42 protein-coding genes and 1 pseudogene (1 of these 43 cut by a window edge) are annotated in these 57,671 nt (G+C 61.0%); 20 read left to right on the forward strand and 23 right to left on the reverse strand.

What is annotated here, in order from left to right:
• Positions 1-88: 88 nt before the first annotated feature.
• From recQ to V7714_RS10990, 3 genes are all read left to right on the forward strand, one after another.
• Positions 89-1,894, forward strand: a complete 1,806-nt coding sequence (recQ, locus tag V7714_RS10980) for a DNA helicase RecQ (protein WP_335709759.1) — start codon at positions 89-91, stop codon at positions 1,892-1,894.
• A 205-nt stretch (positions 1,895-2,099) separates the two neighbouring features.
• The gene (locus V7714_RS10985) at positions 2,100-2,576 is read left to right on the forward strand and encodes a hypothetical protein (protein ID WP_335709760.1); all 477 of its coding nucleotides are present in this window, start codon (positions 2,100-2,102) and stop codon (positions 2,574-2,576) included.
• Positions 2,573-3,892, forward strand: a complete 1,320-nt coding sequence (locus tag V7714_RS10990; RefSeq protein ID WP_335709761.1) for a GAF domain-containing protein — start codon at positions 2,573-2,575, stop codon at positions 3,890-3,892. Before V7714_RS10985 ends, V7714_RS10990 begins: the two co-directional genes overlap by 4 nt.
• 120 nt (positions 3,893-4,012) lie before the next feature.
• Here the strand turns inward: V7714_RS10990 and V7714_RS10995 are convergent, their stop codons facing one another.
• From V7714_RS10995 to V7714_RS11010, 4 genes are all read right to left on the reverse strand, one after another.
• Positions 4,013-4,384, reverse strand: coding sequence for a hypothetical protein (locus V7714_RS10995; RefSeq protein ID WP_335709762.1), 372 nt, complete (start codon positions 4,382-4,384; stop codon positions 4,013-4,015).
• Between the two features lie 138 nt (positions 4,385-4,522).
• Positions 4,523-5,203, reverse strand: a complete 681-nt coding sequence (locus V7714_RS11000) for a hypothetical protein (protein WP_335709763.1) — start codon at positions 5,201-5,203, stop codon at positions 4,523-4,525.
• Between the two features lie 176 nt (positions 5,204-5,379).
• Entirely contained in the window at positions 5,380-6,726 is a 1,347-nt protein-coding gene (locus V7714_RS11005) for a TolB family protein (protein ID WP_335709764.1), read from the reverse strand.
• 74 nt (positions 6,727-6,800) lie between these two features.
• A complete protein-coding gene (locus V7714_RS11010) occupies positions 6,801-7,496 on the reverse strand; it encodes a hypothetical protein (RefSeq protein ID WP_335709765.1) in 696 nt (231 codons plus the stop codon).
• Positions 7,497-7,777: 281 nt separating this feature from the next.
• Here V7714_RS11010 and V7714_RS11015 point away from each other — a divergent pair, with 281 nt between their 5' ends.
• Positions 7,778-8,566: a substrate-binding periplasmic protein gene (locus V7714_RS11015; protein WP_335709766.1), complete on the forward strand. Its 789-nt coding sequence runs from the start codon at positions 7,778-7,780 to the stop codon at positions 8,564-8,566.
• 58 nt (positions 8,567-8,624) lie between these two features.
• Here V7714_RS11015 and V7714_RS11020 read toward each other — a convergent pair whose 3' ends face one another.
• Complete coding sequence (locus tag V7714_RS11020; RefSeq protein ID WP_335709816.1) at positions 8,625-9,560, reverse strand: DUF4198 domain-containing protein; 936 nt, start codon at positions 9,558-9,560, stop codon at positions 8,625-8,627.
• A gap of 150 nt (positions 9,561-9,710) precedes the next feature.
• Here V7714_RS11020 and V7714_RS11025 point away from each other — a divergent pair, with 150 nt between their 5' ends.
• The 4 genes from V7714_RS11025 to V7714_RS11040 all read left to right on the forward strand — a co-directional run bounded on the left by V7714_RS11025 (position 9,711) and on the right by V7714_RS11040 (position 17,435).
• Positions 9,711-11,288, forward strand: a complete 1,578-nt coding sequence (locus V7714_RS11025) for a DUF2271 domain-containing protein (protein ID WP_335709767.1) — start codon at positions 9,711-9,713, stop codon at positions 11,286-11,288.
• A 267-nt stretch (positions 11,289-11,555) separates the two neighbouring features.
• Entirely contained in the window at positions 11,556-12,173 is a 618-nt protein-coding gene (locus V7714_RS11030) for a PepSY-associated TM helix domain-containing protein (RefSeq protein WP_335709768.1), read from the forward strand.
• 998 nt (positions 12,174-13,171) lie between these two features.
• On the forward strand, positions 13,172-14,734 hold the full coding sequence (locus tag V7714_RS11035; RefSeq protein WP_335709769.1) for a hypothetical protein: 1,563 nt from the start codon (positions 13,172-13,174) through the stop codon (positions 14,732-14,734).
• A gap of 490 nt (positions 14,735-15,224) precedes the next feature.
• Positions 15,225-17,435 (forward strand): TonB-dependent receptor plug domain-containing protein, encoded by a 2,211-nt coding sequence (locus V7714_RS11040; RefSeq protein ID WP_335709770.1) that lies wholly within the window; start codon positions 15,225-15,227, stop codon positions 17,433-17,435.
• A 48-nt stretch (positions 17,436-17,483) separates the two neighbouring features.
• Here the strand turns inward: V7714_RS11040 and V7714_RS11045 are convergent, their stop codons facing one another.
• The 9 genes from V7714_RS11045 to V7714_RS11085 form a co-directional block, all read right to left on the reverse strand.
• Entirely contained in the window at positions 17,484-18,695 is a 1,212-nt protein-coding gene (locus V7714_RS11045; protein ID WP_335709771.1) for an AAA family ATPase, read from the reverse strand.
• The gene (locus tag V7714_RS11050; protein WP_335709772.1) at positions 18,683-19,552 is read right to left on the reverse strand and encodes an RNA ligase family protein; all 870 of its coding nucleotides are present in this window, start codon (positions 19,550-19,552) and stop codon (positions 18,683-18,685) included. Before V7714_RS11050 ends, V7714_RS11045 begins: the two co-directional genes overlap by 13 nt.
• 359 nt (positions 19,553-19,911) lie before the next feature.
• Positions 19,912-21,096: an esterase/lipase family protein gene (locus V7714_RS11055; RefSeq protein ID WP_335709773.1), complete on the reverse strand. Its 1,185-nt coding sequence runs from the start codon at positions 21,094-21,096 to the stop codon at positions 19,912-19,914.
• Positions 21,097-21,334: 238 nt separating this feature from the next.
• A complete protein-coding gene (locus tag V7714_RS11060; protein WP_335709774.1) occupies positions 21,335-21,901 on the reverse strand; it encodes a chalcone isomerase family protein in 567 nt (188 codons plus the stop codon).
• Positions 21,902-22,103: 202 nt separating this feature from the next.
• Positions 22,104-23,309 (reverse strand): acetyl-CoA C-acyltransferase, encoded by a 1,206-nt coding sequence (locus V7714_RS11065; protein ID WP_335709775.1) that lies wholly within the window; start codon positions 23,307-23,309, stop codon positions 22,104-22,106.
• Positions 23,310-23,401: 92 nt separating this feature from the next.
• Complete coding sequence (locus V7714_RS11070) at positions 23,402-25,771, reverse strand: 3-hydroxyacyl-CoA dehydrogenase/enoyl-CoA hydratase family protein (protein ID WP_335709776.1); 2,370 nt, start codon at positions 25,769-25,771, stop codon at positions 23,402-23,404.
• Positions 25,772-26,045: 274 nt separating this feature from the next.
• Positions 26,046-27,533, reverse strand: coding sequence for an OmpP1/FadL family transporter (locus V7714_RS11075; protein ID WP_335709777.1), 1,488 nt, complete (start codon positions 27,531-27,533; stop codon positions 26,046-26,048).
• A gap of 195 nt (positions 27,534-27,728) precedes the next feature.
• The gene (locus V7714_RS11080) at positions 27,729-30,182 is read right to left on the reverse strand and encodes an acyl-CoA dehydrogenase (RefSeq protein WP_335709778.1); all 2,454 of its coding nucleotides are present in this window, start codon (positions 30,180-30,182) and stop codon (positions 27,729-27,731) included.
• Positions 30,183-30,203: 21 nt separating this feature from the next.
• Positions 30,204-30,884 (reverse strand): TetR/AcrR family transcriptional regulator, encoded by a 681-nt coding sequence (locus tag V7714_RS11085; protein ID WP_290330992.1) that lies wholly within the window; start codon positions 30,882-30,884, stop codon positions 30,204-30,206.
• A gap of 511 nt (positions 30,885-31,395) precedes the next feature.
• On the opposite strand from V7714_RS11085, the gene V7714_RS11090 reads away from it, so the two are divergent.
• The 3 genes from V7714_RS11090 (at position 31,396) to V7714_RS11100 (ending at position 36,310) form a co-directional block, all read left to right on the forward strand.
• The gene (locus tag V7714_RS11090) at positions 31,396-32,742 is read left to right on the forward strand and encodes an SGNH/GDSL hydrolase family protein (RefSeq protein WP_335709779.1); all 1,347 of its coding nucleotides are present in this window, start codon (positions 31,396-31,398) and stop codon (positions 32,740-32,742) included.
• Between the two features lie 271 nt (positions 32,743-33,013).
• A complete protein-coding gene (locus V7714_RS11095) occupies positions 33,014-35,254 on the forward strand; it encodes a M9 family metallopeptidase (protein ID WP_335709780.1) in 2,241 nt (746 codons plus the stop codon).
• 288 nt (positions 35,255-35,542) lie between these two features.
• Positions 35,543-36,310 (forward strand): AraC family transcriptional regulator, encoded by a 768-nt coding sequence (locus V7714_RS11100; protein ID WP_335709781.1) that lies wholly within the window; start codon positions 35,543-35,545, stop codon positions 36,308-36,310.
• Positions 36,311-36,402: 92 nt separating this feature from the next.
• On the opposite strand, the gene typA is transcribed toward V7714_RS11100, so the two are convergent.
• Positions 36,403-38,220, reverse strand: a complete 1,818-nt coding sequence (typA, locus tag V7714_RS11105) for a translational GTPase TypA (RefSeq protein ID WP_290330998.1) — start codon at positions 38,218-38,220, stop codon at positions 36,403-36,405.
• A gap of 432 nt (positions 38,221-38,652) precedes the next feature.
• Between typA and V7714_RS11110 the strand changes: the two are divergent.
• The 4 genes and pseudogenes from V7714_RS11110 to V7714_RS11125 form a co-directional block, all read left to right on the forward strand.
• A pseudogene (locus V7714_RS11110) lies at positions 38,653-40,089 on the forward strand (DEAD/DEAH box helicase); the annotation flags it as partial.
• A 570-nt stretch (positions 40,090-40,659) separates the two neighbouring features.
• Entirely contained in the window at positions 40,660-42,225 is a 1,566-nt protein-coding gene (locus V7714_RS11115; RefSeq protein ID WP_335709783.1) for a methyl-accepting chemotaxis protein, read from the forward strand.
• Positions 42,226-42,396: 171 nt separating this feature from the next.
• Positions 42,397-43,014 carry a tetratricopeptide repeat protein gene (locus V7714_RS11120; RefSeq protein WP_335709784.1) on the forward strand — a complete coding sequence of 206 codons (618 nt, stop codon included), beginning with the start codon at positions 42,397-42,399 and terminating at the stop codon, positions 43,012-43,014.
• Positions 43,015-43,251: 237 nt separating this feature from the next.
• Positions 43,252-44,871, forward strand: a complete 1,620-nt coding sequence (locus V7714_RS11125; protein ID WP_335709785.1) for a methyl-accepting chemotaxis protein — start codon at positions 43,252-43,254, stop codon at positions 44,869-44,871.
• A 42-nt stretch (positions 44,872-44,913) separates the two neighbouring features.
• Here V7714_RS11125 and V7714_RS11130 read toward each other — a convergent pair whose 3' ends face one another.
• The 6 genes from V7714_RS11130 to V7714_RS11155 form a co-directional block, all read right to left on the reverse strand.
• Positions 44,914-46,365, reverse strand: a complete 1,452-nt coding sequence (locus V7714_RS11130) for a hypothetical protein (RefSeq protein WP_335709786.1) — start codon at positions 46,363-46,365, stop codon at positions 44,914-44,916.
• Between the two features lie 67 nt (positions 46,366-46,432).
• The gene (locus V7714_RS11135; protein ID WP_335709787.1) at positions 46,433-47,206 is read right to left on the reverse strand and encodes a substrate-binding periplasmic protein; all 774 of its coding nucleotides are present in this window, start codon (positions 47,204-47,206) and stop codon (positions 46,433-46,435) included.
• 8 nt (positions 47,207-47,214) lie between these two features.
• Positions 47,215-48,066, reverse strand: coding sequence for an alpha/beta fold hydrolase (locus tag V7714_RS11140; protein ID WP_335709788.1), 852 nt, complete (start codon positions 48,064-48,066; stop codon positions 47,215-47,217).
• A 185-nt stretch (positions 48,067-48,251) separates the two neighbouring features.
• A complete protein-coding gene (locus V7714_RS11145; RefSeq protein ID WP_335709789.1) occupies positions 48,252-48,545 on the reverse strand; it encodes a hypothetical protein in 294 nt (97 codons plus the stop codon).
• A complete protein-coding gene (locus tag V7714_RS11150; protein ID WP_335709790.1) occupies positions 48,545-48,721 on the reverse strand; it encodes a hypothetical protein in 177 nt (58 codons plus the stop codon). Before V7714_RS11150 ends, V7714_RS11145 begins: the two co-directional genes overlap by 1 nt.
• Positions 48,722-48,752: 31 nt before the next feature.
• Positions 48,753-49,859, reverse strand: coding sequence for an NADH:flavin oxidoreductase/NADH oxidase (locus V7714_RS11155; protein ID WP_335709791.1), 1,107 nt, complete (start codon positions 49,857-49,859; stop codon positions 48,753-48,755).
• A gap of 229 nt (positions 49,860-50,088) precedes the next feature.
• On the opposite strand from V7714_RS11155, the gene rarD reads away from it, so the two are divergent.
• A complete protein-coding gene (rarD, locus tag V7714_RS11160; protein WP_335709792.1) occupies positions 50,089-50,967 on the forward strand; it encodes an EamA family transporter RarD in 879 nt (292 codons plus the stop codon).
• A 62-nt stretch (positions 50,968-51,029) separates the two neighbouring features.
• On the opposite strand, the gene V7714_RS11165 is transcribed toward rarD, so the two are convergent.
• Positions 51,030-51,878 (reverse strand): substrate-binding periplasmic protein, encoded by an 849-nt coding sequence (locus V7714_RS11165; protein ID WP_335709793.1) that lies wholly within the window; start codon positions 51,876-51,878, stop codon positions 51,030-51,032.
• A gap of 167 nt (positions 51,879-52,045) precedes the next feature.
• On the opposite strand from V7714_RS11165, the gene V7714_RS11170 reads away from it, so the two are divergent.
• From V7714_RS11170 to V7714_RS11185, 4 genes are all read left to right on the forward strand, one after another.
• The gene (locus V7714_RS11170) at positions 52,046-52,528 is read left to right on the forward strand and encodes an SRPBCC family protein (RefSeq protein WP_335709794.1); all 483 of its coding nucleotides are present in this window, start codon (positions 52,046-52,048) and stop codon (positions 52,526-52,528) included.
• A gap of 23 nt (positions 52,529-52,551) precedes the next feature.
• Positions 52,552-52,983 carry a thioredoxin TrxC gene (trxC, locus tag V7714_RS11175; protein WP_335709795.1) on the forward strand — a complete coding sequence of 144 codons (432 nt, stop codon included), beginning with the start codon at positions 52,552-52,554 and terminating at the stop codon, positions 52,981-52,983.
• Between the two features lie 575 nt (positions 52,984-53,558).
• Positions 53,559-54,950 carry a DEAD/DEAH box helicase gene (locus tag V7714_RS11180; RefSeq protein WP_335709796.1) on the forward strand — a complete coding sequence of 464 codons (1,392 nt, stop codon included), beginning with the start codon at positions 53,559-53,561 and terminating at the stop codon, positions 54,948-54,950.
• 9 nt (positions 54,951-54,959) lie between these two features.
• Positions 54,960-55,121: a hypothetical protein gene (locus tag V7714_RS11185; RefSeq protein ID WP_284197828.1), complete on the forward strand. Its 162-nt coding sequence runs from the start codon at positions 54,960-54,962 to the stop codon at positions 55,119-55,121.
• Positions 55,122-55,468: 347 nt separating this feature from the next.
• On the opposite strand, the gene V7714_RS11190 is transcribed toward V7714_RS11185, so the two are convergent.
• Positions 55,469-57,671 carry the 3' portion of an RHS repeat domain-containing protein gene (locus V7714_RS11190; RefSeq protein ID WP_335709797.1) on the reverse strand. It continues 2,852 nt past the right edge of the window, so 2,203 of the gene's 5,055 nt are visible here — the last part of the coding sequence; the start codon falls outside the window, past its right edge; its stop codon occupies positions 55,469-55,471.

A 57,671-nucleotide genomic window follows, 5' to 3' on the forward strand; every position in this document is an offset into this window, starting at 1 on the left:
AGAATCCAGCCGGGACAACAACAGGGAATGTAAGAGCCAGTAGCCGGGCAACCGGTATAATCGACGCTTGCCCCCATCTGTCAGTGCCGTGTCCGACTCTTCTGCCCTTTCCCTGCTGCAAACCATCTTCGGCTACGACCGTTTCCGTGGCCGCCAGGCCGAGATCGTCGAGCATGTCGCCCAGGGCGGCGATGCGCTGGTACTGATGCCTACCGGCGGCGGCAAGTCACTGTGCTATCAGATTCCCGCGCTGATGCGCCCCGGTTGCGCCGTGGTGGTCTCCCCCCTGATCGCACTGATGCAGGATCAGGTCGAAGGCCTGCACCAGTTGGGGGTGGAAGCCGCCTTTCTGAACTCCACCCTGGACAACAACGCCGCCCGCGAGGTGGAGCAACGCTATCTGCGCGGCGAGCTCAAGCTGCTCTATGTGGCGCCAGAGCGCTTGCTGACTCCCCGTTTCCTGGCCCTGCTGGAGCATACGCCGGCAGCCCTGTTCGCCATTGACGAGGCGCACTGCGTAAGCCAGTGGGGCCACGATTTCCGGCCGGAGTACATCGGCCTCTCGCTGCTGCACGAGCGCTATCCGGCTGTACCGCGCATCGCCCTGACAGCCACGGCCGATGCCGCTACCCGGCGTGAGATCGTACAAAGGTTGGCACTGGAAGATGCCGCCCAGTTCGTTTCCAGTTTCGACCGCCCGAATATCCGCTATCGCATCGTCGAGAAGGACAATGCCCGCAAGCAGCTGCTGGCCTTTATCGAACGCGAGCACGATGGCGATGCCGGCATCGTCTACTGCCTTTCGCGCAAGCGGGTGGAGGAGACGGCCCAGTTCCTCTGCGACAACGGCATCACCGCCCTACCCTACCATGCCGGCATGAACGCCGAGTTGCGCGCCCGCAACCAGACGCGCTTCCTGCGTGAAGAAGGCATCGTCATGGTGGCCACCATTGCCTTTGGCATGGGCATAGACAAGCCCGATGTGCGCTTCGTAGCCCATATCGACCTGCCCAAGAGCCTGGAAGGCTACTACCAGGAAACCGGCCGAGCCGGCCGCGACGGCCTGCCCTCCAGTGCCTGGCTGGCCTATGGCTTGAACGATGTGATGCAGCTGAAGGAAATGATAGAAAGTGGCCAGGCGCCCGAAGCGCAAAAGCAGGTTGAGCGGCAAAAGCTCAATGCCATGCTGGGCCTGGCCGAGACCGTTGCCTGCAGGCGCCAGGTCATACTGGCCTACTTTGGCGAGCAATCTGCCGATTGCGGCAACTGCGACAACTGCCTGAACCCACCCACCACCTGGGATGCCACCGAAGCTGCCCGCAAGGCGCTCAGCTGTGTGTTTCGTACCGGTCAGCGCTTCGGCGCAGGCCATGTGATCGACGTGCTGCTGGGCAAGGCTACCGACAAGGTCAAGCAGCACTTCCATGACCGCGTCACCACCTTTGGCATAGGCACCGACATGCCCGAGGCTGGCTGGCGCTCGGTACTGCGGCAGTTGCTGGCAGCCGGCTACCTGCAGACCGAACCCGAATTCGGCGGCCTGCAACTGACCGACACCGCCCGCCCCTTGCTGCGTGGCGAGCAGGCATTGCGGTTGCGCGGCCTGCCCGACAAGAAGCGAGACAAGACCGAGCGCGACAAGAAACGCAGTGCGGCCAGCCAGGACATAGCCCCGCAGGATGAAGCCCTGTGGCAGAGGTTGCGGCAGAAACGGCGCGAACTGGCCGACGAGCAAAGCGTACCGGCCTACCTGATCTTTACCGACGCCACCCTCAAAGCCATGCTGGATGCCAAGCCCGGCACCCTGGCCGACATGGCCCACATCTCCGGTGTAGGTGCACAAAAGCTGGAGCGTTACGGTCTCGCCTTTCTTGAGGCACTGCATTCCGAATGAACCGGTAGCGCCTGTCGCGTTTATGCTGCGGCCCCCACCTCAGCGAGGCAACCCTGTACGCACGGCCAGCATGCCCAAAGCCAGCTGTGTAGACCGTTTGGGCTGATTTTTCCGGCGAGCAGATCGCGCGCACTGCCAACTGTCATCGGCGGAATATACATTAGCGGTTTCGCTGCAAGCCCGCCCCCGCTATCATCCGCACGCCATGTCTGCCCACGCTACGCTCACCGACGAACTGATCGCCTTCCTGCAAGGTGGCCGCCTGCTTGCCCTGGCATCCAGCGACGCCTTCCTCTCGCCCACCATCGCACCTGCATTGGCCTGCCTGGTCGACGAGGACAAGCGTACCCTGACCGTGCTGTTGTCGCGCAAGCAGGCCGGTCGCCTGCTAGCCGATATCGCCGGCAACCCACATATCGCCTTGCTGGCCAGCCAGCCGGGCCAAACACAAAAACTGCAGCTGAAAGGCCGTGATGCCCAGGAAGTCACCCTGCCGGCCAACGCCCAAGCCTGCATAGAAGCGCAGCGTGAGGCCATAGCCGCAGAGCTGCTGCCGCTAGGCTTTGGCACCCGCTACAGCTATGCCTTGTGCGACGATCAGCAAGACTTGGTTGGCGTACGCTTCACCCTGGCTGAGCTGATACGCCCACTGGCCGGCATGCTGCAAAGGAGCGCCGCATGAGCCGGCTTGACGCAGAACAGGTACGTGCCTGCCTGGAAGGCAGCCTGCCCGCCCAACTGGCCACCAGCTCGGCCACGGGCGTGCCCGATATCTGCGAGTTGGCGCAATTGCACTTTGTCGACGCCAACCATATCGCCCTGCCCTATTGCTATACCACTACGCTACGCGAGAACCTGCTGGGCAATCCGCGAGCGGCCGCCTCCGTGGTGCATCCCGATACCGCAGCACGCTACCGGCTGGCTATCGAATACCTGCGTACCGAGTCGGATGGCCCGGTCTATACCGCCATGCAGGCACGGCTCAACGGCATGGCCCAAGGCGTGCCCCTGCTGGGTGCCGACATCTGCCGGGTACTGACGGTTGAAGCCCTGCCCGGCCCGCAGTTGCCGCTGCCGCCCGCCCCCTGCAATCGCCTGGCAGCAGTACGGCTGCTGTCGCAGAAGCTGGCCGCTGCCGATGAACTCTCGCAGGCGTTCGATCTGGTACTGAACAGCCTGGCCGAACTGATGGGCATGGATCACGCCCTGGTGCTCTGCGTGGATGAGTCCGGCCGCTGGCTGTATACCGTGGCCAGCCGAGGCTATGCCCAGTCTGGCGTGGGGTCAGAAGTGGAGATAGGCCGTGGCATGATAGGCAGCGTCGCCCAACTGCGCATGCCCATACGGATCAGTGGCCTGGCCAACGATTACAATCTGCCGGCACTGCAGCGCATCCCCCCCTTGCTGGGCACCGACATCCCCATCCCCGCCCTGCATCACCCGCACAGCCGCCTGGCCGTACCGATAGAGGCCGGTAGCTGGCTGGCAGGTGTGCTGTATGTGGAAAGCGCCGAATCGCGCCGCTTCGATTTCGAAGACGAAGACGCCCTGGTCGCCATCGCCCAGCAACTGGGCCTGGCCATGCGCTGGCTCACCCGGCCCACCGAGATCGCCGAGCCCCTGCCCGAGCCGCCTCGCAGCGCGCCGGTTGCCATCGGCCCCACGGTCACCATACGGTACTTTGCTGCCACCCAAAGCGTCTTCCTGGACGATGACTACCTGATCAAGGGGGTAGCGGGCGCCGTGCTTTGGTTGCTGCTCAACGATCACCAGCGCGAAGGCCGCAGCGAATCCAGCAACCGCGCCCTGCGGCTGGACCCACGCCTGCGCCTGCCCGACTTTGATGACAACCTGGAAACCCGCCTGCTGCTGCTGCAGCGTCGGCTGGCAGAGCGGTGCGACTGGCTGGGTCTGGAAAAACTCGGCCGTGGCCGTTTCCGCCTGCGGCTGGAACGCCCAGTGCGCCTGGTAGACGGTGAAGTGACCAGCGATGCCTGAGCGCTTGTGAAGCTGTATCGTTGCAAAGCGGGAGCCAAGACCAGCAACGCTCCCGCGCAACACACCTGAGATTAGTACCGTAACACCGGGGACATCACACGGGCTCAGGCAGCACTCGTGCTACCCCCGATGCCGCAGCACATTGAATACAAACAGCACCACTGCCAGCAACACCATGACGCTGCCTATGGCAATCACCGGCTGAGCCGCGCCTTGGCCCCGCGCAAACAAGGCCAGGGCCACCAGCATCAAGGGGGTGCCGCTGTTGTAGAGCCAGAAATGCACATGCGCCATGCGGCTTTGCCCAGCATGGGGAAAGAAATGGTAGACCAGCCCTGTCAGCGTCAACGACACCCAGCCCAGCAGATGCACATGGGCATGGACAGAGCGCAGGGCGTAATCCTGGCTTACTCCCATCTGTACGCCCAGGAAGATAGCCACCAGAAAGTAAACCAGCGCCAGGTAGACCCAGGTTTTGGCATGTGCGTGCATCACGATCGGTCCCTACAAAAGGCAGACAAAAAAATAGGCCGCAGTTGCGGCCATAAAAAACCAACCCGGTTTCTCGGCTTACGCCGGATTGGTGTTCCGCCTCGACAGGGGAGCGAGGCAGAATACGGAGCAATCGGTTCAGTTGTTGCTCAGCGCCACCGTCAGGCGACCCCAATCCTTGGGGGGCAACAGGGCGCGCAGCATGGCCAGCACGCCATCAAACACTTCGGCAGGAGCGCCATGCCGCAGCATTTCGCCCAGCATCAGGGCGCGCTCATCGGGGGCCAGGTTAGGTACGGTCCAGCGCAGCAGGGGCAGCATGCGGTCAGCCGGCACCGCCGCCATCACCTCACGCTCCAGCGCCACAATCTCGGCGTCGCTATGGGTCTCCCACAGCACCCGGTTGTTCACGCTTTCCTCAATCGCCATATGTTCAAAGTTGTCCGCCACGAACATGGCCAACTCGCGGTACAACCACTCGCCTGCACTCTCCAGGTTGTAGTTGTTGGCCGACTCCACCGTGGTCGCCACATCGTAGAGTTGCTCAATGGCATGCATATGGGCGGCATAATTGACTTGCGCCTGGCGGGTTGAACCCGGCTGGCGCGATTCCATGGCGGTATGGATCAGGGCATGTTCCTGTTCCAGATGGGCCGAACACACACCCAGCAACTCGCGTACCGCCATCAGGCTGGCACTACGGTTGGCGATATCGCGCCAGTCGGTACGGCCAACCTCGAGCAACACATGGCTCAGGTAGGCGCGCAGCCCCTTGTGCATCAGGGCGTAGATGTCGTAACGGCGATAATTGGCTTGCATGCTTTGTTCTCCCACCCCGGCTTAGGTGCCGAGTAAGTGAGATGAAGTGTGCATGCTGGGCGTCAAGCGCTTTGCTAAATCGCCGCTAATTAAGACTTAAGAATTCCCTAAGAGCCTAACCTGATAGTCTGAATACAAGTCATTGATAGGTACAAAGGGGCTGGGCCTCCCCCCGCTCAAGCCATGCAATCCCCACTCTGCCGTGCCTGTGGTGGCGGCGCCTGGCCCGGCAGCGCCATCGCATAGTGCAGTGACAGCAACTGCCAGCCTTGCGGTCCCAACTGCCATTGGCCGCTGTTCACCCCCACGCCATCGGCTTGCACCTGGTCGGCGCGGCGGCGGCTTTCCACCACGCTATAGACTTCGGCATGGGCACCATAACGGCGTATCTCGCGGTGTACCTCGCACTCATACAGCGCCTCTGGGGCAGGCGCTTTCAGCAAGGCCAGAAACTCGCTGCCAGACCAGGCCTTGATATCCAGGTTGGCCGTGCGCAAGCTCTGCCCCCAGACTTGGGCCTGCGGGTGCAGCAACGAGCCCAGCAGCCCGATATCGGATGCCTCGCCCGCCTTATGGCTGATTGCCCGCCACAAGGCGCTGTGCTTTTGCTCCAGCTCCAACTGGCTATGCGCCTCGACTTGGGGGCCTAGCGCCTTGAGCAATGCGGGCCAACTGATGCGATAGAGCTGCGACAAACCGGCGGCATGCTTACCAGGCCTGGTTGAGGCAAATATCAGCCACTGGCCATCGCTGCTGACTGAAGGGGTGAATTCAAAGCCAGGGCCATTGATAGGCTCAGGCAGGCGGATAGCAGGCCCAAAGCCCGCACCAACACGCTCAGCCATGTAGATATCCGCATCACCACGGTTAGCGCCGGCATGGCGGTCACTCCACCACAGTGCATAGCGGCCATCAGGCGTCAGCGTAAAATCACTATTGGATGGCCCCTCATTCACAGGCACTGGGAGTGCCAGCGGGGCGCCATAGCCACCATCGGCCAACCGGTCACTACGGTATACCGACAGCTTTCCCGGGCCCCCAGGGCGGTAGGAGGCAAAATACAGCCGGTCGCCATAGCGCTCCGGCCCCAGCTCATAAGCCTTGCTTTGCAGCGACTCGCTCAGGCGCCGTGGCGCACTCCATTGCCCGTCGGACAAGGTCGACTCATACATGTCCAATTGCCCCAGGGCCTGCTCTCCCGCCGCCGGTCGGTCAGAAATAAAGGTCAGTGTCTTGCCATTGCTGCTCAGGTGCGGGTCTGAATCACGCCAGCGGATATCAGTAAACGGCATGGGCTGGGGCGCTTGCCACTGCCCATCAACCCGCTGCTGCCAAAATAGCCTGGATTGCTTGAAGCCCGCCGCAGAGCGCGCAAAAACGCGCACATCGCGCAGCTCCTGCAAGTTATAGCTTTGCGTAGCCGGATCGCTTGGCCCCAGCTGCATGAGCTCCACGGGTAGTACAGCAGCCTGGGCCCATCCGCACAGGCTCAGCCCCACAGCCAGTGTCAAGCTTGATTGCATATCTTTGCCTCCTCATAGGCGGTTTTTGGTAGCGCTAGACCGCGCAAGGCACGCGAAGCTCCCAGTAGTTGCCATCAGTAATACACCTGCAGCTCGGTTCGCCCCTCCACGATCCAGCTCATCAGCGCCACCTTCTGGTGCCCGTAGCCTCTCTGCACGCGCGACAGGCACTGCATAGCCGTATGGAACTGCCCCAGCTCCCGATTGATTTCGGCCGCCAGCAATTGCTGCAGCTCTCCGCCTATTACCAACAGGCTCAGCAAGCGCTGGGCGTTGATCAGGAACAAGGGCTCTATGCGCAGCCATTCACGGCCGGGCTCAGCCCGCCGCAAGTCGTTGTGGTGGCGCCACTGCTGCAGGCGCAGGTCCATTTCATCGTCGGGGACACCCTCTGCCATGCCAGCCAGCGCAGTTTCGACCAGGTCCGCCGGTAGCTCTTCGGCCAGCGGCGCCGCCATAAAGCGCTCCAGCTGGGCCAGTTCCCGCGCCTTGCCAAATCGCGGCAGCAGCCGCCAGCCATCGTTCACCTTGAAATCCAGCGCCTCTATGCTCGATGGCAGCACGCCCACCTCGACCGCATCACGGCGCCGGAACAGCTCCCGGCAGACAGGGCAGGCAACGATGTCCACAGGGGTAGACCAGAAAGCATGCCGCACGCGCAGGTCAGACCAGACCTCCGCCGACTGCCTTACTGCCAGATCCAAGGCCTGGCAGCGCAGCCAGGCACGGCAATGCGTACACGCAACAACCTTGGTGGAACCAGGCCGCATTTTTTCCCCTGAAACTGTTTTTATGGTGGCCTGCAATATGAGCCAGAGACGCACACCGTGGTGTGCACCCAACCGATTTGATGACAGCCGATAGCGCCATGAAAGAGGCCAATACTAGCCGAATCGTCCGCATCGTCCCTCCCCCAAATGGATGAAAGCCCGCAAACTATTGCACGATAGTGCAAGTATCGAATATCACCCGTATCGACCAGCGGTGCCGCGCTACCCGCCAAGTTCACGCGCAACTCCTATGCTTGCAGAGGGAATTGCCAGGAGGCCCCATGCCCAAGCTCGCCGTCATCCTGCTACTGCTGCCACTGCTTGCCCAGGCCGCGCAACCAATACGGCTGGCAACCGGTGAATGGCCGCCTTACGCTGGTGCCACCCTGCCCCATGGCGGTCTGGCCGAGCACATCATCACCAGCGCCTTTGCGGCCTCCGGCCAGTCGGTCAGCTATCTGCGCCTGTCCTGGAAGCGCGGCCTGGAGATGGCACGGCAAGGCAAGGCCGACGGCGCCATCCTGTGGAGTTGCCGGGATGAAGCCTCCCAACCCGATTACCTGGTCAGCCAGCCCGTCATCCGCAGCGAGGTCGTCCTGCTACGGCGGGTGGGTCGGGTGCTGGATCTGAAACACCCCGACAAGGCGCGCGGCTTCAGGCTGGCCTACCCCGATATGTATGCCTACGAAGGCATACCCGCCTATGCCCGCTTGCTGAAGGCCAGCGGTATCCCGCCACTGATACTGAGCAGCGACCAGGCCGGCATACATGCCCTGCTCAACGATCGCATCGACGCCTACCCGGTAGACCGGCAGGTCGGCCTGTACCTGTTGCATCAGGCTGCACCCACCGTCTGGCAGGACATGGTCACCCAGCTAGCCCAGCCCCTGAGTCAGCATGATCTATGTGTCTTGCTGTATCGCCGCCACCCCAAGGCCAGCAATTGGCTGGCCGCCTTGAACCAGGGCCTGGCAAGGCTTAGATCCAGCGGCCAGATTGACCGTTGGCAGGCGGAACTGGCCACCCCACGTAAAACTGCCCCGCCTGGGCATACCAGTACGGGGCAGTAGACACTATCAAGCAACGGCCAGCGGTGCCGGCAAAGGCGCCAGGCAGGCCTTGCTACTATCAGCGATTCACTTCAAACGTCAGCGTATAGCTATAGCTACGGGCTGGCGGCGCCTCGCTGCGGTCGCGCTGCGGTGCCGGATAGTTGGTCAGTAGTACGTACACGCCTGGCTTGTCAAAGCTCACCTTGGCGCGCCCATGGGCGTCCGTCTTCAGCTCGGCGTATTCCTTCTTCTCGTCATAGAAATTACCGGCGCGGGCAATCTCTACGGCGACATTCGGCAGCGGCTTGCCATCCTCCAGCAGCTCAAACTCGAATCCCTGATCCAGATACAGGTCATTGGGGTGATTGAGCGGGCGCAGTTCAAAACCCTGACCGCCGGGCTTGGTGGTGGCCTCGCTAGGCGCACCCTTGCTGACATACACCTCGGCACGGCTGAGATTACGCACTTCGGTAATCTTGGCATCCTTGGGTACGGCAGCCTCATCCACAAAGCGCGGCGGACGGGGCGGCTGGGCCGGCGTAGCGGGTGCCGCCGCAGGCGCGGCAGCAGCGGGCGCAGCAGGCGCAGCCGGGCGCGGTGTAGCCGCATTGTTGCCCATATTGGCCGGGCGTATCACCCGCCAATTACCTTCTATCAAGGCATAGCGGCTGACACGGGCATGTTCATCGCCCAAGGTGATCTTGTAGGTACCCTTCTCGGTCACCGGCGCCTCAATCACGCTGTAGTCCTTGAGCGTAGTCACCGTCTCCAGCTTCTGACGGGTGCCTGCCGGGCTGACCGAGTAAAAGCTTGCACCCCGTATCGGGCCGGTAGGGACAAAAAACACCTCGTTGCCTATCGCGCCCTGTATCGATACATAGTCCCGCTTCACTTCAAAGCTGGTCGGCAGCAGGTAGGGGCCGCCATGCGCCAACACCGTCGGCGCCGACAGCATCGCCAACACCCCAGCCCAAACTGCCGATTGCCTGATCTGCCCGCCTGCTCGCTTCATCACGATGGTGCCCTTTCCAGATACCCGGTTCGCATTAAAATATGCATGAATGATATTGAAACGAATTCTCATTTGCAAGACAATCACGCCCTGTCGCCATTCCAATTCAGCCCTAGCCAGCGGGCATCGTCCTACAGGGAGAAACCACTCATGCAGCGCACCCCATGGCCTTTGCGCCTTACCTTGGGCAGCAAGCTCCTGGCCGCCGCCGGCCTGCTCCTACCCCAGGCCAGCCAGGCCGCCTCCCTGCCAGCCATGCCCGCAGCCCCCCCCGCCACGGCCAGCCAAACCCAGGTCGCCCCACATTGGCGCTTTCACCGCGATCACGTGCTGGGCACTTCATTGGATCTGATCACCGTAGGCGGCAACGAGGCCACCGGCCGTGAAGCCCTGGCCGTGGCACAGGCAGAGATAGACAGGCTCGATAGGGTGCTGAGCCGCTACCGCGCCGATAGTGAACTAGCCGCGCTCAACCAGTGCGAGCAGATGCAGGTATCCGAAGCCTTGTATGAGGTGGTGGCCGCCTGCGAGCAATGGCGTACCCGTACCCAGGGCGCCTTCAGTGCCCGCCTGGGTGTGGCACTGGCGCTATGGCAGGATGCCGGCCTCAGCGGCAAGCTCGATACCGATGCCATCGCCCGTGCCGTGGCAGCCGCCGAAGCTGCCGAGGTGAAGCTGGACCCCAACAACCGCACCATCACGCGCCCCGCCGACGTCGTGTTCGCGCCCGATGCACTGGCCAAGGGCTATATCATCGACCGTGCCCTGCAAGCCGTGCGCAACCAGGTCGAAGGCCTGGATGGCCTGCTGATCGATATCGGCGGCGACATCCGCAGCTGGGGCCGCGCCCCCCATGCCGGCGGTTGGCAATTGGGTGTGGCACAGGCAAACCAGCCACAGGACAACGCTCCACTGGTCGCCACCCTGCAACTGGGCAGCAAGGCCGTCGCCACCAGTGGCCGTGGCCAGCGCGATATTGAGATCAATGGCATGGCCCATGCCCATATCGTCTCCCCACAAACCGGTGCCGCCGTCAGCGAAGTCAGCAGCGTCACCGTGGTTGCCGACCGCGCCGCCGATGCCGACGCCCTGTCCACCGCCTTTGCCGTCATGCCGGCTGCGCAAAGCCTGGCCCTGGCAGACCGCCTGCCCGGCGTAGCCACCCTGCTGCAACTGGCCGATGGCAGCCAGCTGCAATCCGCCGCCTGGCAAGGCCTGGCCACAGAACGCAACAGCCTGGCACCCCGCTTCATCCATACTGCCGACGCCGCCACCGCCCCATGGCCTGCCGGTTTTACGGCCAGTATCGACTACGAAGTCCCCAAGATAGAGGCCGAGAACTACCGCGCCCCCTTTATCGCCATCTGGATCACCGACCAGAATCGCGCCATCGTTCGCAACCTGACCCATCTGGGCAACCAGGAAAAATGGATAGATTCCAACTACGTCTGGTGGCGCCGCTATGGCCGCAAGATAGAAAAGCTCGACACCGTCACCAAGCCCACGCGCAAGCCCGGCAAATACTCGCTGGCCTGGGATGGCACGGACGAAGCCGGCCGCAAGGTGGGCCAGGGTAAATACCTGGTCCATATCGAGGCCGCGCGCGAACACGGCGGCCATACCTACCAGACCTTCGAAATCGAACTGGGCAGCAAGCCGCTGAGCCTGCCGCAAGCAGCCAAGGACGAGCTCGGTGGCGTGGTACTACGCTACGGCAAATCCGCCTGAGCCCCGTAGAGAGCCCAATAGCCGCAACCCTGCCTGGTAGCGCAAGCACGCCTTGCACTGCCAGGTGCCGCCCAAGCCCGCAGCACGCCAGCCTAGCCAGGCGTGCGTGGCAGGCGCCAATGCCCAATAAGGCCCACATCATCGCCACCGGCGGCAGCCTTAACCCTTCTGCCTACGCCCGGCGGCAAGGACTTCAGTAAGGCAGTCGCCAGCTCCCTGCTACAAGGCCATGCCCTAACCCGGCCACCGCGTCCCTTCCCGCCCATCATGACCGACACCTCCTCCCGCCCCCGCCTGGACAAAAGCTGGCTCTACCGCCAGTCGCGCATGCTGCATGCCTATCTGTCCGCCTTCGCCTTTATCGCGCTGATGCTATTCTCACTCTCCGGCCTGCTGCTGAACCACCCAGACTGGTTCAAGGGCAAAGCCGACAGCCTGGAGCACACGATTACCCTCACACCAGCCGAGTTGGCCGAAGCCCAGCGCAGCGACGACCCAGTCCGCGCCGCCGCCGCCATCGTGGCCGAACGCCTGCCGCTCAAGGGCGAATACAAGAGCGGCGAACTGATGGACAGCGAGGCCCAGGTACGCTTCGAAGGCGTCAGCGGCAAATCCGACCTGTTCATCAACCTGCAGGATGGCCAGGTAGAAGCCACCGTAGAAGCCGCCACCCTGACCACCATGCTGCACGACCTGCACCGCGGCAAAAACAGCGGCGCCGCCTGGAGCTGGGTAATAGACCTGACCGCCATCCTGACCCTGCTGTTTTCGCTGCTGGGCTATGTGCTTTTCTTCAGCCTGCGCTTTCGCCTGGCTACCAGCCTGAAGCTGACGACGGTAAGCCTGGTGATATTGGGCGGGATTATTGTGGTGTTTGTGCCTTGAGGCAGGCCGCTGCAAACCAGAAACATCATAAAGGGGATACACCCTTGTTTAAGGCATGGGTAGTATCAGCAAGCGGCCTATTCAATGCTGCGCGTTTCATTCAGCACTGTGCGAGCCAGAAAACCGGAAGACGGGCCTGCACCGGCTGGTGACACACTGGCTGGGTAACAGGTCGTGACATTTTTGATTTGTTCGACCTTTATAGCTTGCCGACCATCACACGTCACCATAACCTCAAACGCCCAGAACTCGAACGAATCGCTAAGCGAGCGCCCCACCTGCAGATTACCTTCTTACTCTGACATCTCGCGGTAGCGGACACGCAAGTCCGCGTCGGCTGACAATGGGTGTTGATGCAAGACACAAAGAGGCCAATGAGGCTCGGCGGTCCCAAGCAATGCAGCACGCTTGGTTCTGGTTACAGTTTCGGCAGTCTGAGTCGTATGTTGCGTTGAATGGCCATAAACCCAGACAGTTTCTCAAAGCCACCAAAGAAAAATCCGTCAACCAAGATAACAAACAACGCGGTTGTTCCCTACGCGAGAGCCACGACAGCAGGATGCATCTGCTTACACCAGCTTCCTGCTACCTAGCAAGTGCGAAGAAACGTGAGTGACCAAGCAGTACTGGTGCCAACTACCACTACAGATCGGCATCAAACCACGCGCTGAGCCTCCGCCATATTGCACAAGAGTTTTCCTGTTACCCTGTGTGCCGGTGCTTTTGGGGACGCCCTGGAGCCAAGTCACTGGAAACCAGCGCTCAGCCAAGTGAAGCTCTACGACCATCAGCGATAAAGAAATCATTCGGGCCGGGTAGTTGCTATACTGCCTGCCAAGGCAAATACATGAACTGGCAGGCGCCAAGAGAAGAGATGGCACCAACCAATTTATTGAATTATCGATTGCACATTGGATTAACTTAATCAACGGCGGATTTTCAATCCAACCAATTGAAATGCAATTCAGCATCGACAGACAAACAGAAAGGCATCAAGCATGAAAAAAATATTCATATTAATCGGCATTATCCTGACTTCAGGATGCGCCACAGTCTCATCGAAACAACAGGATCCAACCTTACTGAAAGATACACATGGTTTAGTTTATGTAAAGCATACTGGCGGCATGCTTAATGCGCATCAAGAGACCGTGCTACGATCGCGAAAGACGGGGGAAAAGTTTACTCTCTACCCAACCGAAGCATATGCTGCAACCGCTTCGCGCTGGCTACCTGCTGGTGAATATGATGTGGACGGCATGTTCAAGGATAGCAGCCCACACTATACACCCATCAAAGTAGAGGCTGGCAGAATGACTGATCTCGGGGGATTGATGTTCTTCGATTTAGGTAATTACGAAAGAACCTTGCTGCCGTTTCGACACCCAGAATTAACCCAGCAGGCAACGACCTTCGCCGAGCAACATGCAGCAGTTCTTGTGTCGAGAGAGCGCATCGATTGGCAACCTGATCGCCCTCCGCCTGCGCAAGCCACACCCTCAGGAACATCGGGGGTTGGATTGGTCGCAGATGTGCTGATGAATATCTCCCAGCATGCCAATCGTCCTAGCCTTAACAAGCAACTAAAGGAAGCCGACTCCATTCAAAAATTCTATGAATTGGTCCGTATCCATCAAATACCCTGGAGCAGTGTCGGCAGCGCTGAAAACCAAGGCGTACAGTATTTTGGAGCCTCGTTAGGACAAATCCGAACCCGAGATGCGGCAGGCGCCTGGCACGCAATAGATACCGGCACCCTATCGCAAATCAATGCGATATATGCTCAGGAAAAACGTATTGTCGCAATTGCAGAGAGCGGCGAGATTCGTACCACGGATGAAATTCATCAGAGTCCATGGCATGCCATCGGCAAACTTCCGGAAAACTTGACTCCCTTCGGAATACACAAACTGGGTAGCGAATTCATCATTGTAGCAGGCAATCGTCATCGGCCAGATATGAACGTCGGATGGAATGCGATCCATATCTTCTCTACCGTATCGGGAGATTTCTCTAACCTCAAGGAGATAAAAAACATTAAACGATCGCACTTCTTTATCTTGCCGCAAGCCTACATTTATAATGAAAATTATTTCTTGAGCATGGAGACCGATATACAACGCTACTCCCCTCGTGACGGAGTATGGGATACTATCTATCCAGGGCATCGCACTACCCAATTTCTTCTAGCTGCCGAGACAGGTTTTCTAACCGCGTTCGAAGAGAACGGAGTATTCTCCAAACTAAGTGTGTCGTCCGACCTAGGACAAAGCTGGGAAAAGATAACACAGCCTTCTTATCCAACCTTTGAAGTTGCGTTCCATGACAAGGAACACGGACAGGCCATCAGGGCCAATCCCGGCGCCTTTAGCTCTTCTTGGGAGCTGGTGCAATTCAACGTTAATAGCAATCGATGGGATACCATATCCGAGAGCCCTAAGGGATTATGCCGCCGCGTGCTGAGTGATATAAGAAAACGGAATTTCTATTGCTTTTCCGGCATCGGAGATATTTTCAGATTCTCCCCGGGAGAATTGACGGCTGAGTCTTTGCTGAAATAAGCGACGATATGAATTTCCGACGCGGATGCACACAATAGTTGGCAGCGCCAATTAAAACAGACAGACGGTATCAAAAGGTGGTGCTGCATGTGTGGAAAATTCAGTATGGCAAATACTCCCAGAACAGCCCCGCTTCCTCCATGCGGCGGGCTTCGCCTTGCTCAGACCGCACGACCAATTCACCACACAACTGCGGGTTGCGTCGGATATAGTATTAGTCCAACCCGGAGTATGCAGAGCTACTAGCAAAACACTAGCGTTGCCACTCCTTGCTGGGCAGCTTATAACCAAGTTGCCCAGCCTCTACTCTCAACCCGGCGTTAAATTCCACAAGCATCGCCACCTCCTCTACGCTAGCGATGCGACACGGCGCATGAGGCCTCGCATCCCTGGCCATCCACGCAGTTTTTACAAACTGTAACCTTTTGCCCGAGCTTGCCGTCGCCAGCTTGAGCGATACTGGCGATGAATTCTCATTCCCATTCGAGCCATGTATACCGCACAGTCCCAGCACGCCAGCTTCGCGCTGCAACTCACCGCCCTGACCCTGGCCTGCCTAGGCGCCTGGGCAGAGGAAACCCCTCGCCCGCCTGCCGCCGCCAATACCCAGGCCGCCCCAGTGGCCGAGGAGATCAAGGTCACCGGCAAGGCCGCCAATGAGGGCGATATTCGTCGCAATCAGCCTGCCAGCAAGATCATCGTCGGCCGTGATGAGCTGGACAAGTACGGCGACAGCACCGTGGCCGAAGTATTGAAACGCCTGCCTGGCGTCAGTGTCGGCGGCGGGCCGGGCCGTGGTGGTGGCATACGCATGCGCGGCATGAGTGAGGGCTATACCCAGATATTGATCAACGGCGAACCGGCTGCCCGTGGCTTCTCGTTTGACTCGCTGTCGCCCGATGCCATAGAACGCATCGAGGTTATGCGCGCGCCGACGGCCGAGCACAGTGCCCGCGCCATTGCCGGCACCATCAATATCGTCCTGCGCGAGGACTACAAGGCCAAGCAACCCAGCCAGCTGCGCATGGCGGTGAGCGAAGAGGACGGCCGCCTGCAGGGCAGGCTGGATGTGCAATGGGGCGCCCAGGTAGATGCGCTCAACTACAACATCGGCGGCGGTTACAACCGCAACAGCCGCAGCAATGACAGCAGCGGTAGCCGCCAAGGCACGGATAGCCGGACAGGACTCACCTACGACGAGGTCACGGCCAGCCAGAGCAGCGGTAGCGGCTACCACCTGAACTTCTCGCCCAGGCTGACTTGGCGCGTCGAGCCGGGCAACACCGTCAGCCTGCAAACCTTTCTGATGCGCAATCAAAGCAGCAGCGACGGCCTCTCTACCATTACCCGGCTTAGCGGCCCGGCCGCCGATTACGCCCGCGCCGAATCCCAGGGTGAATCCGAATCCACCATGTTGCGCGGCTTTGGTAACTGGAAGCGTAATCTCAGTGAAGGGGCCAAGCTCGATGTGCGCTTCGGCTTCAATAGCAGCCGCTCGGATAGCGAAAACCAGCGGCAGGAGTTCCTGGCTGACGGTAGCCGCAAGGAAATCCGCCTGGACGACAGCGAGATACAGGAGGCCGGCTTCAGCACCGGCGGCAAATGGTCACGACCGCTGGGCGAGGACCAAAGCATGGCCATGGGTTGGGATCTGGAGCAAAGCCGCCGCGAGGAACACCGGGTAAAGCTGGTCAACGGCCTGCCCGAGGTGGCTGACGCCGGTGACCAGGTGGTGGCCCGCGTGCGCAAGCTGGCGGCCTTTGCCCAAGATGAATGGAACCTGGGGCCGCAATGGTCAGCCTATGCCGGCCTACGCTGGGAGGGTATCCGCACCGAGAGCGAAGACGCCTTGGGCAGCACCAGCAGCAACAGCAGCGTCTGGAGCCCCATGCTGCATGCGGTGTACCGTATACCCGGCAGCAGCAAGAACCAGTTGCGCGCCAGCCTGACCCGTAGCTACAAGGCGCCCAATACCCGTGACCTGATAACCCGCCCGGTGCTGTCAGACGAAGAAAACAGCCGCAGCGACCCCGACCGCGCCGGCAACCCCAACCTCAAGCCGGAACTGGCCTGGGGCCTGGATCTCGCCTATGAACATTACTTCAGCCAGGGCGGGCTGGTCAGCGCCAGCCTGTTTAGCCGTCAGATAGAGGGCTTGATACGGCGCGAGACCCAGTTCGAAGCGGCGAACAATGGCCGCTGGGTATCCCGCCCCCGCAATGTGGGCGAGGCCACCAGCTACGGCATAGAGCTGGAGGCCAAGCTGCGTCTGGCCGAGATCATGGACGATGCCCCACCCATCGATCTGCGCGCCAACTACAGCCGCTATTGGTCAAGGGTGGACAATATACCCGGCCCCGACAACCGCCTCGATGAGCAGGTGCCCCAGTTGTTCAACCTGGGGCTGGACTACCGTTTCAAGGCCATGCCGCTCACGCTGGGCGCCAGCCTTAATCTGGTGCCGGCCTATACCAACCGTACCGACGTCGATGAATGGCGGGATGTCGATGCCAAGCGCCAGGTTGATATCTATGCCCAGTGGCGCTTCAGCCCGGCAGTCCAGCTGCGGCTGGCCGGCAACAACCTGCTGCACCAGGATTACGAGACCCGCAGCCGGCAGACTGGCACAGGTGCGGTGCAGAGCCGCAGCATAACGCCCTCCTATACCCAATGGACCATGATGCTGGAACTCAAGTTCTAGCCCGGTAAGCAGCATGGCCCAAGCCCCGGAAAGCAGCTTGGGCCAGCCTCACCCCGCCGTCAGGTAACGCACGCTATGCGCCTCGCTGGGCAATACCACCTCCCAGCGGTGCAGCATGCGCAGCAAGCCGGCATTGCTGAGGGTGCTGTCCCGCCGCCGATTACGCTCAAGCAGTGTACGCTCGGTATGCTCCAGGTAGATCACCTCTACCGTGGCGCCATAGGCAAACAGCAGGTCCAATGTCTTGGCACGCATCTGCCGCGACAGGTGGGTGGCATTCCAGACAAAATCGCTGCGCGCGCGCAGCAGTGCCTTGGCCTTGTCCACCGCATGATGTGCAGCACGCCCATCGTTCTCGCCATATTTCAGGCCCAGTTCCTCCCGCGCATCGTCAAACCCCACCAGTGGCAAATCCTTGCAGTGCTGCGCCAGCCAGGTGCTCTTGCCGGTAGCCGGCAAACCGCACATCACCGTGACCTGCGATCCTGGCTCGCGGTGATACGCATAGTCCGGATGGACATCGTCGCCATTGAAGTAGCGCATGCGGGTATGGCTGTCGGCAAAGGCCCGAGCCTGGGTATAGCACCCCTCTTCCCGCGCCAGCTCGCGGAACAGCTCGATATACAGCAGCACCTCCTCCGCATCGGCGCAGTAGCGCCCTCGCATGTCGGCCTCCGCCAGGGCGGCCAGCTCGGCAAGGCAGAGCTCATGCGACAACTTGCGCACGATGAACTCGGCGGTCTGGCCAGAGCGGCTACCGCGCAAGGCGTAGAACGGTAGCTGGTGTACGGCAATCAGGCGGCAAATGGCCTCGCGCAGTGCAAACGGCACGCCGCTGCGCCAGAGCAGGATGCGGGCATCCACCGCGCCACGGCCCGAGTGCCCAGGCTGGCCTATATGGCCGGTGACGGCATCCACCGTGGTGGTCGCCGGCTTGGCAATATCATGCAGCAAGGCCGCATAGAACAACACGAAGCGTCGCTCGGCATCGGCCTGGGCATAGTCCTCGCCTGCACACAGTGCCTGCACCACCATACGGGTATGCGTCCACACATCGCCCTCGCCATGGTAACGCGGGTCTTGCGGGGTGCGGGCCAAGGGCAGCAAACAGGGCAAGGCCGCCAATATCGCCTGCCAGTCCGGCTCGGCCCCTGCCTGCGCTACCAGTTGCTGCAGCTCGGCATAGGCCGGCCCACGCAGATTCACAGGCTGCTTGAGTACGGCCAGGTTGTCCGCCTGTATCAAGGTCAGCAAGTCCATACGGCCTCCCGCTGCCCAGCCCAGCCATGGCTCAGCTGAGGCGCAAACAGATCCACCCCCGGTGCCAGCCGGTTGGCAATATAGGGTTGTTCGGCATGATGGCGGCCCGAATCCAATATCGTCTGCACAAAATCGCGGCGTACCCATTTGTAGCGTGCCACGGTGCGCCCATCCTCCTCGACCTTGATGTACAGCCCTTCTGCCAATTCGGAACGATCGGTCTGCCGCCAGGCCTGTGACAGGTCCAGCCCGCCCAGGCGAACGTCGGCCTCGAAGGCCATACGCCAATCCGCCGTGCGCGCCAGCGAGGGCTGCAGCAAATCCAGCAACGCTTCCAACCGCCTAGGGGCCTCACCCGCATACAGCGCCGGCACCGGCAGCACAGGCATGCCAGCCAACAGGGCATGGCGCTCTGCTGTCGCCAGGAAGCACTGTCGTGACCAGTCCCAGATATCAAATTCGCAAAAATAGTGCGGCAGGCAGTCGTAGAACACCGAATGCTTTTTATGCAGCCATTCGCCAAACATCAGGTAGCGGTCTTCCAGGCCTGCCAGCAAACCTTGCTCGTGGGCTGTCGCCCAGCGCTTATAGAGATTGAACTGGCGTTCGCGGCCACCACCGCTCAGGTAATGACCACGGCTTTGCAGCAGCAGTTCGCCACCGGCAGAGAAACTCAGGCCGGCGTTGCCACCATCGAGTTTTTCTTCCACCACGATATAGCGGCCTGCCAGCGTACTGTAGGGCACCTGGTCATGGCCCTCATCCCCGGCCTGCAGGCGCGAGCCTTGCAGATGGGGGGTGCGAGGGTATTTCAGTAAATCGAGGTTGCGTACCTCAAACAGGGATTGAGTCGTCATGATCGTCTCCGTAACAAATTTCGGAGCCGACGACTGGCGCACAGGGCAATCCACTCAGGCCGGAGCCTGGCAGTGCGTGCGCGGGATTAACAGAGGAAACAGAAGCTTTCCGCAGGCACAGCAGGGCGATTACGCGTAGGCGCCATCGTCACACTGCTATACAGGGTGTCGTCGGCATCAGGCAATGATGGTGGACGTGCGGGGCACTTCGTTCTCCTTGATGGAAGGGGGTTGCGTGGTGAATGCGGTCAAGCACCGCATCAGTGCCGCGCATGGTAGCGGCATAAGCCAAAACTGCCAAGGCCTTTGGCAAGGCAGCAAGCCCAATGTGTCAGATCTTATCGGGGCTGCCTGCCGCCTTACTCCGATAGCCATTGGTGCAACAAGCCATAGACGCGCTCGTCGTGCAGCAGGCCCATATGCCCCACCGCCCCCAGGCGTACCCGGGCAATATCGCCATGCAGGCCGGTTTCGGTAGCGCTACCCAAGGTGACCAAGCCATCGCCCAGCAGGTGGCCGAGCAGATGGTTGGGGTTGCTGTGGAGATTCCCGGCAATAAAGCGATAGGCGATGCCCTCCAGCAAGGGTGGGGTCTTGCCCCGCCAGGCAGGGCTGCGCAGGCCCTGCCCCAGGTTCTTGATGCCTATGCTGCGCGTTTGCGCTATGCGCCCCAATGGTGCCGTAATGGGTGTGGCATTAAGCGCCAAGGTGGCCAGCCTGCCCAGTTGCTCCAGCCTGGCCCCCTGGTGTGGCGATCCCAGGCAGATGACCTTGCTGACCTTGGGCAACCAGGCCAGCTGCTGTTCGTGTGCGTGCTGGCACGCCGCCCGAGCCAGCAAGCCCCCCATGCTGTGTCCCAGCAGCACAATCTCGTCCAGCCCACCCGGCCAGTTGCGGCTGAGCAGGGTCAGCAGCGCGGCCAGGCGCTGGCTGTTGTCGTCTATGGCCAGACCGCTGTTGTAACGTACATACAAGGGGGCATAGCCGAGATCCGCCTCCAGCCGGCTGCCATAGCCCGCCGCCATGGCAGGACCAGGCGACCAGCACGATTCATCGCAGCTGAGGCCATGTATCAACAGGCACACCCGCCTGGGTGGCTCGGGCCACCAGGCGGCCAGTGTATCGGGCGCCACCGCTATCGGCCTGCCATCAGCAAACAGCCCCATCTGGTAGCCCAGGCGACTGTCGCTATCGGCCAGATGGTCACCGAACACCCCATTGACAGCACTGCGCACCCCCACGGCCAGGCGACCTGCAGGCCCATCAGGTGCCGGCAGCAGCCTGTCTGATGCCAGGATAGCGCGACTCCCCAGGCTGGCGACCGCGCCATAGACCTTGCCCGCAATACCGTCATGCACCACCTGTACCAAGCGGGATGGCAGGGCGAGAAAAGGTATCCGCGCCAACACCGAGAACGGTACTCGGGCAATAGCATGGTGCATTTCCGCCACCCTGGCCGTGGTCTCGGTCAAGGCCTGTGCCAGCAAGGGGGCGTAGTTGGCGGCGTCTTGGTGCGAAGGCACTTCGGCGGAGGTATTGGGCATGATCACCTTCCAGTGAGAAATCCGCGCACCCTCAAGATAACGGGTCGCAGCAGCTGGTTAGGGCCAATCTGCACAACAAAGGCCAGACGGGTTTTGTTCGCTGCTATTGGCACCACGCTACGCGCTTTTCCATCTAATGCAACGAGCATTTTGGGGGCGAGACCCATACCGCTACCACTTACCAAGCAATAAAAAAGCTGCCCTCGGTGAAGGCAGCTTTTGTTGTCGCAGGTAACGCTTACTTGGCGCCCAGCAATTGCTTCTTCAGGTCACCGCTGACAGGGTCGCTACCCAGCCATATCTTGAGCAGCGCACTGGCGAAATCATCGCCAGCAATCACATCCTTCACTTGGCCCTTGACGGTGATCTGGGTGCCCTTGCCAGGAATGAAGTCGAGGGCGATCACGTCACCGGTATTGACCTTCTTCACGGCCTGGAAAATCGCATTCATTTCCTGGATGCGCGGCTTGAACTTGGCAAACTCGGCACTGCTGGTATTGTCTTCCAGCCCGTCGATAAAGGAGGCATGCAGATCTTCTGCATCCACATTACGCAGCATGGTGATTTGCATGCGCCGTGGGGTGGCCGCATTGATCACGGCATTGGCGTCGCCGGACTTCTGCGCCAGGTAGAGCGCGCCGACATAGACCTTGGCCACGCCGTACTTGACGCGCACGCCACCACCATTGAGCGCCAGGTCGCTATTGGCCACCTTGACGCCATCATCCACCTTCACGCCACCGATTTCGGCAGCGCCCGCGGCCATGCTGGCCGCCATCAACATTACTGCAACCGCTTTTTTCATATTTTCTCGCTCCGTTTCGGTTTGTGCGGACTATGCCGCCAGAAGGGTGTCTTGATTGGCTGGGGTCAGCGCGTGCTGCGCAACCGGCAGGCCACCCAATAGCCCTGAAAAGCGTGCCCCGTATCATAGCCGATACAGCGCGGCTGTAAAAAAGGCCGGATGGGATTATCCCGTCCGGCCCTGATTCTGGCTCAAGCTGGCTTTACAGCGCCTGAATGATGCCTGCGGCGCCCATGCCGGTGCCGATACACATGGTCACCATGCCGTACTTGCCTTGCTGGCCATGGCGACGCATGCCGTGCACCAGGGTAGCGGTACGGATGGCGCCGGTGGCGCCCAGCGGGTGGCCCAGGGCAATGGCGCCGCCCAGCGGGTTGACCTTGCTGGTATCGAGGCCCAGGTCGCGAATCACGGCCAGCGCTTGCGCGGCAAAGGCTTCGTTCAGCTCCATCCAGGCAATGTCATCCTGCTTGAGGCCGGCCACCTTCAGCGCAGCGGGAATCGCTTCCTTGGGGCCGATACCCATGATCTCGGGCGGCACACCTTTGACGGCAAAGCCCACATAGCGAGCCAGCGGTACCAGGTTGAACTGCTTGAGTATCTTCTCGGACACAATCACCACGGCTGCGGCACCGTCGGACATCTGCGAGCTGTTACCGGCAGTGACCGAACCCTTGGCGGCAAACACCGTCTTGAGCTTGGCCAGGCCTTCCATATTGGTGCCGGCACGTGGGCCTTCGTCGGTGTCGAGTATCTTCTTGATGATCTCGACTTCGCCGGTGCTCAGGTTGGGATTGCGGTAGATGGCTTCGATCGGGCTGATTTCCTGCTTGAACTCGCCACCTTCGATCGCTGCAATGGCGCGGCGGTTGGATTCCACCGCGAAGGCGTCCTGATCGTCACGGCTCACCTGCCACTGCTTAGCCACCTTCTCGGCGGTCAGGCCCATACCGTAGGCAATGCCAAGGTTCTCGTCCCGGGCAAAGATTTCGGGGTTGAGCGACACCTTGTTGCCCATCATGGGCACCAGCGACATCGATTCGGCACCACCAGCAATCACCACATCGGCCTCACCCATGCGGATGCGGTCTGCGGCGATCTGCACGGCATTGATGCCGGACGAGCAGTAGCGGTTGATGGTCAGGCCGCCGGTAGTGTGTGGTAGGCCAGCCAAGAGGGCCGAGATACGGGCCATGTTGAGGCCTTGCTCCGCCTCGGGGAAGGCACAGCCAGCGATCACGTCTTCCACCAGGGCCGGGTCCAGCGTCGGCACTTGGGCCATGGCTTCACGGATGGTATGGGCCAACATGTCGTCGGGGCGGATAAAGCGCATCATGCCGCGCGGGGCTTTGCCTACCGGCGTGCGCGTGGCAGCGACGATATAGGCTTCTTGAACTTGCTTGGTCATGTCAGTTCTCCAAATCTGGTACGACTCTCTGGAGAGAGAGGGCCTGCGGCTGGCGCAGGCCACCCTCCCCCGTTTCGAGGGGAAGGGTCGAATTAGTTACGCAGCGGCTTGTTGTACTGGAGCATGTAGGCAATACGCTCCTGGGTCTTCTCGTTCTTCAGCAGGGACAGGAAGCCCTTGCGTTCCAGATCGAGTATCCACTGCTCGTCCACCAGCGTACCGGCTTCGACATCACCACCAGTGATGATGTCGGCGATCAGCGCGCCGATATGGTAGTCGTGCTTGGAGATAAAGCCGCCTTCCATCATGTTGATCAGCTGGCCCTTGATCGAAGCCGCACCCGAGCGGCCTGCAACCGGGAAGCCCTTGATCTTCAGGGGCGCACGGTAGCCGGATTCGGCCATGGACAATGCCTGTTGCTTGGCCACATGCAGCAGCTCGTACTGGTTGAACACAATCACATCCGAGTCACGGAAGAAGCCCAGATGCTTGGCCTCCTCGGCGCTCTTGGCCACGTTGGCGGTGGCGATGGTCATGTAGCGATCCTTCAGTGCGGCAAACACGTCACCACGGGCCTCTTGTGCAGCGCGCAGGGCGAATTCCTTGGTGCCACCGGCGCCAGGCAGCAGGCCCACGCCCACTTCGACCAGGCCGACATAGCTCTCCAGGTGTGCCACCACGCGGTCCGAGTGCAGCGCCACTTCGCAGCCGCCGCCAAACACATAGCCACGGGTTGCCGACACCACCGGAATCTGGCTGTAGCGCAGACGCATGGTCATGGCCTGGAAATCGCTCAGCATCTTCTCGATGCTGGCCCAGTCACCCGCCATAAAGGCAGGCAGCATGGACGACAGATCGGCGCCGACCGAGAACGGCTCTTCCGGATGCCACACCACCACGCCCTTGAACTGGGCTTCGGCAATGTCGATGGACTTGTTGATGCCTTCCAGCACGGCCGGGCCAATGGCGTGGGCCTTGCTCAGGAAGGAGATCACCAGCACGCCGTCGCCAGAGGTCCAGGCGCGCACACCTTCGTTCTCGAACACGGTTTCGCCGTACACCGGTGCGGCTTCGCCGACCAGTTGCGCAGGGAACAGCTGACGCTGGTAGACATCCAGCTTGGAGCGCGGCACCAGCGCGTTCTTGCTGGCGCTGAACGAACCCTCAGGCTGATGCACGCCATCACGCTCGAACACCCAGGCAGGCAGGGGCGAGCTGTTGATGGTCTTGCCGGCTTCGATATCGGCCTTCACCCACTCGGCAACCTGTTTCCAGCCAGCGGCCTGCCAGGTCTCGAACGGGCCTTCGTTCCAGCCAAAGCCCCAGCGTATGGCCAGGTCAACGTCGCGGGCATTGTCAGCCACGGTGTCGAGATGGAAGGCAATGTAATGGAACACATCGCGGAAACAGGCCCACAGGAACTGGGCTTCCGGATGCGCGGATTCGCGCAGCTTGAGCAGACGCTTGCCCGGATCCTTGATCTTCATCAGCTCCTTGACCGCGTCGTCGCCCTTCTTGTTGGCTTCGACATAAGCACCGGCAGCGGGATCCAGCACCAGCTTGGTCTTGCCTTCACGCTTGTAGATACCGACCTTGGTCTTGGCACCCAGCGCGCCGGCTTCGATCAGCTTGGCCAGCCATTGCGGCGACTGGAACAGGCTATGCCAGGGGTCGTTGGGCAGGGTGTCCTGCATGGTCTTGACCACGTGGGCGAAGGTATCCAGGCCCACCACGTCGGCAGTACGGAAAGTCGCCGACTTCGGGCGACCCAGGCGCGGGCCGGTTAGGTCGTCAACAATGTCGAAGCGGATGCCAAATTTCTCGGCATTGTGGATGGCCGCCAGCATGGAATACACACCGATGCGGTTGGCCACGAAATTGGGGGTATCCTTGGCGCGGATCACGCCCTTGCCCAGGGTGGTGGCCAGGAAGGCTTCCAGCTGATCCAGCATCTCGGCATCGCTGGTCACGCAGGGGATGATCTCCACCAGGTGCATGTAGCGGGGCGGGTTGAAGAAGTGGATGCCGCAGAAGCGCGCGCGCATGCTTTCAGGGCAGCCCTCAGCCAGCTTGTTGATGCTGAGGCCGGAGGTATTGGTTGCAAAAATGGTCTGCGCACCCAGGTGCGGAGCAACCTTCTCGTACAGGCCCAGCTTCCAGTCCATGCGCTCGGCGATGGCTTCGATGACCAGGTCGCAATCCTTCAGCAGGTGCAGGTGCTCATCATAGTTGGCCGGGGTGATGAAATCGGCGCGGCCCTTGGAGGACAACGGTGCCGGGTTCTGCTTCTTCAAGGCTTCGATGGCCTTGAGCGCGATACCGTTCTTGGGGCCTTCCTTGGCCGGGAGGTCGAACAAGATGGCCTCCACATTGGCATTGGCGAGGTGGGCAGCGATCTGCGCGCCCATCACGCCGGCGCCGAGTACGGCCACCTTGCGGACGATGAATTTGGATTGGGACATGGTATTCCTCGATTTTGGGGAGTCGATCGGGGGCTCGCAAAATTCAACCGCGATGTTCTTGGGGGCAAAAACACCCGCCTCAGAGCCTATCCAGTTTGCTTAGTGTAGACATTAATGCAAACGTTCGTTTCTGCCAAGCGCTTGCTCGATAATTTGACAAACTTCGGCGATTGAATTTTCCCAGCCATCCGTTTACGACAGGTTACACCCGGCCAGTCGGCGGGCAAAAACACCCGCACGGGCCAACTGGCCCGTGCGGGTGTGATCATGCTGCTTAGAACGCCAGGTTGTACTGAATACCCAGGATGTGCGAGTACACATCGTAGCGGCCCTTGACGGTTGCGCAGCTCGAGGTGTTCTTGGTGCTGTCGCAAACGCCGGGGGCCAGGCCACCGTTATCGTAGTTGTTGATGGCCGGCTCGCCGACATGGACATAGGAGTAGGCCAGGTCGAAGGAGCTGTGCTTGCTCACCGCCCAGTTAGCGCCGACCGAGAACCACTTGCGATCCATGTCAGGAATCGAAGGCGTACGGTTGCTGTCATTGACCGGCGATTCGTCGTAGGCCAGGCCAGCACGCAGCAACCAGCTGTCATTGAGCTTGTAGCTGCCACCGAACGAGACCTTGGTGGTGTCTTTCCAGTCTTCCGGCGTATTGGACGGTGCCAGGCCCGTGGTGAAGTTCACGGTCAGATCCTGGAAGCGCGAGTGACGGGTACGGGTAATGTCGCCCATCAGCGCCAGGCGGTCACCGATCTGCTTGTAGCCGGAAATGGAGATCGACTCAGGCGTATCCACCGCCAGGTTAGCGGCGCCGTTGACATAGCCACGGGCAATCAGGCCGTTGTATACGGTGCTGCCCACGGCCGGCAAGGCCTTGAGGTTGGCTTCCGGCAACGTCCACTCAGCCGTACCGGTGAGCTTGTGCGAAATCTTGGAGCGATAGGCCAGGCCAACACGGGTGCCTTCGTCGATATTGAACATCACACCCATGTTCCAGCCAAAGCCCCAGTCATCGCCCTTGATCTTGACGCGACCATCGTACTCGGGGTTACCAGGCAGCGGGCCCTTGCCCACGCCAACATTGCCCAGCAGTTGCAGCATGGAGGCAGGCACCTGGCCTGCCTGCACAGCGGGCACCAGCGCAGCAATGGCGCCAGTACCAAAGTCAGCCGCCTTGATCAGCTTGCCTTCGATATGCTGGGCAGTAATACCCGCACCGAACGAGACCTTCTCGTTGACCTTGAGCGAGAACGACGGGTTCAGGGCTATGGTCTTGAGCTCGGTCTTGATGATGTTGTAGCGGCCCACCCAGTTGTCTTCGTATTCGGTCTTGGAACCGAACGGCACGAACAGGCCGAAGCCCAGGGTGGCGCGATCGCTGATCTGATGCGACATATAGGCATGCGGCACACCCGTCGGCTCGACAAAGTCACCGCCGTTGTTGTTCTTTTGCCCATTGGCGGTGCTGCGGCCACCTTGCACCACGCCCGGTATCGGGTTGGTATGCGAGCCATCGTCAGTGAACTTGCCGTTTGGCACTACCACGTTCAACACGCCCGTCATGGTCGTGCCCTTGAGGTTGCTCAGGCCGGCGGGGTTGTAGAACAGGGTGGAGGCATCTTCTGCCGCCGCACCGGAGGCATTGGCCGTGCCCTGGGCGCTGACCGACTGGGTACCGAAGTGATACCCCGAGGCGTAGGCTTGGTGGGCGAAAGCAGCGCCAACCAGCAGCGCGGTAACACGAAGTGCGTGCATCGTCATTTGTTGTCTCCGTTGTGGTAGGTAAAACAGCTCTTCGGCCGATTCAGCCAATTCATTCAAGCGCTCGGCCGAGAATGTGGCGAGCATAGCACAGCACCTGTGCGTAATTTGCTGAAAAGCCGCGCCAGACTGGGCTGGCGCGGCTTTTCGACTACAGTTTTCGTTGGTTTTTCACACCCACGAATAAGCTAGGTATTACACCGGAATCCGGGCACTGATTTCGGTATCGTGCTGGTCCAGCATCTTGTCGAAATCATCAACCATGATGACTTCGCGCTTGAGCCGGCGGGCACGGGTCACCATCTCATGCTCGGCCTGGGTAATCTGGCCACTGGCCAATGCTTCATCCAGGCGACCCTGGGCATTCAGCGCCTTCAGCTTGCCGTCGCGCTGGGCACGACGCAGCTTGCCTTCGGTGCTTTCGGCCTCGATATGGGCACTCAATGCATAGTTGAGCACACCAACGGCATCAGCTTCATTCTTGGGCACATACACATCACGGGTCAGGCGGTCGCGGGCAGCACCAGGCTGCATCAGCAGACGGGCGATCTTGGTGCCCAGGCGGTCACGCGGCGTGGTGAAGTGGCGGCCCAGCGGGAAGATGATCCACTTCAGCACAAAGGCCAGCGGACGGTTGGGCAGGTTGGCCAGGAAACCGGTCAGCGCTTCCTGTGCATCATGCAGCGCCTGCAGCACAGCCCACTTCAGCAGAGGCAGATCTTCCTTGGGGCTACCGTCATCCGCAAAACGCTTCAGCGACGAAGTGGCAATGTACAGGTTGGACAGCACATCACCCAGGCGTGCCGAGATCTTCTCGCGGAACTTGAGCGAGCCACCCATGCTGAACATGGCCATATCAGACGCCAGGGCAAAAGCCGCCGACAGACGCTCGATGTCCTTGTAATACTGTGCCAGATCACCACCCACCGGGGCGGAATTGAGCTTGGAGCCGGTCACACCCATCACAAAGCTACGGATGGCGTTATCGAACACGAAACCGATATGGCCGCTGAAGGCCTTGTCGAACTCGGCGCCGTTATTGGCCATGGCAGCCTTCATTTCACGCAGCACAAAAGGATGGCAGCGAATGGCGCCCTGGCCGTAGATGATCATGGAACGGGTCAGGATATTGGCGCCTTCCACGGTAATGCCGACCGGAATGGTCTGGTAGGCATTGCCCAGGTAGTTGCGCGGCCCCAGCACCACTGCCTTGCCGCCGTGAATATCCATGGCGTCGTTCAGCACCTTACGCATGCGCTCGGTGTTGTGATACTTCAGGATGGCGGAGATCACCGACGGCTTCTCGCCGCTATCGAGGCCGGCCAAGGCCAGGCGCTGGGCCGAATCCATCTGGTAGGTATAACCACCGATGCGGGCCAGTGCTTCATCCACGCCCTCGAACTTGCCGATGGACAGGCCAAACTGCTCACGCACCCGGGCATAGGCACCGGTCACGAAGCTGGCAAACTTGCCCGAGGCCACCGACATGGCGGGCAGGGAGATGGCGCGGCCTACCGACAGGCACTCGACCAGCATGCGCCAGCCCTGACCAGCGTAGTCCTTGCCACCGATGATCCACTCCAGCGGAATGAACACATCCTTGCCCATGGTCGGGCCATTCATGAAGGCCGAACCCGGTGGCGCATGGCGACGACCGATCTGCACACCCTCGTGCTCGGTCGGAATCAGCGCACAGGTGATACCGATGTCTTCCTTGTCGCCCAGGATATGCTCAGGGTCATACAGCTTGAAAGCCATGCCCAGCACGGTGGCGATAGGCGCCAGGGTAATCCAGCGCTTTTCCCAGCTCAGGCGGATACCCACCACGTTTTCATGATGCTGGCCGGTACGTGGGTCGGTATAGGAGCCACGGGTCACCACGCCAAAGTCTGGGATGGCGCCAGCATCGGAGCCAGCATAGGGGCTGGTCAGCGCAAAGCAGGGAATATCCAGGCCCTTGGCCAGGCGGGGCAGGTAGTAGTCCTTCTGCGCCTCGGTACCATAGTGCTGCAGCAGCTCGCCCGGTCCGAGCGAGTTCGGCACCATCACCGAAACAGCGGCCGTACCACCACGGGTCGCAATCTTGGTCACGATACGGGCATGCGCGTAGTTGGAGAACTCCACGCCACCATATTTCTTCTTGATGATCATGCCCAGGAAGCCATTGTCCTTGATGAACTGCCACACTTCAGGCGGCAGATCCTTCAGCTCATGGGTGATCTTCCAGTCGTCGATCATGCTGCACAGCTGCTCGGTCGGGCCATCCAGGAAGGCCTGCTCCTCAGCGCTCAGCTTGGGCGCGTTGTAGCCATGCAGCTTCTTGAAATCAGGCTTGCCCGAGAACAGCTCGGCATCCCACCAGACAGTACCGGCATTGATGGCTTCTTGCTCGGTCTGCGACATGGCAGGGGTGATCTTCTTGAAGATGCCGAAGATAGGGCCGGTCAGCAGTGCACGACGCAGCGGAACGATATTGAATATCGCTGCAATCACGCCCGCGCCGATCAGCCAGCCCAGATGCAGGCCACAGCCGCCGTAAACACCGTAAGCGATGCCGGCCAATGCCGCAATGGTCCAGGCGATCAGCGGCGCGCGCAGATAGCCTAGCGCCAGTATCGCAACGATGACGATCAGGATGGTGAGTGCCATGAGGTCTTCCTTCCCAGGAGGTTAAAAGCTTGAACCCGCACCCTTTGCAGTAACCGGCGCTGTCAGGCCGGCCACGACGAAAGGCACGAGATAAGTGGCGATCAGGCGCGGATCCCGCGCATTGACCACCGGATCGATAACAAACAGCCGCAGAATGTTATTGCCGGCAAACGCATTGAAAATCGCCGAAAAAGCGAAATTGAGCCGCCATTGCAGCTCTATGGCATCCAGCTCAGGCAGGGCCTTGGCGGTCGCCTTGGCATAGCGCGCAACCAGTTCTTCGTAGTGCCGGGGCAGGCTCTCGCGTAGTACAGGATGCGCCTCGATAAAGGTACGGCTGAGCAGACGCACGAAAATCACCCCGCCCCGCTTGGGGTCATGGGCGATATCGAGCGCCGCGTCCATAAAGGCACGCATGATGCGCTCCACCGACACCGGCTCACCCTGGGCCGCGGCTTCCAGCCTGTCCAGGTTCTGCACTGCCAGTTGCGTCAACGGGGTCAGCCGACGGGTGAACACCCCCTGGAACAAGGCATCCTTGCTGCCAAAGTGGTAATTCACCGCAGCCAGGTTCACCTCGGCGCGCTGGGTGATCATGCGCATCGAAGTGGCCTCGAATCCGTGCTCCACGAACAGTGCCTCGGCCGCATCGAGAATGCGTGTCGCAGTGTCGAGCTGCCGTGTTTCGCCTATGCCATTCATTGTTTTTGCCGTGTTGTTCTGCGCCGCCGATTTCGCGGCTGTGTCGGGTCTGGTTTACCCATAAGCATAGCCGATTCAATCAAACGGTTGTTTGAAACATACGTCCCAGTGATTTTTTAGTCAAGCAAGCGCTCGATTGTGCGCCGCAGCATGTCTCACTGCCGCATCGGCTCCGACCTGCCTCTTGGCGCACCAGCACGGTGCATTGCACACCCGTACTGCTTTTGCATAGCCGCCACAACCTGCAATACCTGCTTGATTTTTTCATCAACATCAAACAGTTGCAGGCATGCGACAAAATTAGAGCAATCGCTCAACAGGCAAAGTCACGCGCTATGATCCGCACCTGCCCAAGTGCTTGCTCGAATCAGGTGGTACGCAACACTCGGGCACGGAGGCCGTGGTTCGCCTCCAGCCGTCACCCCCATCGGTACGACAGCTTGGCCCCGTGTTGCGACGGGTGTCGTCCCGCTATCGGGCTGGTGATTTCCCCCAGAACGAGGAGACAACAATGAAAAACAAAACCCTGCTGCTTGGCGCCCTGCTGCTGTCCTCATGGGCCCACGCATCCACCCCCACCAATGCAGCCGACATCCGCCCCGACCCCATCCTGGGCAGCTACCTGTCCCCCCACGGCCCTGCCTCCGCCGAGTCACTGTACAAGCTCAAGCGCAACAAGCTGAACCAGGACGGTATGACCATACGGGCGTCCGGCAGCACCTATACCTATCTGCGCTGCTACTACGCCACAGGTACCAAGCTTCGGCCCACCACCAACTATGTGTGGGCGCTCAATACCGGCAACAACGACTACTACCGTATCTACGGTAGCTGGTGGTCCAGCAGCATGCTGGCCTGGAAAAACATGTTCTATAGCGATACCAGCCAGGACACCCTCAAGTCCGTGTGCCAGAGCACACTCAGCCGCAAGGGCCTGGGTTCCAATGTGGCCATGTGGGCTGCGGCCGACAATTCACTGTCGTTCAATTACACCGTCTGGAGCCAGGACAGTGCTGCCCAGTTGGGCGGCATCAACCGCATTGTGGCCTTTGGCGATAGCCTGTCCGACACCCAGAACATGTACAACGCCTCGCAATGGCTGCTCCCCAACCGCAATAGCTGGTTCCTGGGCCGCTTCAGCAATGGCAACAACTGGGTTGAATACCTGGCCGACAGCCTGCGCCTGCCGCTCTATAACTGGGCCGTGGGCGGTGCCGGGGTCAATACCGAGAAATACGTCATTGCCGGCGTGACCGACCAGGTGCAGTCGTACAAGGAATACATGCAGAAAGCCGCAGCCTACCGGCCGGAGAAAACCCTGTTCACGGTCTTGATAGGCGGCAATGACTTCGTCAACTATGACCGTAGCGTGGATCAGGTCATTGCTGGCGAAACCAGCGCCCTGCAGAACCTGCTCAATACCGGCGCCCGCAATGTACTGCTGTTGAAGCTGCCCGATGTCTCCAAGGCGCCTGTGTTCAAGATCAAGGGCAACCCTGCCCTGGTGGCCGCCAAGGTGCTGGACTACAACAACCGCCTGGACGGCATGATCGCCAGCCTGCGTGCCCAGTACGGCAGCAGCCTGAACATACGGGTGTTTGATACCTACACCCTGTTCAACAGCGTGCTCAACAGCCCGGCCAGCTATGGCATGACCAACACCACCAGCTCCTGCCTCAATATCAACAGCGACAGCAGCCTCAACTACCTGAGCAGCCAGTCGCCGCGCAGCGAGTGCAGCAACCCCGACACCTTCGTGTTCTGGGACACCCTGCATCCGACCACGCGTACCCACAAGCTGCTTAGCGAGAACGTGGCGCCGTTTGTGCGAGCTGCCTATCCGGTACCCGTGTTCTAAGGGGCAGCAACCGCCTCAGCAGTAGCCATCACGACTGCCGCATCAGCAGGACCATGCCCACACAGGCATGGTCCTGTTTTCATTTGCCCTCCCCTACCAACTTGGTAAATATCGCCGCAGCCACAGCGCGCCAGCACAAGATTCCCGATTGCCCCTCCGCCATAGTTCGCCCTGCAACAACACGCGCCAGACAACCCGCGCAGGTCGGCAGCCAGCCGAAACTGCAAAGCAGGTGCCAAGGCTATCGTCTACGGAAAATAGGGAATGTGAGATGAAAACAAAACTGCGTTGCCCCCTGCTGGCAGCCTTGCTGCTGGGGTGCCTGAGCCCACTGGCACAGGCGGATACCGATACCACCGAGCGCATGCTGCCCATGCCCCAGGTCAGGCAGAACCTGCCACCCAGCACCGAGCAGAAACTGTACAACCTGAGCGAAACCCGCCGGGCCCGTACCGACCTGCGCCTGCCCAAGCAGCGTGATACCCGATTCAACGGCCAGGTCAGCGCGCTAGCGACCACGCCGGAATGCGAGGATATGAACCGGCTGGCCAGCCATAGCGGCAATGACCTGGCCAATTATCTGGTCAGCCTGCCCGACTACGAATGCCACTACGGCCTGTTCTCGCTCAACAGCACCCTGGCCAGCCAGATCTACAGCCCGGCCAACATGACCGCCGTGGCCAGCCGCTTTGCCCAGGAAGCCGCCGCCTACAATGCCAGCAACCGCAACCTGATCAATTTGATCATCTACCTGCGTGCCGGCTACTACCTGGCAGGCTCCAACACCATACCCGAGCCTTCCAGCAGTCTGCTGGGCACGCTGCGCCCGGCCATCAAGCAATTGCTGGCCTCACCGCTGCTGTTCCAGAACAATGCTGTCGCCTCACCGACCGCTGGCGAAACCATGAAGCTGATCACCAACCTGCATGATGAGGCCTACTACCTCAGCGACATGCAGAGCCTGGTGACCCGCTACACCAATACCGCCAGCAACCCCAATGCAGCCCAGGCACTGCTGGTACGGTCGGCGAGCGACGGCTATACCGGCGTGCTGACGGTCTATTACTACGCCAACTTCCGCCCCGAAGGCCTCGCCATACTCCGGAGCGACGCCAGCCATGCCACCGCGCTCAACCAGTTCGTGCTGGCGAACAAGGCAACGCTGCTCAATACCAACTACAGCTACCAGCTGACCGACAGCGCCAACGAAGCTTTCCGCATGTTCGGTCTGCCGGAGCTGAAGCCCACCATCAAGCCCATGATCAAGCACATGCTGGCCACCACCAGCATGACCGGGCCGGACATGGGCCTGTGGCTGAAGGCCGCGCAGGCGGTAAAGTATTACGACAATGCCAACTGCGCCGAATACGGCACCTGTAATTTTGAACAGCAATTGGCCAATGCCGCCTTGCCCATCAGCCACAACTGCAGCGCCACCATCCGCATCCGCGCCCAGGACATGACGGCAGCGCAGTTGCAGGAATCGTGCACCACCCTGCAAAGTGGCGAGACCTACTTCCACAACATGCTGCAAACCAACCGTACACCGGTCGCCAATGATCACAACACGGCACTGGAAGTAGTGGTATTCGACGACTATGCCAACTACAGCAAATACGCTTCTGCCATCTACGATATCGACACCAACAATGGTGGCATGTATCTGGAAGGCAACCCTGCTGTGGTCGGCAACCAGGCCCGCTTCATCGCCCATGAAGCCTCCTGGATGCGCCCCAGTTTCAAGATATGGAACCTGGAGCATGAGTATGTGCACTACCTGGATGGCCGCTTCAATATGTATGGTGACTTCGGCGCAGGCACGGCCAAGCCGACGGTATGGTGGATAGAGGGCATAGGTGAATACCTGTCGCTGCGCAATAACAACCAGGCCAGCATCGATGCTGCCCGCACCGGCCAGTACAAACTCAGCCAGATCTTCGGCAACACCTACTCCATGGGCGACTACACCAACCGTGCCTACCGCTGGGGCTATATGGCCACCCGCTTCATGATGGAACGCCATCGCAGCGATGTGGATACCGTCCTGGCACGCTTCCGTGCAGGGGATTACAACGGCTATCAGAGCTATATGAGCCAGATTGGCACCCGCTATGACAGCGAGTTCGCCAGTTGGGCCCAGACGGCCACTACTGCTGGCGAGCCCCCCATGCCCGGCGGCATCATCCTGCCCAGCTGTAACCATCCCTACTACCTGGGCAAGGGTTGCTCCATCAGTGGCTTTGCCTCCAGCACCCGCAGCTATGCCTACATCCACCTGCCGGCAGGCGCTCGCAACCTCAAGATATGGACGACGGCGGGTAACGGCGATGTCGATCTCTACGCGGGTTTCAACCGCTATCCGACCACTGGTAGCTATGATGCAGCTTCGATACACCCTGGTAACAATGAGAGTATCAGCCTGCCCAACCCGCCTACCGGGCAATGGATTTACTTCCTGATGCAGGCCAAGCAACCGTTTAGCGGCGTTGCCATCAACGCCAGCTACGACTAGGCAGGTAGCCACCCCGCTCTGAAAGCGTAAAAAGCCACTGGGTACGCCCAGTGGCTTTTCCTGTTATTTGCTACAAAAGCAATGCGGGCGGTTCGCCTGTATTGATCAAAATATGCAAATAACATATTTTAGAGCGTTTGCACCACGCAGGGTACTACCAGAAACCTTAGCCGCCCAGCTTGGCAGGCGATATGGGCGCGACGCCATGGACATCCCAAGCCCACGCCTGCGCTGCACGGACACCTGATACCGCTCGTTGCCGACCATTCGGCCCCAGGGAGTTGCCCCATGTTTGCAACCAGTACCTTGGCCGCACAACGGCCCTACATCGTCCAGCAATTGAGCGATGTACTGTTCGTCGAGTCCTTGTTCGAGCGCCTCCCTGACGTGGTGTTCTCTGTCAAGGACACGCAAGGCCGCTATCTCGCCATGAGTAGCGCCTGCGTGGCGCGCTGCCGCTTGCGGCACAAGCAGGATGCCATAGGACGCACCGCCCACGACCTGTTCCCCAGCCACATGGCACAGCGCTATTGCGAGCAGGACGCTGCTGTCTTTGCGGCAGGCAGACCCATCGTCGACAGCCTGGACCTGACGCTCTACAACGATGGCAAGAGCGGCTGGTGCATCTCCAACAAACAACCCATACACAATGCCAGCGGCACACTGCTAGGCCTGGTCTGCATCTCCAAGGACCTCACCGAGCTGAGCCGCGATGGTTTGATAGACGCAGGCTTCGCGCGAGTGGTGGACTACATCCAGGCGCACTACGCCCGCCATCTCAATCTGCAAGAGCTGGCCGATGTGGCCAGACTGTCCATAGCCCAGCTGGACAGGCGGATGAAGCGGGTATTCCAGACCAGCACCGGCGAATTTGTCCGCCGCACCCGGCTGGAGGCAGCCCTGTACGCCATCCGCGAAACCGCCATACCAATTGCCGATATTGCCGTGGATACTGGCTTCTTCGACCAAAGCGCCCTGCACAAGCAATGCAAACTGGCCACTGGGCTCAGTCCCAGGCAGCTCAGGCTGCAACACTGCAGCGACAGCGCCGACTGAGACTGCGTCCAAGAACCTGTTCAAAGAATGCAAGACAAAAAAACGGCAACCCGATGGGTTGCCGTTTTTTCGACGCCTCAAACAGACTGCAATCAGCCTTCCGAAGCACGCTGTGCGCGCTTGCGGTCATGCTCATTCAGGTGGCGCTTGCGGATACGGATGCTCACCGGAGTGATTTCCACCAGCTCGTCGTCATCGATGAACTCCACGGCCGATTCCAGCGTCAGCTTGATCGGGGTGGTCAGGCGCACAGCCTCATCGGTACCCGAGGCACGCACGTTGGTCAGCTGCTTGCCCTTGATCGGGTTCACGATCAGGTCATTGTCGCGGCTATGGATGCCGATGATCATGCCTTCATACAGCTTGTCACCTGGGCTTACGAACATGCGGCCGCGGTCTTCCAGCTTCCACAGTGCGTAGGCCACGGCTTCGCCGTCATCCTGCGAGATCAGAACGCCATTGTGACGGCCAGGCATATCGGGCTTGGTCGGGGCGTAGTCGTCAAACACGTGGCTCATCAGGCCGGTACCACGGGTCATGGTCATGAAGTCGGACTGGAAGCCGATCAGGCCACGGGCAGGAATGTGGTACTCCAGGCGGGTACGGCCCTGGCCATCGCTTTCCATATTGGTCAGCTCGCCACGACGGCGCCCGATTTCTTCCATGATGCCGCCCTGGTGGCTGTCTTCCAGGTCGATGGTCAGGTTTTCATACGGCTCGCACTTCACGCCGTTGATTTCCTTGTACACCACGCGCGGCTTGGCCACGGCCATTTCAAAGCCTTCGCGACGCATGCTTTCCAGCAAAATGGTCAGGTGCAGTTCACCGCGACCGGAGACGCGGAAGATATCCGCATCGCTGGTGTCTTCCACACGCAGCGCCACATTGGTCAGCAGTTCCTTGTTCAGGCGGTCGCGAATCTGGCGGCTGGTCACGAACTTGCCTTCGGTGCCGGCCAATGGCGAGGTATTCACCATGAAGTCCATGGTCAGGGTGGGCTCGTCCACACCCAGGACCGGTAGACCAACCGGGGATTCCTTGTCACAGATGGTGACGCCAATACCGATATCGTCCAGACCGGAAATGATGATGATGTCGCCAGCCTCAGCCGACTCCACAGGCACCCGCTCCAGGCCCTGGAAGCCCAGCACCTGGTTGATACGACCGGAAGCCACCTGCTCTTCGTGGTTCATCACCACGACTTGCTGGCCCGGCTTGATACGGCCGTTGATCACGCGTCCTACCCCCAGGCGACCGGTATAGGTGGAGTAATCCAGCGCGGCCAGTTGCAACTGCAGGGGGGCATCAGGGTTGCCCGGTGGTGTGGGCACATGCTTGAGTACGGTCTCGAACAGGGGGCGCATATTGTCCGAGGTTTCATCCAGGTTCAGCTTGGCGAAGCCATTCAAGCCCGACGCATAAATGATGGGGAAGTCGAGTTGCTCGTCGGTCGCACCCAGGCGGTCGAACAGGTCGAAGGTCTGGTCCAGCACCCAGTCAGGACGTGCACCGGGACGGTCCACCTTGTTGATCACCACGATGGGGCGCAGACCCAGGGCCAATGCCTTCTTGGTCACAAAACGGGTTTGCGGCATGGGGCCTTCAACGGCATCCACCAGCAGCAGTACGCCGTCCACCATGCCCAGCACCCGCTCAACCTCGCCACCGAAGTCGGCATGGCCGGGGGTGTCGACGATATTGATATGAGTGCCTTCGAAATCGATGGCAGTGTTCTTGGCCAGAATCGTGATGCCGCGCTCTTTTTCAAGATCGTTGCTGTCCATCACGCGTTCGTCGACCTGCTGGTTTTCACGGAAGGTGCCCGATTGGCGCAGCAATTGGTCCACCAGCGTGGTCTTGCCATGGTCAACGTGGGCGATGATAGCGATATTACGTAATGCGCGGCTCATAAGAGAAACCTGTCAATTTCGATTCTGGAAACGAAGCATTTTAGCATGCCGATCTTTCTGCAACGCACAAAGTATTTGATTTTTTCTTTTGTTTTCAGCATACTGCGCCCCGTTGCATCGAAACACGGTGCACGATCATCGATACCTGACCTCCGCGCCGTTGCAGTTTCAACGTTTTGGCGCTCTTTCGGTTAGCGTCGATGTGGCGCTGCCGATCCGCATATCAGCCTAAGTTCGGGCCCTGCCGATCTCAGCTTTGTCAGCCTGGATAACCGGGCTAGTAAACCAATTACGAATCTACGCGCATGCCGCGCCGGACGGGTTTTAGCCTGTCGGCCCATAATACGGGGCTTGTTTAGTCGTGGCGTCTGTGCTCGGGTTCGTTCGCTTTCCGATTAATTGTTATCGGCAAGCACCACCTAGGAAACCGCTTTGACACAAGTCACCTTCGCCGACCTCGGCCTTGCCCAGCCTATTCTTGACACCCTCGTTACCTCTGGCTACACCGAACCCACGCCAGTCCAGGCAGCCGCCATTCCGCTGCTGCTGCAACGTCGCGATGTCATGGCTTCGGCAGCCACCGGCACAGGCAAGACCGCAGCCTTCATGCTGCCCGCACTGAACTTCCTGACCGAAAAAACCGAGCGTCCCGGCAAGGGCCCACGCATTCTGGTGCTGTCGCCTACCCGTGAACTGGCTGCCCAGATCAAGAGCGCTGCCGAAACCTATGGCAAGCAGATCCGCCACGCCAAGGTAGTCAGCGTCGTGGGCGGCATGCCTTACCCGCTGCAGATCAAGCTGCTGTCCAGCCCCGTCGAAATCCTGGTCGCCACCCCTGGCCGCCTGATCGACCTGATGGACCGTGGCCGTATCGACCTGGGCCGTCTTGAAATGCTGGTGCTGGACGAAGCCGACCGCATGCTGGACCTGGGCTTCCGCGACGATATCGCCCATATCGCCACCAAGCTGCCCAAGGAGCGCGTCACTGCCCTGTTCTCGGCCACGCTGGATGGCGATATCGCCACCATCGCCCAGTCGCTGCTGACCGACCCGCAACGCATAGAAATCGCCCCGCCGCCCAAGCGCCAGGAACAGATCGTCGAGAAGCTGCACTACGCTGACGACATCACTCACAAGGCCAAGCTGCTGGATCGCATCCTGGAAGACGAAGCCGTCGGCCAGGCCATCATCTTCATTGCCACCAAGCTGGATGCCGCCGACCTCGCCGACCGCCTGCTGGGCCAAGGCAAGAAGGCCGCCGCCCTGCACGGCGACATGCCGCAGCGCGAGCGTACCCGTACCCTGGCCCGCCTGAAGAAGGGCGAGATCGATGTACTGGTCGCCACTGACGTCGCCGCCCGTGGTATCGACGTAGCCGGCATCACCCACGTGGTGAACTTCGACCTGCCCAAGTTTGCCGAAGACTATGTCCACCGTATTGGCCGTACCGGCCGCGCTGGCCGTGACGGTATTGCCATCTCCTTCGCCGCCAAGCACGAAGTGCCCGCGCTGCGCCGCATCGAGAAGTTTGTTGGCCGCAAGTTCAACCCGTATCAGCTGGAAGGCCTCGAAGCCCGCTTCGAGCCGCGCCCCAGCAATGGCGGCAGCCGCTTCGGCAGCCGTGATGGTGGCCGCAACAAGTTCAGCGACAAGCCGCGTGATGGTGGCAAGCGCTTTGACGAGCGCAAGCCCGCCGGCGAAGGCCGCAGCTACGGCGATCGCAAGCCTTTCGGCGAAAAGACCTACGGCGAACGCAAGGCCTACGGCGACCGCCCGGCCGGTGATCGTCCCGCTGGTGACCGCAAGCCCTACGGCGATCGTCCCGCTGGTGATCGCAAGTCTTTCGGTGACCGCCCAGCCGGTGATCGCGACAACTACGGCAACCGCAAGCCTGCCGGCGAAGGTCGCAGCTTCAGCGACCGCAAGCCCTACGGCGACCGTGACAACATCGGCAACCGTGACAATGTCGGCAACCGCGCTCCCCGCACCAACCGGGCAGACTTCAAGGGCCTGGAAACCGATGCCACCGTGTACTCGGAACAACCCCGCCTGACCCTGCACAGTCCGCTGGATGGCGGCAACCGCAAGCCGGGCAACCGCGGTGGCAATGGCAACGGCAAGCCATCGTTCAACCGTGGCGGTGGTGACAACCGTGGCAATGTTGCACCCAAGCGCCCAGGTGGCCGTCCGTCCTTCAGCAACCGCGACTTCGACTAAGTCGTCGCCTTGCGTCAGGTAAAAAACCGCTCTCAGGAGCGGTTTTTTTACGTCCATGCACCGCAAGTCCGCGGGCCGTGCACTATGCTGATTCAAGTACTTACAATAGGTGGCGGCGCCTCCAATGCTCGCCCACCGAATCTGCGTCCAGCGCGCAGGGTGCCCATGCCACGCATACCAGGCTGAAGTCGGGACAACCTTGCTCTGGTGCAAGGGGGAAGCATGGATGCGATCGCCGTACAGCAGCAGGCCCATCTGGCCATGCCGGGCAAGGTTCATCAACGCAGATGGGGGCTCAAGCAGGGCCTCTACCTGTTCTTTGCGATCCTGATACTTGGTCAGAGCGCCCTGGCCTGGCTAGCCTGGCACAGTGCCAGCCGGCTGATGATAGGCGGCACCCGCTACCAGCAGATCATCAACGCCAAGGATCTGGTGGCCGATATCCTGCCGCCGCCCGCCTACCTGATCGAGGTGCATATGCTGGCACATGATCTGGCAGCCAACCCCAGCCCCGTAACGCAACAGCGCTTGCGGCGGGAGATGGCGCGCTATGTCGACCGCATGCGTCACTGGCGCAATAGCCCCCTGCCGCCCGAGGTACTGCACACCTTGCTGACCCAGGCCGAGCCCGCTGGCCAGCACTACCTGGCGCAGCTGGAATCCCGCTATTTGCCCGCCCTTGCCAGCCAGGATGCCACGCTGATTGCCAGCAGCCAGGCGGCGCTGGACAGGCTGTTCCTGATACATCGTGCAAGCATAGACGCCCAGGTGGATGCCGCCCGGCACTATCTGCAGACGCAGGAGCAGGCTGCCGTAGCCGGCATACAACAGGGCAAGCTGCGGATACTGCTGCTGTACGGACTCAGCATGCTGATCCTGCTTGCGGGGGCGTGGCTGGCCTGGCGACGGCTGGAACAGCTGCTGGGCGGCGAGCCCAGCGCAGCCCGCCAGGCCATACGCCGGCTGGCGCGTGGTGATCTGGCGCAGGCGACGGCCATCAAGCCGCACGACAGCAGCAGCCTGCTGGCCGAGCAGGAGCAGATGCGCCAGCATCTGCTGGTGGTGCTCAAGGAGATACAGCAAGGCAGCCTGGCCCTGGAAGCGCATGCCGCCGAGATCGCCAGCAACACCGAAGCCATGCGCCAGCAGAGTGACCGGCTGGCACAGGGTATAGGCCAGACTCACGCCTCGCTGGAACAAATACGCTTTGGCATCAGCCACACCCGCCAGAGCGCGGTGGCCAGCGCCAGCCTGACCGAGGCAGCGCGCCTGCGTACCCGCCATGGCATAGAACTGGCCATGACCGCCAGCAGTGAAATGCGCCAGATCGCACAATTGCTGAAGCTGGTGGACGACATTGCCTACCAGACCAATATGCTGGCGCTGAACGCCACCATAGAGGCTGCCCGAGCCGGCCCGCATGGCCGTGGCTTTGCCGTAGTCGCCAACGAGGTGCGCAAACTGGCGCAGCGCAGCCAGAACGCCGCCACCGAGGTGAGTGGCATTACCGATCGCATACAGAGAATGGCCGACGAAGCCGTGGAGGAGTTCGGTGAACTCGATCATGCGGTGGATGAAGCCGCCCTGCGGGCCAGCGAAGTGGCGCAGGCCACCGAGCTGCAGGCAGCAGGTACGCGCCATATCGATGAGGCGCTCACCGGCTTTGCCCAAGCAGCCCAGGGCGACAGCGCGGCAGCCGAGGAACTGGCCACCACGGCCGAGGAAATGAGCAGGCTGGCCGAAAGCCTGCGCCAGCGCCTGGCCTACTTCCGCCTGCCTACGGGCTGACCTAGCACGCGCCGCTTACGCCGTGTCAGAAAAGGGCTGTATGAACGACCCAGGTTTGCGACGAAGCCACGCTTAGCGTACCGGCTAGGCGTGCGCAGCCGGCAAGGATTTGGCCCCCGGCGCCAGCTCGCGCGGGGCTATCCACCGCGCGCTGACTATGCGAGGTTGTCCATGACACATCTTACGCTTGCACTGTGCTTGCTCAGTGCCACCACCCTGGCGGCCCCCATAGACGAAGCCTATGCCGCCTATGCCCGTGGCGACAGGCCGATCGCGCTGCAGCGCTACCGTCAGTTGGCCGAACAGGGCCACGCCCTGGCGCAGTTCAACTACGCCATGATGCTGCGGCGGGGAGAAGCTGGGCAAACCCAGGAGGACTGGCTGGTCTGGCTGGAAAAAGCGGCCACCGGCGGCGTGATGAATGCCAACTATGTATTGGGCCTGGCCTATGAGCGCGGCGATGGTGTGCCGGTATCGCAAGTGCTGGCGACGCGCTGGTTCAAACTGGCGGCCGAGCAAGGCCATACCGAGGCGCAGCTCGACCTGGGCACGCAGTACTTCCTGGGACGTGGCGCACCCAAGGATTACACCGAAGCAGCACGCTGGTACGAGAAGGCCGCCGAGGGCGGCAATATGGGGGCGCAGTACCTGATCGCCTCCATGTACGAGCATGGCGACGGCAGGCCTGTCGATATCGCCCAGGCCTTGATGTGGTACACCGCTGCCGCGCGCCAGGGCGACCCGGCTGCAAAACTCAAGGCCGAGGTGCTGGCCCGCAGCCGCCCCTGACTGCCCCGTCCACCGGGCCAGTTCATCCCAATGGCGCAGAGGCTAGCCCACGCAGCCGAACGCCTGGGCGGCACAACCATGGTTGTTGGTATGGCCGGCGGGCCGGTATCGCAGCCTGGCGACATGGATAAAACTTCATGACAAGGATATATTGTCTACAAAGCCAGCACGCATAAGGCTTAGCGGATAGTGAGGAAGCCCTGACGTATAAGACAGACAAACAACAGGAGTACCACCATGACCTTGCGAGCCAAGCTGATTGTTCTTGTCATCGGACTTCTGGTCATGATGCTGGGGTTGGGCATTAACAACCTCACCCGTCTGGCCAGTACCAATGCCGCCTTTGCCACCACTTACAAGGACCGCGTCGTCCCACTGGATCAGCTCAAGGTGGTGGCCGACATGTATGCGGTCAATATCGTGGATACCACCCACAAGGCCAATCACCAGACCATCACCGCAGCAGCGGCGCGCACTGCCGTGGCAGAGGCCAATAAACAGATACGGACAAACTGGCAGGCCTACACCGCCACCGAGCTCACTGCGGAAGAAAAGCAGCTGGTGGCCGAGGCGGAAACCGCCATGAAGGCTGCCGACATGGCAGCGGCCAAGCTCGATCAACTACTGGCTGCGGGTGACACCACCGGACTGGACGCCTTCGCCCGCACCGACCTCTATCCGGCCATAGACCCGATATCGGGCAGCATCTCCAAACTGGTTGAGCTGCAATTGAAAGAGGCACGCAAGAACTTTGCCTCTGCCCAGGATGACTATGCCCATACCCGGATGGTGACCTGGATTACCCTGCTGGCCGCCATGGTGATTGCAGGGGGTGTATCCGCCTGGCTGCTCAATGGCATGAACCGCAAGATCGGCACACTGCGTGAAACCCTGCGGCAGGCCCGCGACAAGCGTGACCTGACCTTACGGGTGCCGGTGACCGCCAACGACGAGATAGACAGCATTGCCCGCGCCTACAACACCCTGGCCGACAATATGCAAACCCTGGTGCAGGCCGTGGCCAAGGCGGTGGACACCGTCAATCACGAAGCCGAACAACTGGCCAACACCACCCAGCAGGTGGCCCTGGCCTCCAACGCGGGTTCCGAGGCCACCAGCGCCATGGCCGCCGCAGTGGAACAGGTCACCGTCAGCATTGCTCATGTGGCCGATAATGCCCACGAGGCCCACGAGCTGGGTGCCACCAGCCGGCAACAGGCAGCCAGCGGCGCAGACCAGATACGTGCCACCGTAAGCCATATGCAGGCGATAGACCGCGCCGTGGCCGAGGCCGCGGGCAAGGTGACCACCCTGGGCCAGGATGCCCAGCGCATCACCTCTGTCGTCAGCGTCATCAAGGATGTGGCCGACCAGACCAATCTGCTGGCGCTCAATGCCGCCATTGAAGCTGCCCGGGCCGGCGAACAGGGACGCGGCTTTGCCGTGGTGGCCGATGAAGTGCGCAAGCTGGCCGAACGCACGGCCAATGCCACCATCGATATCCAGCAGATGGTGACCCAGATAGGCGGCAACAGCGAACAGGCTGTCGGCGCAATGAACACCACGGTGGAGCGAGCCCATGAATGTGCCGAGCTGGCCAGCCGCGCCGGGCTATCCATTGCCGCCATCACCGAGGGGGTGGACGCCAGCGAACAGGCTGTCGCCAACATTGCCGAATCACTGAACGAGCACAAGGCCGGTACCCAGCAGATAGCGCAGCAAGTGGAGAAGGTCGCCCAGATCAGCGAGGAAAACACCGCCGCCGTGGCCGCCATGAACCAGACGGCAAGCATGCTGGGCCGGCTGACCCATGAGCTCTGCGGCGAGGTTAACCAGTTCCGCTACGATGCCCGCTGAAGGCCTGCTGCGCACTGAAAATAGGGGAAAGGCGGGGGCCTGCTACACCTGCCGGCAACGGTAGCACCAAAGCGCCGGCCCCAGTGGCTCCGGGGCGGCGGGTACCAGAGTCAGGCTGCTCTCCCCCAGTTCGGCCTGGCATGGCAGGTCAGTGGCCAGCCAGTCGTGATCGAGCAGCACGATGGCCTCGTAACCATTGGCCGGCCCCGGTTGCAGATAGAGCGCCCGCTGACCATCGCCGGTTACCGGAATCAGCCGTATGGCCTGTGCCTCCTGCCCCAGCCAGCGCGCCGTGACAAACAACAGGCCATCGGCCTGGGGCAGGCTACGTACCGGCCGCGCCAGCCACCACCCTCGCCCGGGCATCTGCAGGGCCAGCAAGCCAGCGGCCAGCAGCGCGGCACTATCACCGGGCAACAACAGGCCCACACCGTTCTCGTCTATGTCCTCCACCTGGGCGCGGCGCAGGTAAGGGTCGTTCTCCAGCATGCGCTCGTTCTTCTGGCCCAACAGGCCACGTATGCGAAGGAAATCAAAAGCAGTCTGCAACTGTCCCAAGCGGGAGGCGACTATATTGGGACAACGTCCGCTGCGCGCCACCCAGCCATGCACCAGCTTGTCGAACACCTCAGGCTGGGCATTGGCAGGCAGCCAATCGAGCAGGCCGCCCGTCTGCAGCACCGACTGGGCATAACGCGCCTGCTGTGCCACCGCCTCCAGCCCAAAGCACAGCGCCGGTGATGCCGCACTAGGCCCCCCCCAGCCGACCAGTCGGCTGGCCTCATTGGCATCCGGGTCCATGACCAGGGGCGTGGAGCGGTGAAAATCCGGGGCAATAAAGACATGGCCGGCAAGCTGGCGGCAACAACGCGCAGCCAATGCCACCTCATGGCCTTCCACCACGGCAAAGGCATCATGACTCAGCAGCAGATAGGCCAAGGCACGGGCCGGCTCGTCCTTGCTGTCGCCAATATGGCTGCCCAATACCCCGTGCCGCACCAGCGCCAGGTAGATGTCCACCGGCCCTGCCCAGATCACTGCCGCCTGTTGTGGGTCATACAGCGCCCTGGCCGTGTGGGCCAGGCCCAACCAGTGCAGATAGCCAGCAGCCCAGTCACGCAGGTCACCGATACGTCCGGTGCCCTTCTGCAACTGCACCGTCTCGCGTACCGCCTCGATATAGCTGGCATTGGCCAGTTGGTCGGCCAGCAAGGCCAGGCGCTTGCCAGTCATGTCGCGCCGTACCGGATTGTCCTTGTTGGTCGCCAGTTCTTCCAACGCCTGATCAGCCCATTGCCGTGCTGTAGGGTCCAGCGCGTCTATCAGCTTGCGGGCCGCCGGGCCGCTGGGAGACGCCGCCATGCCCTCGCGCAAGGCTTCCGCCAGGCCATCCAGCGCCGCAATCACGGGCTGGCCAGGCAAGCGCTCCAGAATCAGGCGCAACTCACGTAGGGGTGTGTCGGTCTGGAAAATCGGTAGCAGGCGGTCAAACATGGGGCTAAATCTACTCAGGCATGGATAGTATTCTCAGGCTTGGACGCCTTCAGGTACAGGGTAGTTATCAACAACGGCGGGCTTTTTTGCAGGCCGCCAGAAATGCCGTTTCATAGCGTTCCAGAATAGCCTTTGTTTCGCCAGCGTCCACCATTGCAGCCAGTGCCTGCTCCAGGCGGCCGCGCTCATCCTGCCACGGCGAGGTCCGTGACATCGAGACATAGCGCATGACCTTGTTGGGCCGCACCCATTCTGCCGCTTTGACCCGGCCGGCAAACTGTGGGTTCTGCAGGAAGGTGGCGGCCACATTGGCACCCGCCGGTACCACATCCACCCGGCCCGCCACCAGCTTGCGGAAATTGGTCATCAGATCAGGTGCTTCATCCTTCTTTAGCTTGTTGTCGCCATCGAATTCATCAAAGTAGTGCAGCCCCCGTATCACGCCCAGGCGCAGGGGATACAGATCCTCGTACTTCCTTACCTTGCGCTTGTCATCGCGGCGCAGAAAGAAATAGGTGGGCGACCCCGCCGCATAGGGTGGCTCCAGCAGCACCATCATGGGTTCACGCTCTGCCGTCATGGCCAGCCCCATGGTGACATCGGCCGTCCCTTCCTGCAGCATGCGCAGACAGCGCACCAAAGGGCACTCCACGATCTCCAGTTTTACATTGAGGCGCTCCGCCAAGCGCGCCATGATCTCCACATGGGAGCCGGCATAGCCCGTCGGTGTGACTTCCATATAGGGGGGCAGTGGGCGCAGGGCAAATATCAGCTTGTCCGGCGCAGCCCAGGTGGTAGCCGGTCCCAGCAAACACAGCAGCGCTACCCATAGGCGAGACATCAGCAGCCCTATTCTGCCTTCAAGAAACTGCTTGCCACGGCAATCTGGTCTTCCTGCAGAAAGGTGGGGGCATGCCCTACCCCTTCAAAATCCACCCACGCCGCCTTCGGCCCCCGCTCGCTCATGGCACAGGCGGTATCCACACTGAGCAGATCCGACTGCGCACCACGGGTCAGCAGAACGGGGCAGCGGATGTTGTCATACAGCGGCCAGAGATTGACATCATCGCCAGCCGCCTTCTGGAACGGTATGGCGATACCAGGGTCGTAGTTCAAGCGCCAGCCATTGCCATCTGGCTTGAGCATCACCTCGGTAAGAAACGCCCACTGCGCATCGCTGTGCGGGCCAAAAGGCGCCGATACCGCACGTATATAGGCCTCTGCCGCCGCCCGCGATGGCATGGCCGGCGCCTTGCCGACGTATTCACCTATGCGCGCCAGGGCACTTGCCGCCAGCACCGGGCCCACATCATTGAGCAGCAGCCGGCGTATGGGCGTACCCGGCATGGCCGCCAGTATCATGCCTATCAAGCCACCCATGGAAGTGCCTACCCAATGCACGGTAGCCACATTGAGACGGGCAATCAGCACCAGCATGTCCTGCACATAGAGCGGCACCTGGTAGCCCATGGGGTCTCGCAACCAATCACTTTCCCCCCTGCCCACCACATCGGGTGCAACCACCCGAAAATCGCCAGCCAGCGCATGGGCCAGGCTTTCAAAATCCCGCCCATTGCGGGTCAAGCCGTGTGCGCAGACCACTACCCGTGGGTTGGCCGCATCACCCCATTCCCGATAGGCCATACGGTATACGCCCGTTTCGCGGCCAACCAGCACATGGGCAAGTCGAGGTGCTGACATGCGTGTCTCCTGCGAGTCATCTGTATGGGGGATACTCAGTTATAGGCTGGAGACACGGCCCTGCGGGGAAATAATGGCCGTGAGGAATGCACAGGAGAGGCATGGCAAGCGGTGTGCAGCGCCCGGAGATAGGCGCCAGTGCGGGCCCGCCGCAGTCGGCGTTCCCGCTGGCAAGGCAGCGGGATTTAGCTACGCATGGCCCTGACGGCAAAGGCTATCGCAGCAATCAGCCCTATCAGGTAGGCATTGCTGAGCTTGAAACGCCGGTCGAGCAGCTTGAGCACCAGTCCGCCGGCCACACACCATGCGGGCACCATCACAAACTGCTTGAACAGGCCGTAAGCCGCAGCCTGCAGCAGCTCGCCGGAGAACCCGCCAAACAGGGGCTTGAGCGCCAGGGCGAGATTGATCAGTACCAGGCCTATCACCACGGCACGCGGCACGGGCATATCCAGCACCGGCTTATCCTCTGCCTGCATCAACGCCCCCTCGCCATCTGACCATCGCGCCGCAGCCCGGCCTGGACAATATTGCCCAGTGAGCCCGTCAGCCGCTTGCCTGCAGCGTCGTGCATGGCCTGATACAACGCGAGCACGTCCTCACAGCATAGGTGGCACAGCACGACACGCGTGCCGGGATGGGTGGTCTGGTGCATAAGCGGCAACTCACTGGGCAAGGCCGCCATTCTACCCCTGGGCGTAGTCGACCGTAGCGCGGGCCGTGCTGCCCTGCGGCGCAGCGCGCAAATACTGGGCGGGCCACGCTGCAGGCAAGCCCAGACTGGCCGCTGCGTGCAAGGGCCAATACGGATCACGCAACAACTGCCGCCCCAACAACACCAGATCAGCCTGCCCCTGCGCCAATATGGCCTCGGCCTGGGCCGCATCGGTAATCATGCCGACCGCGCCGCTGGCCAGGCCGGCCTCACGCCTTACGCGTGCAGCAAAGTCCACCTGATAGCCCGGCCCCACCGGTATCTGCGGTGCCAATGCACTGCCGCCCGACGATACGTCGAGCATATCCACGCCCAGGTGTTTCAGCCTGGCAGCCAGTGCCACGGTCTCATCGGCGCTCCAGCCACCCTCCACCCAATCGGTGGCGGAGACCCGCACCAGCAGGGGCAAACCATCGGGCCAGACACCCCGCACTGCCTCCACCGTCTCCAGCAGCAAGCGAATCCGGTTTTCGAAGCGGCCACCGTAGCCATCGGTACGGCGGTTGCTCAATGGCGACAGGAACTGGTGCAGCAGGTAGCCATGGGCCGCATGCACCTCGGCCACCTGGAAGCCCGCCGCCAAAGCGCGTCGGGCAGCATCGGCAAACGCCTGGGGAATGGCAGCCAAACCTGCTGCATCGAGTGCCTGTGGCTGTGGGTAATTATCCGCAAAGGCCAGTTCGCTTGGCCCCACGACAGTCCAGCCGCCTTGATCCAGCGGTACGACGCCGCTGCCCGACCAGGGCCGGTAGCAGCTCGCCTTGCGCCCCGCATGCGCCAGCTGTATGCCAGCCACCGCCCCTTGCGAGCGGATAAATCGGGTAATCCGCGCCAGCGGCGCGATATGCTCATCCGACCAGATGCCAAGATCCTGCGGACTGATACGCCCTTCCGGCAGCACGGCTGTGGCCTCGCTGATGATCAGGCCAGCGCCGCCAGCGGCATAGGTTCCCAGGTGCACCAGGTGCCAATCATTCGCCATGCCCTCATGAGCCGAATACTGGCACATGGGCGATACCGCAATGCGGTTGGGCAGGGTCAGTTCGCGCAGGGTCAAGGGTTGAAACAGACGGGACATGGATACGCTCCGGTGTAGATAGAGGTGAAGCGCCGCATTCTGCGCGGCGCCCGATCAGGACTCAATCGAGGATTTCTCGGCCACCATTGAATCTGGCTCAGCCATCGCACTGTCGACAATTGGCAGGGCGCAACCACCATGACAGTGCACAAAGGTGTCACCTGGCTGTCACGTGCAGGCGGCGGGCATAGGGCGCATCATTCCGCCTCACACTGGGGAGCTTCATTCCATGCAGACCGGCATACTCTACGCCGCCGCAGCCTATTTCATCTGGGGCTTGCTGCCGCTTTACCTCAAGGCCATCAAGCATGTGCCCGCAATGGAAATCCTCATGCACCGCATGGTCTGGTCGCTGGTGTTCCTCGCCATCGTGCTGGCTGTCCGCAAGCACTGGAGCTGGCTCAAACCCGCCCTGCAGGACAAGCGCGTGGTCGGTCGCTTCATCGCCAGCGCGGCTGTACTTTCCATCAACTGGTTCATCTATATCTGGGCCGTGAATGACGGTCGCGTGGTGGATGCCAGCCTGGGCTATTTCATCAACCCGCTGGTCAACGTGATGTTCGGCTATTTTCTGCTGCATGAGCGGCTGCGGCCGGGCCAATGGGGCGCCATTGCCGTGGCCGCCGGGGGGGTGGTGTGGCTGACGGTACAGGCCGGACAGTTGCCCTGGATAGGCTTGTTGCTGGCCGCCAGCTTCGGTACCTACGGCCTGTTGCGCAAGACGGCACCCTTGGGCGCGCTGGAAGGACTGTCGCTGGAAACCCTGCTGCTGACGCCGTTTGCACTGGCCTGGCTGGCTTGGCTGACATCCCAGGGGCAGAGTGGCTTCGTCAATGGCGATAGCAGCACCCATGCCCTGCTGCTGGCAGCAGGGCCCATCACCGCCATACCGCTGCTGTTGTTTGCCGCTGGTGCTCGCCGTATTCCCCTGTCACTACTGGGGCTGCTGCAGTACATCGGCCCTACCCTGCAGATGGGCCTGGGTGTCTTCCTCTGGCACGAGCCTTTCGGCACCGGCAAGTTGATCGGTTTTGCCGTGATCTGGTCTGCGCTGGCGCTCTATACACTGGAAGGCTACTGGAACAGCCGGCAGTTGCGCCCGGCTTGAGTCCCCCCGCCCGCCAGCGGGGAACCTCGCTGGCGCCCGACAGGAGTACGCCGTTCGCCTGCTCAGTTATCGCCAGGCCGGTACCACAGCTCCGGCCGGCCCAGCGGCGTCTCTTTGGGCAACAGGGGGTTGGCCAGCTCCACCACCTGCCGGTTCGCGACATTGAGCTCCAGCAGCAAAGGGCCATAGTAGCGCTGGAACAGGGCCTGCAATTTCCCTTCACGCACGGCTTTCTCCAGGCCCCGTTCCAGGTCTAGCGCCAGCTTTTGCCTATCCCGGCTGACAAAGAAGTACAAGGCCGTGGGGTAGCGGATCAGCAAACGTGGCTCAATAGCCAGCCCCATGCCAGGATGGCTGCGCAGCTCATCGCGTATCTCGATCACCGAGCGGGGAAAGTAGTCGAAGCGCCCGGCCGCCAGCATCCTGAACAGCCCCTCGTACTGATCGCTGGCCTCAACCGGCAAACCATTGTGGCGCAGGATGCTCGTATCCGGCCAATCATGCATCTGGCCGGCACTGAACTGCCGCAGATCAGCCAAGTCGCGCACACCCGACAGCAGCTTCAGCCTGTCCTGTTTAAGCAAGGCAACGCGCCAGCCTATCAAACCCCGATCGACCGGTATCCGTATGGGTAAGAGCTCGCGTTCGCGCTCCACGCTGGTCATGGTCCAGACCAGGTCCAGCAGGCCGGAGTTGCGCCGTATTTCGTCCAGCGCCCGGCTTTGCACCATATGCATCTTGCTGGGCTGCACCTGATAGCGACTACCACTCTCCGCAATGGCCAGCTGCAACACCGCCACCATATAGCGCAGGTGCGGGTCTTCCTCGCCCTGGTGCCGCAGGTAAACCAGCGGCTGGGCACAGGCGACGCCCAGCCAGCACAATAGCGCCGCCAGCATGTACCGTCGCATGGTCTGCCTCCTTGGGGGTGATTTACTAGCACTATAGCCATGGGGCGGCGGCAGGCCGCTGCCTATGCGACCAGCGTCAGGTTGGGCCTATGCCGTAGTGGCCACCATCGGTCTGGTGCTGCGGGAAGTGCCCTATAATCGGGCATCCATCTGCCGGACTGCACATCATGCATTACGAACATATCGTCCAGATCAACGACGCCAACGACCCCTTACTCTCGGTCATCAGCCGCAACCAGCTATGGCGAGGACTGCTGCGCCGGGTAGAAAAACCGGAAGAATTCCTGGTCGGGGTCGAATCGGTGACCATCACGGCACGTGGCGACGGCTGGCTCAAGCGCGATATGCAGCTGGGGCCGCTACGGGTAGAGGATCACATCACGCTGGAAGACGAAGTCCGTGTCCATTTCGATACGGCGCCCAGTGCGCAGCACCAAGGCGGCAGCTTTACCATGACCATAGAGGAGCCCAATCCGGGCGCCCTGTTCGTGCGCTTCAGCTACCAGACCGCGCTGCCCGAAACCGGCCCGCAGGATACCGATGCCGGCGACGCCTATTTTGCCGACTACGTGAAGTCGGCCTATCGTGATACCGATATCGATGCCATACGCTGGATACGGGAACTGGTCGAAACAGGCCAGCTGGATTGATTGACGCCAAGAGAGAACACAACATGCATCTAGCCTGCCCCTATTGCGGCGCCACCAATCGTATACCCGATGAGCGCCTGGACGATGGCCCCAGCTGCGGTAAATGCAAACAGCCACTGATGGCGGCCGAACCCGTGGACATCAGCGATGCCAGCCTGCCGGGTTTTCTGGCCAACACCGAGCTGCCCGTGCTGATCGACTTCTGGGCCGCCTGGTGTGGCCCTTGCCAGATGATGGCGCCCCATTTCGAAGAAGCGGCACGGCAGCAGCCGCGCATACGCTTCGTCAAGGTGGACAGCGATGCGGCGCCAGCCGCCAGCCGCTATTTCGGCATACGCAGCATCCCCACCCTGCTGCTGATGTTTCAGGGCCAGGAGATCGCCCGGCAAAGCGGCGTGATGAGCGCACCACAACTGCTGGCCTGGGTAGATAGCCAACTGGCAAGCAAGCCGTAGCGGACAGCACCGGGCCCGCGCCTGAGTCCGGCTCCCTACCCATATAAAAAAGCCGCGCGGTACGCACCGTCGCGGCTTTTTTGTCGGAACCCCTGCTGACGCAGGACACGACACCCTGATGGGATGAACCCAATCGGGCTTAACGTCGGAATAGGTAGATTAACCAACCCATAATAACGCTCCTTTCACTTTCGGCATCCCGTCACAAGTCGTGAGACCTGGGCGGTAGCTGTACGCGGGCGGTTGCAACCCTTGCCTTATTTCACTGACAACCACCGGCCACAGGCACATAGCTAATGTGATACTTCGCCTGCTCCGGCCCACGGCACCCCAACGGCGCCGCGCTTTGATTATGCCTTGTCAAGCATAACGAACTGATTTTACAGGATTGTTGCAAAACAGCAAAGTGCAGATTGTACCAAGCTGTTATACTGGCGCCGCCGGATACGCTCCAGTCTTCGTATCCGCTCAGGTCTTCACCGCTCTTGGTGCCCTGCACTCCCGCTGTATACCCTTCGTCATCCGCCGCAGACTGGCGCTCCATCGCGGAGCCAGGCCGATGCCCCGGAGTTTCCATGTCTTTTGCTGATCTCGGCCTGTCCGACGATATCGTTCGTGCCGTCACCGAACTCGGTTACACCGAGCCCACCCCTATCCAGCTGCAGGCCATCCCTGCCGTACTGACCGGCCGTGACCTGCTGGCAGGTGCCCAGACCGGCACCGGCAAGACCGCTGGCTTTACCCTGCCCATCCTGCATCGCCTGGCCAACCGCGCCGCCAAGGGCCCTTCCACTGGCCGCCCACCGGTGCGCGCACTGATACTGACCCCCACCCGCGAGCTCGCAGCCCAGGTGGAAGAGTCCGTGCGTCACTACGGCAAATACCTCAAGCTGACGTCCATGACCATGTTCGGCGGTGTCAGCATCAACCCGCAGATCAAGCAACTCCGCAGCCGGGTCGACATCCTGGTCGCCACGCCTGGTCGACTGCTGGACCACGTGCAGCAAGGTACGCTGGATCTGTCCAAGGTCGAGATCCTGGTACTGGATGAAGCCGACCGCATGCTGGACATGGGCTTTATCCGCGATATCAAGAAGATACTGTCGCTGCTGCCACGTGAACGGCAGAACCTGCTGTTCTCGGCCACCTTCTCCGATGAGATCAAGGCACTGGCAGACAACCTGCTGCAATCGCCAGAGCTGATCGAAGTTGCGCGCCGCAATGCCACCGCCGATACCATCGCCCAGAAGATCTACCCGGTGGACCGCGACAAGAAGCGCCAACTGCTGGCCCACCTGATCAAGGAACACAACTGGTTCCAGGTGCTGGTCTTCACCCGTACCAAGCATGGCGCCAACCGCCTGGCCGAGCAGTTGGACAAGGATGGCATCAGCGCCCTGGCCATCCACGGCAACAAGAGCCAGGGGGCACGTACCCGCGCGCTCAGCGAATTCAAGGATGGCACCCTGCAGGTGCTGGTGGCCACCGATATCGCCGCCCGAGGCATCGATATCGATCAGCTACCCCATGTGGTGAACTACGAGCTGCCCAATGTGCCCGAAGACTATGTGCACCGCATCGGCCGCACCGGCCGTGCTGGCGCCGAGGGTGAGGCTGTGTCACTGGTCTGCGTGGACGAAAAGAAGCTGCTGGCCGATATCGAGCGTGTGATCAAGCGCGAGATACCGCGCGAGATCGTACCGGGTTTCGAGCCCGACCCCCATGCCAAGCCCGAACCCATCCAGCAGCGCTCCGGCGGCGGTGGCCGTCAGGGCCAAGGCCAGGGTCGCGGCCGTAGTGGCGGTGGTGGTGGTCAGCCACGCCAGCCCCAAGGCAGTGGCAGCGGCAAGCCTGCTGGCAGCCAAGGCCAGGGCAAGACCCAGTCGCGCCAACCGGTAGCCCAGGCAGGCAATCATAATAGTCGCGGGCCCGGCGTAGGCCGACGCCCCACCGGCCGTCATCACTGAGGATAGAGCATGAAGAAAGTTGAACTGGAAAAGCTGCGCGGCTTGAAGATCAACACCAAGCTGGCCAAAAGCGATGTGCCCGATCGTTTCGGCAAGGCCTCGGGCGGCCAGGCAGCCGCCCCGGAACCCAAGGGCCTGCTGGGTGCGCTGCTGAAGAAAGCACCCAAGTAGGCTGTAAGCTGCAAAGCAGAAAGCCGGCACCATGTGCCGGCTTTTTTGCGTCCTGACACAATCTCGATCAGGGCATCAGGCTATCCACCCAAGTTAAGGTCTATGCGACTCTGGCGCGGCTGACCACTCGTCCCATTAGGGCTCGCCTGGAAGCAGCCGCACAAAGCGTCGGAGATATCACGCCGATTCAGGTAAATGCAGCTGCCATCGCGTTTAACCCGTTCAAAGCGTATTGCACCGCACCCGCTGTTGATACGTGCATGATCTGGTACTCAGCACGACAGGCACGAGCCGAAGTACCTGTCGAACTTGGGTAGATGATGGTGCCCGGTGATTACCTGCCCATACTAGCCTTGACGCCTTGGCTGTCGCACCTGCCAATCAGTAAACGTAAATCTGTTTATCTCCGGATAGCCACCGAAAGTCTCAGACCCGAACGCGTCCGCAATGCTTTGCGCATTGGAAAAAGCAGAGTGGCAGCTCATCACCTTGATAGCTTCAGTCGCATCACGGCCTCTCCATGCGTCGCTCGCATAGCGGGCAAACAATTTCCCTGTGATTGGCCGCACCATGTTTGGCTCGCGGGTCAGAATGCCGCCAGGCTTGTATTCCACACTGGCAAACATGGTGTTACCGGCGCCATGTGCAGCAATCGTGTCGTAGGTCTGCGAGCCAGGTTGATAATCAAGGGTAAGTGCTGCGTCATAGTTGCCATAACGGGCGAAGAATTGGTCTGCGGTTGCATTGGCCTCGGGCTGTGGCGCCATGACCAGTAGACGTTTGCTCAGCATAGCGCCTCTTTGATCCCGAGCAGGGGTGATCAAATCCAGTTCGCTTTCCGTCAAAGGGACCGGAATGATCTTGTTGCTGAGCAAGCCCAGATACGCCCCCGAGGTCAGCAGGCCACCGCCCGCGCCGCCGAAGAAACCGACCGTCATGCTGAGCGCAGTCGTCTTGCTGAAGAAAGGTTGTCCGGTCGCCAACGAGGTGACGCCGGCCGAGGTCGCGGCGCCGGCCAATCCGCCTATCCCCGCCGAGCAGACAGCCCCGATACGAGTAATCGCGCTTTGCGACAAACCTTGGGACAGCGCGTTACGCATTGCAACGCGTCCGGCATAACCACCGACCCCAGCACCGACAGCGCCGCCAAGCGCGCCGCTGGCCAAATCCATCAAGGCGCGTCCACCACTGAGTTTCTGACCAGAGATAGCAGCACGATATCCGTTGGCCGTGATGCTACCGGTTGCACCGGCCAGTGCCGTCACACCGGTGCTTGCAAGAAGGCTCTCAGGGCCGAAGACCATGGCCGCTGCCATGCCGCCGAAGAAGCCTGTGAAGACGGTAGCGACACTGCCGACTATCCCACCGACGACCGCACCAGCGATGTTGGCCGCTTCCGAGTGCCCTGTCGGATCAATCAGGTTGATCGGGTCACCCGAACAATAGGCGTAGCGGTTATCGTTCAGCACGCTATCCATGGTCATGAAACGCATCAAGCCTGGGTGGTAGTAACGTGCGCGCAGATAAACCAATCCGTTGGATGGGTCTGCATACTCCTGATTCCAGGTGAAGCTCTGCTTGGCGCTGATATCCCCCTGACTGGTGACTGCGCCATAGGGGTCATAGCTGAAGATGGCACTCTCGCCGTTAGCGTCCTGCAGCAAGGCCGTCGAGCCAGCTGCGGTCATGTAATAACTGGACGCTTGCTGACCTTCATACGCTGCCAGTCGGTCAGGACCGCTGAACAGGAAGCTGGTCCAGTCTTCGGCGGTACTTTGCGACAAGATCGCGTTGACTGCACCGTTGTAGTAGTACTGCAGTTTGCTGCCGCTTGCGGTATTACTGTTCGACGCCAAGGCACCGTCAGGGTAGTAATCATAGTCAGCCGGTGCTGGGGCCGAACCCGATATCTGGATCAGCTGATCCAGCGCATTGTAGGCGTATTGGCGTCCGCTACCGTCGGACGTCATACGGCCATTCTGGTCGTACACAATACCGGCACCGACAAGCTGGTCGATTGCGTTATAGGTGTAGTCGCTGACCACGCCATTGGTAGTCTTGCTGAGCGGGTTACCGTTGCCGTCATAGGCAAAGGCGATTTGTACGGCTGGCTTACCGTTGCTATAGGTAGTCGTGGCGCCGACCAGCTGATTCAACCCGTCATACAGGCAGCTCCTGCTGTAGTTGACTGCGAAATCGTTACAGGTAGCAGACGAGACCGCGGTTTCTATCAGGCGACTGGCGGTATCTCGCGTGTAGCGCGTGTTCAATACGCTGGCACCGGCAGCATTCGCGATGGCGGTAGCACTGAGCTCACCGAAGCCGTTGTACGCATACTGCCATGTGAATTGCCCCGATCCAGTCAGTTCAACACCTTGCAGCACACCTGCTGTATGGTTGATGGTCCCATATACGTTGGTGATGGTATCGATGCCGTTGGTGCGCTTGGCGATGCGGCCGTAGGTGTCGAACAGATTGGAAGTCACCATGCCGGATGCATCGGTTTGCGAAGTGATCCTCGAAAAGGTATCAACGCTATATGATTGCGAC

It is taken from the genome of Chitinimonas sp. JJ19 (assembly GCF_036961565.1).
In the GTDB taxonomy this organism is placed as follows: domain Bacteria; phylum Pseudomonadota; class Gammaproteobacteria; order Burkholderiales; family Chitinimonadaceae; genus Chitinimonas.

Bases quoted from the DNA above. Each gene is read 5' to 3' on its own strand.
- V7714_RS10985 (WP_335709760.1), top strand. From the start codon at position 2,100: ATGTCTGCCCACGCTACGCTCACCGACGAACTGATCGCCTTCCTGCAA.
- V7714_RS10990 (WP_335709761.1), top strand. From the start codon at position 2,573: ATGAGCCGGCTTGACGCAGAACAGGTACGTGCCTGCCTGGAAGGCAGC.
- V7714_RS10995 (WP_335709762.1), bottom strand. From the start codon at position 4,384: ATGCACGCACATGCCAAAACCTGGGTCTACCTGGCGCTGGTTTACTTT.
- V7714_RS11000 (WP_335709763.1), bottom strand. From the start codon at position 5,203: ATGCAAGCCAATTATCGCCGTTACGACATCTACGCCCTGATGCACAAG.
- V7714_RS11005 (WP_335709764.1), bottom strand. From the start codon at position 6,726: ATGCAATCAAGCTTGACACTGGCTGTGGGGCTGAGCCTGTGCGGATGG.
- V7714_RS11010 (WP_335709765.1), bottom strand. From the start codon at position 7,496: ATGCGGCCTGGTTCCACCAAGGTTGTTGCGTGTACGCATTGCCGTGCC.
- V7714_RS11015 (WP_335709766.1), top strand. From the start codon at position 7,778: ATGCCCAAGCTCGCCGTCATCCTGCTACTGCTGCCACTGCTTGCCCAG.
- V7714_RS11020 (WP_335709816.1), bottom strand. From the start codon at position 9,560: ATGAAGCGAGCAGGCGGGCAGATCAGGCAATCGGCAGTTTGGGCTGGG.
- V7714_RS11025 (WP_335709767.1), top strand. From the start codon at position 9,711: ATGCAGCGCACCCCATGGCCTTTGCGCCTTACCTTGGGCAGCAAGCTC.
- V7714_RS11030 (WP_335709768.1), top strand. From the start codon at position 11,556: ATGACCGACACCTCCTCCCGCCCCCGCCTGGACAAAAGCTGGCTCTAC.
- V7714_RS11035 (WP_335709769.1), top strand. From the start codon at position 13,172: ATGAAAAAAATATTCATATTAATCGGCATTATCCTGACTTCAGGATGC.
- V7714_RS11040 (WP_335709770.1), top strand. From the start codon at position 15,225: ATGTATACCGCACAGTCCCAGCACGCCAGCTTCGCGCTGCAACTCACC.
- V7714_RS11045 (WP_335709771.1), bottom strand. From the start codon at position 18,695: ATGGACTTGCTGACCTTGATACAGGCGGACAACCTGGCCGTACTCAAG.
- V7714_RS11050 (WP_335709772.1), bottom strand. From the start codon at position 19,552: ATGACGACTCAATCCCTGTTTGAGGTACGCAACCTCGATTTACTGAAA.
- V7714_RS11055 (WP_335709773.1), bottom strand. From the start codon at position 21,096: ATGCCCAATACCTCCGCCGAAGTGCCTTCGCACCAAGACGCCGCCAAC.
- V7714_RS11060 (WP_335709774.1), bottom strand. From the start codon at position 21,901: ATGAAAAAAGCGGTTGCAGTAATGTTGATGGCGGCCAGCATGGCCGCG.
- V7714_RS11065 (WP_335709775.1), bottom strand. From the start codon at position 23,309: ATGACCAAGCAAGTTCAAGAAGCCTATATCGTCGCTGCCACGCGCACG.
- V7714_RS11070 (WP_335709776.1), bottom strand. From the start codon at position 25,771: ATGTCCCAATCCAAATTCATCGTCCGCAAGGTGGCCGTACTCGGCGCC.
- V7714_RS11075 (WP_335709777.1), bottom strand. From the start codon at position 27,533: ATGACGATGCACGCACTTCGTGTTACCGCGCTGCTGGTTGGCGCTGCT.
- V7714_RS11080 (WP_335709778.1), bottom strand. From the start codon at position 30,182: ATGGCACTCACCATCCTGATCGTCATCGTTGCGATACTGGCGCTAGGC.
- V7714_RS11085 (WP_290330992.1), bottom strand. From the start codon at position 30,884: ATGAATGGCATAGGCGAAACACGGCAGCTCGACACTGCGACACGCATT.
- V7714_RS11090 (WP_335709779.1), top strand. From the start codon at position 31,396: ATGAAAAACAAAACCCTGCTGCTTGGCGCCCTGCTGCTGTCCTCATGG.
- V7714_RS11095 (WP_335709780.1), top strand. From the start codon at position 33,014: ATGAAAACAAAACTGCGTTGCCCCCTGCTGGCAGCCTTGCTGCTGGGG.
- V7714_RS11100 (WP_335709781.1), top strand. From the start codon at position 35,543: ATGTTTGCAACCAGTACCTTGGCCGCACAACGGCCCTACATCGTCCAG.
- typA (WP_290330998.1), bottom strand. From the start codon at position 38,220: ATGAGCCGCGCATTACGTAATATCGCTATCATCGCCCACGTTGACCAT.
- V7714_RS11115 (WP_335709783.1), top strand. From the start codon at position 40,660: ATGGATGCGATCGCCGTACAGCAGCAGGCCCATCTGGCCATGCCGGGC.
- V7714_RS11120 (WP_335709784.1), top strand. From the start codon at position 42,397: ATGACACATCTTACGCTTGCACTGTGCTTGCTCAGTGCCACCACCCTG.
- V7714_RS11125 (WP_335709785.1), top strand. From the start codon at position 43,252: ATGACCTTGCGAGCCAAGCTGATTGTTCTTGTCATCGGACTTCTGGTC.
- V7714_RS11130 (WP_335709786.1), bottom strand. From the start codon at position 46,365: ATGTTTGACCGCCTGCTACCGATTTTCCAGACCGACACACCCCTACGT.
- V7714_RS11135 (WP_335709787.1), bottom strand. From the start codon at position 47,206: ATGTCTCGCCTATGGGTAGCGCTGCTGTGTTTGCTGGGACCGGCTACC.
- V7714_RS11140 (WP_335709788.1), bottom strand. From the start codon at position 48,066: ATGTCAGCACCTCGACTTGCCCATGTGCTGGTTGGCCGCGAAACGGGC.
- V7714_RS11145 (WP_335709789.1), bottom strand. From the start codon at position 48,545: ATGCAGGCAGAGGATAAGCCGGTGCTGGATATGCCCGTGCCGCGTGCC.
- V7714_RS11150 (WP_335709790.1), bottom strand. From the start codon at position 48,721: ATGCACCAGACCACCCATCCCGGCACGCGTGTCGTGCTGTGCCACCTA.
- V7714_RS11155 (WP_335709791.1), bottom strand. From the start codon at position 49,859: ATGTCCCGTCTGTTTCAACCCTTGACCCTGCGCGAACTGACCCTGCCC.
- rarD (WP_335709792.1), top strand. From the start codon at position 50,089: ATGCAGACCGGCATACTCTACGCCGCCGCAGCCTATTTCATCTGGGGC.
- V7714_RS11165 (WP_335709793.1), bottom strand. From the start codon at position 51,878: ATGCGACGGTACATGCTGGCGGCGCTATTGTGCTGGCTGGGCGTCGCC.
- V7714_RS11170 (WP_335709794.1), top strand. From the start codon at position 52,046: ATGCATTACGAACATATCGTCCAGATCAACGACGCCAACGACCCCTTA.
- trxC (WP_335709795.1), top strand. From the start codon at position 52,552: ATGCATCTAGCCTGCCCCTATTGCGGCGCCACCAATCGTATACCCGAT.
- V7714_RS11180 (WP_335709796.1), top strand. From the start codon at position 53,559: ATGTCTTTTGCTGATCTCGGCCTGTCCGACGATATCGTTCGTGCCGTC.
- V7714_RS11185 (WP_284197828.1), top strand. From the start codon at position 54,960: ATGAAGAAAGTTGAACTGGAAAAGCTGCGCGGCTTGAAGATCAACACC.